This window comes from Oerskovia enterophila, assembly GCF_001692445.1.
In the GTDB taxonomy this organism is placed as follows: Bacteria; Actinomycetota; Actinomycetes; order Actinomycetales; family Cellulomonadaceae; genus Oerskovia; species Oerskovia enterophila.
On the sequence record NZ_MAQA01000042.1, the window covers coordinates 1 to 42,286 of the forward strand.

At 72.6% G+C, this 42,286-nt stretch carries 35 protein-coding genes; 24 read left to right on the forward strand and 11 right to left on the reverse strand.

Features of this window, described 5'->3' with window-relative positions:
• The 11 genes from OERS_RS21595 to OERS_RS15280 form a co-directional block, all read left to right on the forward strand.
• On the forward strand, positions 1-194 hold a 194-nt coding region (locus OERS_RS21595; protein ID WP_068626724.1), incomplete at its 5' end, for a hypothetical protein.
• 2 nt (positions 195-196) lie between these two features.
• Positions 197-1,228: a TlyA family RNA methyltransferase gene (locus tag OERS_RS15235; RefSeq protein ID WP_211268491.1), complete on the forward strand. Its 1,032-nt coding sequence runs from the start codon at positions 197-199 to the stop codon at positions 1,226-1,228.
• The gene (locus OERS_RS15240; protein WP_056647241.1) at positions 1,225-2,226 is read left to right on the forward strand and encodes an NAD kinase; all 1,002 of its coding nucleotides are present in this window, start codon (positions 1,225-1,227) and stop codon (positions 2,224-2,226) included. The genes OERS_RS15235 and OERS_RS15240 overlap by 4 nt, the downstream gene beginning before the upstream one ends.
• 2 nt (positions 2,227-2,228) lie before the next feature.
• Positions 2,229-3,977: a DNA repair protein RecN gene (gene recN, locus OERS_RS15245; protein WP_068626769.1), complete on the forward strand. Its 1,749-nt coding sequence runs from the start codon at positions 2,229-2,231 to the stop codon at positions 3,975-3,977.
• 5 nt (positions 3,978-3,982) lie between these two features.
• On the forward strand, positions 3,983-5,167 hold the full coding sequence (steA, locus tag OERS_RS15250) for a putative cytokinetic ring protein SteA (RefSeq protein ID WP_068626726.1): 1,185 nt from the start codon (positions 3,983-3,985) through the stop codon (positions 5,165-5,167).
• 85 nt (positions 5,168-5,252) lie between these two features.
• A complete protein-coding gene (locus OERS_RS15255; RefSeq protein ID WP_068626728.1) occupies positions 5,253-6,326 on the forward strand; it encodes a copper transporter in 1,074 nt (357 codons plus the stop codon).
• Between the two features lie 3 nt (positions 6,327-6,329).
• Positions 6,330-7,253, forward strand: a complete 924-nt coding sequence (locus OERS_RS15260; protein ID WP_068626730.1) for a hypothetical protein — start codon at positions 6,330-6,332, stop codon at positions 7,251-7,253.
• Positions 7,250-8,938 carry a murein biosynthesis integral membrane protein MurJ gene (gene murJ, locus OERS_RS15265; RefSeq protein ID WP_248948608.1) on the forward strand — a complete coding sequence of 563 codons (1,689 nt, stop codon included), beginning with the start codon at positions 7,250-7,252 and terminating at the stop codon, positions 8,936-8,938. The genes OERS_RS15260 and murJ overlap by 4 nt, the downstream gene beginning before the upstream one ends.
• A 207-nt stretch (positions 8,939-9,145) precedes the next feature.
• On the forward strand, positions 9,146-10,822 hold the full coding sequence (locus tag OERS_RS15270; protein ID WP_056647229.1) for a CTP synthase: 1,677 nt from the start codon (positions 9,146-9,148) through the stop codon (positions 10,820-10,822).
• A gap of 1 nt (position 10,823) precedes the next feature.
• Positions 10,824-11,468, forward strand: coding sequence for an NUDIX domain-containing protein (locus tag OERS_RS15275; RefSeq protein ID WP_068626732.1), 645 nt, complete (start codon positions 10,824-10,826; stop codon positions 11,466-11,468).
• Positions 11,469-11,725: 257 nt separating this feature from the next.
• Complete coding sequence (locus OERS_RS15280) at positions 11,726-14,695, forward strand: glycoside hydrolase family 48 protein (RefSeq protein ID WP_068626734.1); 2,970 nt, start codon at positions 11,726-11,728, stop codon at positions 14,693-14,695.
• 132 nt (positions 14,696-14,827) lie between these two features.
• On the opposite strand, the gene OERS_RS15285 is transcribed toward OERS_RS15280, so the two are convergent.
• Both OERS_RS15285 and OERS_RS15290 read right to left on the reverse strand, forming a co-directional pair.
• Positions 14,828-17,122 (reverse strand): exo-beta-d-1,3/1,6-glucosidase, encoded by a 2,295-nt coding sequence (locus OERS_RS15285; RefSeq protein WP_068626737.1) that lies wholly within the window; start codon positions 17,120-17,122, stop codon positions 14,828-14,830.
• A 173-nt stretch (positions 17,123-17,295) separates the two neighbouring features.
• Entirely contained in the window at positions 17,296-17,868 is a 573-nt protein-coding gene (locus OERS_RS15290) for a TetR/AcrR family transcriptional regulator (protein ID WP_056647214.1), read from the reverse strand.
• A 73-nt stretch (positions 17,869-17,941) separates the two neighbouring features.
• Between OERS_RS15290 and OERS_RS22285 the strand changes: the two genes are divergently transcribed.
• Together OERS_RS22285 and OERS_RS15300 are read left to right on the forward strand one after the other, a co-directional pair.
• Positions 17,942-18,571, forward strand: coding sequence for a sugar O-acetyltransferase (locus OERS_RS22285; RefSeq protein ID WP_068626738.1), 630 nt, complete (start codon positions 17,942-17,944; stop codon positions 18,569-18,571).
• 98 nt (positions 18,572-18,669) lie between these two features.
• Positions 18,670-21,996, forward strand: a complete 3,327-nt coding sequence (locus tag OERS_RS15300) for an ATP-binding protein (RefSeq protein WP_139107868.1) — start codon at positions 18,670-18,672, stop codon at positions 21,994-21,996.
• A 62-nt stretch (positions 21,997-22,058) separates the two neighbouring features.
• Here the strand turns inward: OERS_RS15300 and OERS_RS15305 are convergent, their stop codons facing one another.
• From OERS_RS15305 to OERS_RS15315, 3 genes are all read right to left on the reverse strand, one after another.
• Entirely contained in the window at positions 22,059-22,892 is an 834-nt protein-coding gene (locus OERS_RS15305; protein WP_056647205.1) for an ABC transporter permease, read from the reverse strand.
• A complete protein-coding gene (locus OERS_RS15310) occupies positions 22,889-23,923 on the reverse strand; it encodes an ATP-binding cassette domain-containing protein (RefSeq protein WP_068626742.1) in 1,035 nt (344 codons plus the stop codon). The genes OERS_RS15305 and OERS_RS15310 overlap by 4 nt, the downstream gene beginning before the upstream one ends.
• Before the next feature lie 199 nt (positions 23,924-24,122).
• On the reverse strand, positions 24,123-25,061 hold the full coding sequence (locus OERS_RS15315; RefSeq protein WP_068626744.1) for a COX15/CtaA family protein: 939 nt from the start codon (positions 25,059-25,061) through the stop codon (positions 24,123-24,125).
• A gap of 180 nt (positions 25,062-25,241) precedes the next feature.
• Here OERS_RS15315 and OERS_RS15320 point away from each other — a divergent pair, with 180 nt between their 5' ends.
• Positions 25,242-26,003, forward strand: coding sequence for a hypothetical protein (locus tag OERS_RS15320; RefSeq protein ID WP_139107869.1), 762 nt, complete (start codon positions 25,242-25,244; stop codon positions 26,001-26,003).
• Positions 26,004-26,062: 59 nt separating this feature from the next.
• On the opposite strand, the gene OERS_RS15325 is transcribed toward OERS_RS15320, so the two are convergent.
• Positions 26,063-26,878, reverse strand: a complete 816-nt coding sequence (locus OERS_RS15325; protein ID WP_056647191.1) for an ABC transporter permease — start codon at positions 26,876-26,878, stop codon at positions 26,063-26,065.
• Positions 26,875-27,834, reverse strand: a complete 960-nt coding sequence (locus OERS_RS15330; protein WP_068626747.1) for an ABC transporter ATP-binding protein — start codon at positions 27,832-27,834, stop codon at positions 26,875-26,877. The genes OERS_RS15325 and OERS_RS15330 overlap by 4 nt, the downstream gene beginning before the upstream one ends.
• Before the next feature lie 171 nt (positions 27,835-28,005).
• Between OERS_RS15330 and OERS_RS15335 the strand changes: the two genes are divergently transcribed.
• The 8 genes from OERS_RS15335 (at position 28,006) to OERS_RS15370 (ending at position 35,096) form a co-directional block, all read left to right on the forward strand.
• Complete coding sequence (locus OERS_RS15335) at positions 28,006-28,905, forward strand: helix-turn-helix transcriptional regulator (RefSeq protein ID WP_068626749.1); 900 nt, start codon at positions 28,006-28,008, stop codon at positions 28,903-28,905.
• 1 nt (position 28,906) lies between these two features.
• Positions 28,907-30,361: a Fe-S cluster assembly protein SufB gene (gene sufB / locus OERS_RS15340; protein ID WP_056647181.1), complete on the forward strand. Its 1,455-nt coding sequence runs from the start codon at positions 28,907-28,909 to the stop codon at positions 30,359-30,361.
• Positions 30,362-31,594: a Fe-S cluster assembly protein SufD gene (gene sufD, locus OERS_RS15345; protein ID WP_068626751.1), complete on the forward strand. Its 1,233-nt coding sequence runs from the start codon at positions 30,362-30,364 to the stop codon at positions 31,592-31,594.
• 10 nt (positions 31,595-31,604) lie between these two features.
• Entirely contained in the window at positions 31,605-31,946 is a 342-nt protein-coding gene (locus tag OERS_RS15350; protein WP_056647177.1) for a non-heme iron oxygenase ferredoxin subunit, read from the forward strand.
• Between the two features lie 44 nt (positions 31,947-31,990).
• Entirely contained in the window at positions 31,991-32,755 is a 765-nt protein-coding gene (gene sufC, locus OERS_RS15355) for a Fe-S cluster assembly ATPase SufC (protein WP_056647175.1), read from the forward strand.
• 74 nt (positions 32,756-32,829) lie between these two features.
• Positions 32,830-34,128, forward strand: a complete 1,299-nt coding sequence (locus OERS_RS15360) for a cysteine desulfurase (RefSeq protein ID WP_068626754.1) — start codon at positions 32,830-32,832, stop codon at positions 34,126-34,128.
• A gap of 75 nt (positions 34,129-34,203) precedes the next feature.
• Positions 34,204-34,752, forward strand: coding sequence for a Fe-S cluster assembly sulfur transfer protein SufU (gene sufU, locus OERS_RS15365; RefSeq protein WP_068626756.1), 549 nt, complete (start codon positions 34,204-34,206; stop codon positions 34,750-34,752).
• Positions 34,749-35,096, forward strand: a complete 348-nt coding sequence (locus OERS_RS15370; protein ID WP_056647167.1) for a metal-sulfur cluster assembly factor — start codon at positions 34,749-34,751, stop codon at positions 35,094-35,096. The genes sufU and OERS_RS15370 overlap by 4 nt, the downstream gene beginning before the upstream one ends.
• A gap of 361 nt (positions 35,097-35,457) precedes the next feature.
• Here OERS_RS15370 and OERS_RS15375 read toward each other — a convergent pair whose 3' ends face one another.
• On the reverse strand, positions 35,458-36,276 hold the full coding sequence (locus OERS_RS15375; RefSeq protein WP_139107870.1) for a hypothetical protein: 819 nt from the start codon (positions 36,274-36,276) through the stop codon (positions 35,458-35,460).
• A 160-nt stretch (positions 36,277-36,436) separates the two neighbouring features.
• On the opposite strand from OERS_RS15375, the gene OERS_RS15380 reads away from it, so the two are divergent.
• Positions 36,437-37,267 (forward strand): ornithine carbamoyltransferase, encoded by an 831-nt coding sequence (locus OERS_RS15380; protein ID WP_068626760.1) that lies wholly within the window; start codon positions 36,437-36,439, stop codon positions 37,265-37,267.
• A 97-nt stretch (positions 37,268-37,364) separates the two neighbouring features.
• On the opposite strand, the gene OERS_RS15385 is transcribed toward OERS_RS15380, so the two are convergent.
• Both OERS_RS15385 and ypfJ read right to left on the reverse strand, forming a co-directional pair.
• Positions 37,365-37,973 carry a dihydrofolate reductase family protein gene (locus tag OERS_RS15385; RefSeq protein WP_068626762.1) on the reverse strand — a complete coding sequence of 203 codons (609 nt, stop codon included), beginning with the start codon at positions 37,971-37,973 and terminating at the stop codon, positions 37,365-37,367.
• Positions 37,974-38,148: 175 nt separating this feature from the next.
• A complete protein-coding gene (ypfJ, locus tag OERS_RS15395; RefSeq protein ID WP_068626767.1) occupies positions 38,149-39,051 on the reverse strand; it encodes a KPN_02809 family neutral zinc metallopeptidase in 903 nt (300 codons plus the stop codon).
• A gap of 479 nt (positions 39,052-39,530) precedes the next feature.
• Here ypfJ and OERS_RS15400 point away from each other — a divergent pair, with 479 nt between their 5' ends.
• Positions 39,531-41,129 (forward strand): ABC-F family ATP-binding cassette domain-containing protein, encoded by a 1,599-nt coding sequence (locus OERS_RS15400; protein ID WP_056647151.1) that lies wholly within the window; start codon positions 39,531-39,533, stop codon positions 41,127-41,129.
• A 122-nt stretch (positions 41,130-41,251) separates the two neighbouring features.
• Here the strand turns inward: OERS_RS15400 and OERS_RS15405 are convergent, their stop codons facing one another.
• A complete protein-coding gene (locus tag OERS_RS15405) occupies positions 41,252-42,271 on the reverse strand; it encodes an SURF1 family cytochrome oxidase biogenesis protein (protein WP_083201517.1) in 1,020 nt (339 codons plus the stop codon).
• Positions 42,272-42,286: the final 15 nt, after the last annotated feature.

Consider the following 42,286-nt stretch of genomic DNA (forward strand, 5'->3'; position numbering starts at 1 on the left):
CGACCCCCGTCCCCACCCCCGGAGACGTGCGGACCGGCGCGACGCCGTCGGGCGACGAGACCACCCACGACGCGGTCACCGCGGCCCTCGGCCGGCTCGACGAGCTGACCGACGCGCCCCTCGAGCACCACGTCACCGTCTTCGACGCGATCCACGAGGCACTGCAGGACCGCCTCGCGGACGCGGAGGACTGAGCGTGAGCGCACGCGTGGACGCCGAGCTCGTCCGCCGCGGGCTCGCCCGCTCACGCGGGCGTGCCGCGGAGCTGATCGACGCCGGACGCGTCAGTCTCGACGGACGCGTCGTGGCCAAGCCCTCCCTGCCGGTCCGGCCCGACCAGGAGATCCTGGTCGACCCCGACCCCGCCGACCAGGGATACGCGTCCCGTGCCGCGTTCAAGCTGGCCGGCGCGCTCGACGCCGTCCGGGCAGGCGCGCCTGGGCTGGCTCCACGCATCGAGGGAGCCCACGGGCTCGACCTCGGGGCCTCGACCGGCGGGTTCACCGACGTCCTGCTGCGCCGGGGGGCGCGCGGAGTCGTGGCCGTCGACGTCGGGCACGACCAGCTCGTCCCCTCGCTGCGGGACGACCCGCGCGTCACGGTCCGCGAGGGCTTCAACGTGCGCGACCTGACCCCGGACGACCTCGACGTGACGCCCGACGTCGTCGTCGCGGACCTGTCCTTCATCTCGTTGCGACTCGTGCTGCCTCCCGTGGCCGCGGTCGTCGGCCCCGGCACCGACCTGCTCCTCATGGTCAAGCCGCAGTTCGAGGTCGGCCGCGAACGACTGGGCACCGGGGGAGTGGTCCGCGACCCGGCGCTGCACGCACGTGCCGTGCTCGACGTGGCGCTCGACGCCGAGGGCCTGGGCCTGCGCCCGCTCGGCGTGATCCCGAGCCCGCTGCCGGGCCCCAGCGGCAACCGGGAGTTCTTCCTGTGGCTGCGCCCCGACCCGCGCGTCGGCGACGTGGCAGGTGGTGCTCACCAGGACGCCCACCGTGCCGCGCTCGAGAGAGCGATCGAACAGGCGGTCCGCTCGCCGCTCGGCGAGCGGCCTCTCGTCGCGCTGGTCGGTGAACCCGCCGAACCTGACGGCGTCCGGCCCGCCGACCTGACAGACTCGCACACGGCGCCCGGCGACCAGTCGTCGCCGCGCGTCGGCGCGACCGACCACCTGGACCGTGCCGCCGGCACGGACCAGCACCGATCGACCGGAGGAGCCCTGTGACCAGGAGAGTGCTGATCGTCACGCACGGTGGACGACCCGAGGCGGTCGTCGCGCTGCACGAGGCGGTCAAGGAGCTCCAGGACGCGGGCTTCGAGGTCGGGCTGCACGACGACGACCTCGCCGAGACGTTCGGCGACCACATGGCCCAGCTCCGCACGCGCGAGGGCGTCGCCGAGTCCGAGGTCGTCATGGTCCTGGGCGGTGACGGCACCATCCTGCGCGCAGCCGAGCTCACGCACGGCACCGGCGTCCCGCTGCTCGGCGTGAACCTGGGGCACGTCGGCTTCCTTGCGGAGGCCGAGCGCGAAGGGCTGCACGCCGCGGTCCAGCGCCTGGCCGCGCACGACTACGTGGTCGAGGAACGAGGCGTCCTCGAGGTCCGTGTCACGCTGCCCGGCGAGGACGAGCCGCGCGTCGGCTGGGCCCTCAACGAGGCCACGGTCGAGAAGGCGTCCCGCGAGCGCATGATCGAGGTGGCGATCGGCGTCGACGGCCGCCCGTTGTCCTCGTTCGGCTGCGACGGCGTCGTCATGTCCACCGCGACCGGGTCCACGGCGCACGCCTTCTCGGCCGGAGGGCCCATCGTGTGGCCCGACGTCGACGCCATGCTCCTCGTCCCGCTCGCCGCGCACGCACTGTTCGCCCGGCCCCTCGTGGTGGGGCCCTCGTCGACGTTCGCGCTCGAGCTGCTGCAGCGCTCCGCGGGCCCGGGCGTCCTCACGTGCGACGGGCGCCGTCGCATCGACCTGCCCGCGGGTTCGCGCGTCGAGGTCCGGCGCGGTGACTCGCCGATCCGGCTCGCCCGCCTGAGCACCGCGCCGTTCACCGACCGGCTGGTCTCCAAGTTCTCCCTGCCGGTCGTGGGGTGGCGCGGTCGGGTGGCCGAGGACGCTGCCGAGGCCGCCCGCGTCGCGCGCCAGGCCGCGACCGCAGCCGTCGACGCGGCCAAGCGGCCCGACGGCGGGCACCCGACCGCACCCGACCCGAAGGGGGAGTGACCGTGCTCGAGGAGATCTCGATCGAGAACCTGGGCGTGATCCGTTCCGCCCGCGTCCCCCTGCACCCGGGACTGACCGTCATCACGGGCGAGACGGGCGCGGGCAAGACCATGGTCCTCACCGGCCTCGGCCTCCTCATGGGCGGCAAGGCGGACCCGTCGACCGTCCGCCCCGGCGCGACCGGTGCCGTGGTCGAGGGGCGCCTGCGCGTGAGCGGTCGCGACGCCGTCGGGCAGCGGATCGACGAGGCCGGTGGCAGCGTCGACGACGACGGGACCGTCGTGGTCCTGCGCACCGTCGCGGCCGAGGGTCGTTCGCGCGCACACCTGGGCGGACGCAGCGTGCCCCAGGGCGTGCTCGCGGAGATCGCCGACGACCTCGTGACCGTCCACGGGCAGGCCGACCAGCTCCGGCTGCGGACCCCCAGCCACCAGCGCGCGGCCCTCGACGCGTTCGCGGGTCGCGCCCACGCGGTGCTCCTCGAGGAGTACCGCGCCGCGTGGACCGAGCGCAGCGGGCTCCTCGAGGAGATCGCCGACCTGACCACGCGCGCCCAGGAGCGCGCGCGCGAGGCCGAGCTGCTGCGCATCGGGCTCACCGAGATCGAGCGCGTGGACCCCCAGCCGGGGGAGGACACCGAGCTCACGTCGCTCGTCGCGCGCCTCGGCAACGCCGAGGAGCTGCGCCTCGGGGCGCAGGCCGCGCACGACGCGATCGTCGGCGACGACGCGCTCGACGGGGGCGACGTCCCCGGTGACGCGACCTCCGCCGTCGAGCGGGCTCGTCGCGCGCTCGAGACCGCGAGCCACCTCGACCCGAGCCTCACCGGTCTCGTCGAACGGATCGCCGGGGTCGGTTACGCCCTCGCGGACATCGCGACCGAGGTCTCGGGCTACGTCGAGGACCTCCAGGCGGACCCCGGGGGCCTCGAGCAGGCGCACACGCGCCTGGCCGCGCTGAGCGCCCTGACCCGTACCTACGGCGAGACGATCGACGACGTCCTGACCTGGGCCAGCGATGCCGGGCTGCGTCTGCTGGACCTCGACGACGGCGGAGAGCGCCTGCGCTCGATGACCGAGCGCGCCGACGAGCTCACGGCGCTGCTGTCCGCGCTGGGCGCGCGCATCACCGCGTCACGCGTCGAGGCGGGCGAGCGGCTCGCGCACGCCGTGACCGAGGAGCTCGCGGGCCTGGCCATGGGCGGCTCGCGGCTCGAGGTCGACGTGACGCCCGCCGACGAGCCGGGCCCGTGGGGCGCCGACGTCGTGACCCTCTCGCTCGTCCCGCACCCGGGTTCGCCGCCGCGCCCGCTCGGCAAGGGGGCCTCGGGCGGTGAGCTCTCGCGCGTCATGCTCGCGATCGAGGTCGCGCTGGCCACGTCGGGCACCGACGCCGGGACCGACGCCGCCGCGCCGCTGCCCACGTTCGTGTTCGACGAGGTCGACGCGGGGGTCGGCGGCCGTGCCGCGGTCGAGGTCGGTCGACGGCTCGCCTCGCTCGCGCGGTCCGCGCAGGTGATCGTCGTGACGCACCTCGCGCAGGTGGCCGCGTTCGCCGACTCCCAGCTCGTCGTGACCAAGTCGCACGGCGGCGCCGACGGAGCCGATCCCGTCACAGTCACGGGCGTGCACGAGGTCACGGGCGAGGAGCGCGTCCGCGAGCTGGCGCGCATGCTCTCCGGGCAGGACGAGTCGGACGCGGCCCGTCAGCACGCGCTCGAACTGCTCGAGTCCTCGGTCGTGGGACGATAGCCGCGATGAGAATCAGTCTGCGCAGATCCACGTCCGTCGTGACGGAGCCGGGAACCAGCGGCCCCGCACGAGTCGATGCCCGCACCAAGGCGCTCACCAAGAGGCTCAAGCCCGGTGACGTCGCCGTCATCGACCACCTCGACATCGACCGTGTCGCGGCGGACGCCCTGGTCACCGCCAAGCCTCTTGCGGTGCTCAACGCTGCGAAGTCGATCTCGGGGCGATACCCGAACCTGGGCCCGGAGATCCTCGTCGACGCCGGGATCATCCTCATCGACGACCTCGGCAGCGGCATCATGAGCATCTCCGACGGGCGCGAGCTGCGCCTCGAGGACGGCAGGGTGTTCGCGGGCGAGGACCTGCTCGCAGAGGGCGTCCGTCAGACCTCCGAGACCATCGCGGTCAGCCTCGACGAGGCGCGCGCGGGGCTGTCCGAGGAGATCGAACGCTTCGCCGAGAACACCATGGACTACATGCGTCGCGAGCGCGAGCTCCTGCTCGACGGCGTGGGCGTGCCGGACATCCGCACCGTGATCGAGGGCCGTCAGGTCCTGATCGTCGTGCGCGGCTACCACTACCGCGAGGACCTCGCGACGCTGCGCCCCTACATCAAGGAGTACCGGCCGATCCTGATCGGCGTGGACGGCGGCGCGGACGCGATCATCGACGCGGGCTGGAAGCCCGACATGATCGTGGGCGACATGGACTCCGTCTCGGACCGCGCGCTCGCGTGCGGCGCCGAGATCGTGGTGCACGCCTACCGCGACGGCAAGGCTCCCGGCCTCGAACGCGTCCAGGCGCTCGGCGTCGAGCCCGTGGTCTTCCCGGCGACGGGCACGAGCGAGGACATCGCCATGCTCATGGCCGACGACAAGGGAGCCGAGCTGATCGTCGCGGTCGGCACGCACGCGACCCTCGTCGAGTTCCTCGACAAGGGCCGTTCGGGCATGGCCAGCACGTTCCTCACGCGCCTGCGCGTGGGCGGCAAGCTCGTCGACGCCAAGGGCGTCTCACGCCTCTACCAGCACCGGATCTCCAACCTGCAGCTGACCCTGCTCTCGCTCGCCGGGCTCTTCGCCGTGATCATGGCGATGTGGTCCACGGCCGCAGGGCAGACGGTCTTCGGCATCATCGGTGCCCGCTTCGACGACTTCACCTCGTGGATCGGCGCACTGTTCGGGGGCGCATGAGCCCCGGACCCTACGCTCCCACCACCTCCCTGACGCGCGCCGCCCGCACGTCGCCCCGCACGGACACGAAGGACGCAACAGCACAGTGATCGACTTCAGGTACCACATCGTCTCGTTGATCTCGGTCTTCCTGGCGCTGGCGGTCGGGATCATCCTGGGTGCCGGACCGCTGCAGGGCGCGATCGGCGACCAGCTGACCGGGCAGGTCGAGCAGCTGCGTCTCGAGCGCAACGAGCTGCGCGACCAGCTCGACGCGACGAACCTCAAGGTCGCCGACGACCAGGAGTTCATCGTGGCCTCGGGACCGCAGCTCGTCGCGGGCACGCTCCAGGACCGGCGCGTCGCCGTGGTGGACCTCGGCGACGTCGACGGCGACCGCTTCGAGGCCGTGCAGGAGCAGCTCGAGGGCGCCGGCGCGAGCATCGTCGGGCACGTCCGCCTCAACGGTGCGTGGACCGACAAGAAGCAGGAGGACGCGCGCAAGGCGACGGCCACCGAGATCACCGACCTCGTGACCGGGGTCACGGAGTCCGGGACGGACGAGAAGCTGGCAGCAGGGCTCGCGACGTCCCTCACGGCGAAGCAGCTCGCGGCACCCGAGGAGCGCACCCCCGAGGCGGTCCAGATCGAGCTCAAGCTCGCCCAGGCCGAGCTCATCGAGGTCGTCCAGGAGCAGGACGTCCCTGCGGACGTCGTCCTGCTCCTCGCGCCCCAGGGCAAGGTCGCCCCGGCGACCGACACCACGACCGGGGCCGCAGCCGAGGAAGCCGACACCTACGCGGTCTCGATCGAGGTCCTGCTCGCGCAGGCAGCCCAGGCGCGATCGGAGGGCTCGCTCGTCGCGGGCTCGACGCCCGTGCCCGGCGACCTGATCTCCACGATCACGGCCGACGCCGACCTCGCGGCCGTCCTGTCGACCGTGAGCGGCATCGAGGCTCCGGCCGGCCAGATCTCGGTCCCGCTCGCCCTCGCTGCCCGCATCGGGGACAAGGTGGGTCAGTTCGGGTTCGAGGAGGGCGCGACCGCGGTCATCCCGCCGTCCGTCCAGCTTCCCCCGGTCGACCGCACGCCCGCGGGAGCGGCCGACACGTCGCTCAGCACCGAGGGTACGGCCGGCACCGACGGCGCCGGGACCACCGGCGAGACGACCGAGGGCTGAGCGATGGGGACCTTCTTCCGCGCCCTCGGGGCAGGCGTCGTGGCGGCCGTCGTGACCGGCGGGGCGCGCAGCGTGCTGGACACGGTCTCGCCCGGTGGGCCCGACCGCTGGACGCGCACCAACCACCGGGGCGAACCCATCAGCCTGCTCGAGGGGCCCGCGGTGGCCGCGGGCCTCGTCGCGGGCGCTCTCGTCGCGGGACCCGACGTCCGCACCCGGACGGCGACCGCGCTCGCGACCGCCGGGGGTGGAGCGTTCGGCCTGGTGGACGACCTCGCGGAGGACACCTCGACGCGGACCAAGGGCATCAAGGGACACGTCGGCGCGCTCCTCAAGGGCCAGGTCACCACAGGGGGCCTCAAGGTCCTCGGGATCGGGACGACGTCCCTCGCCGCAGCCTTCGTCGGCACGCGCAGGACAGGTTCCACGTTCGGCTACCTGACCGACGTCGCGGTCAACGGCTCGATCGTGGCGCTCAGCGCCAACCTCTTCAACCTGCTCGACCTGCGGCCCGGGCGCGCGCTCAAGTCGGGGGCGGCGCTCGCGCTGCCCCTCGCGGTGACGCCCGTGGGCGCCACGTCGGGTGCCGTGCTCGGTGCGGCCGTGGCCGCCGCGCCCGGAGACCTGAGCGAGCGAGACATGCTCGGCGACGGGGGAGCGAACGCCCTGGGCGCGCTCGTGGGCACCCAGGTCGCGTTCGGGACGCCGCGGGCCGTGCGTCTCCTCGCGCTCGCCGCGGTCCTGGGACTCAACGTCGCGAGCGAGAAGGTCAGCTTCTCGAAGGTCATCGACGGCAACCCGCTGCTGCGCCGGTTCGACCAGTGGGGTCGGCGCCCTGCGGCTCCCGCCGCTCGCCCGACGCCGTCGGCCCCGTCCGCGGCTTCGCCCGTCGACGAGCCGTCGTCCGGTCAGGACGCACCGGCTTGAGCGAGGACGTGACGCCGGGCCAGGACACCGCGCCCGCGCCACGCCCCGCGCGCGCCTCCCGGGTGCGTGCGGGGACGCAGACGCTCGCGGGCGCGGCCCTCATGATCACGGCCGTGACGATCGCGAGCCGGCTCGTGGGCTTCGCCCGCTCGCTGGTCATGGCGTGGGCGGTCGGAACTCCAGGGGTGGGCGCGGCGTACACGTCGGCCAACGTCCTGCCCAACGTCCTGTTCGAGGTCGCGGCCGGCGGTGCGCTCGCAGGCGCGGTCGTGCCTCTGCTCGCTGGTCCCATCGCGCGAGGCGCCCGGGTCGACGTGTCGAAGATCGCGTCGGCGCTGCTGGGGTGGACCCTCCTGGTCCTCGTGCCGATCGGCGCGCTGCTCGCGGTGCTCGCCTACCCGATCGCTCACGTCCTGATGGCCGCCAAGCACCCGGAGCTCGTCGACGTCACGGCGCTGTTCGTCCGGGTCTTCGCGCTGCAGATCCCTCTGTACGGCATCGCGGTGATCCTCGGGGGGATCCTCCAGGCGCACAAGCGCTTCTTCTGGCAGGCGTTCGCGCCGCTCGTCTCGAGCGTCGTGGTCATCGTGGTGTACCTGGTGTTCGCGGGCATGGCTGACGGGAACCAGGCGGACGTCGCGGCACTGTCCACGAGCGCGATCGCCTGGCTGGGCTGGGGGACGACCCTCGGGGTCGCGGCGCTGGCGCTGCCCCTGGTCGTCCCCGTCGCCCGCACGGGAACCAGGCTGCGCCCGACCTTGCGCTTCCCCGGTGGGGAGGGCGTCCGGGCCCGCAACCTGGCCTTCGCCGGCGTGGGGGCGCTCGTCGCGCAGCAGGTGTCGGTGCTCGCGGCCATGTACGCGGCCACCAACTTCGGTCCTGAGGAGACGTTCCCGACGTACTTCTACGCGCAGCAGGTCTACCTGCTGCCGTACGCGGTGCTCGCGTTCCCGCTCGCCACGAGCGCGTTCCCGCGCCTGGCCGAGCACGTCGCCCAGGGGAGCCGCGAGCTCTTCGACCGGCTGCTGGCGTCGACGACGCGGACCCTGCTGCTGGTGTCGGGCGTGGGCGTGGCCGCGCTCGTCGCGGCCTCGGCCGCGGTCGAGGCGGTCTTCGCCGTCGTCACCGTCGGGTCCGTCGACGGTCTGGGAGCGGCCACCGCCGCGATGGCGCCTGGCATCGTGGGCTTCGCCCTGATCCTGCACCTGTCGCGCGCGCTCTACGTCCTGGACCGTCAGCGCGCGGCCGTCTCGGCGACCGCGGCCGGTTGGGTGGTCGTCGCGCTGCTGGCCGTCGCGGGCCCGGCGACGCTCGGCGCGGGCGACCAGGTGCGGGTGCTGGCGCTCCTCGGCCTCGCGACCGCGGTGGGCATGACCGTCGCGGGCCTCCTGCTCCTGCTCGCGGTGCGCCGTCACGCGGGCCCCGAGGCGGTGCGCGGCGTGCCTCGCACGCTGGCCGTGCTGGTCGTGGGCGTGGCGCTCGGCGGTGCGGCAGGCCGGGGACTCAGCGCGGTCCTCCTGCCCGACGACGCGCACGTCGCCGTGGCGCTCGCCGTAGGAGTCGGGGTCGCTCTGGTCGCGGCCGTGCTCGTCGTCGGACTCGCGTTGGTCGCGGACAGGTCGTCGGTCGTCGGGCTGGCGCGTCGCGGCCGGGGGAGCGCTCCGAAGGTCGCGGACCCGAGCTAGTCGTGGGGAGCTCGTCCGTCGGTCGCTGACCGACCTGCCCCTTCGGTCGACCGGAGCGGCGGGCTCCGCCGTCGGGACCACGTGCCTCCGCGGTCGCCCGGCACACCGCCGGCACCTGGCGCAGACTGGTGGACGAGCGCCCGACTGAGAGTCATCCCACGCTGGATCCGGAGCGCCCCCGACAAGTCGCTGATAGCATGGAGTTCCGTGGCAGATCACCTGAACAGACCCCTCGCCGTCAACGGCGGCCGCTCGGACCACAGCACCCGGCACATCTTCGTGACCGGCGGCGTGGCCTCCTCTCTCGGTAAGGGGCTGACGGCTTCGAGCCTGGGTCGCTTGCTCCGATCCCGTGGCCTTCGCGTCACGATGCAGAAGCTCGACCCCTACCTCAACGTCGATCCCGGCACCATGAACCCGTTCCAGCACGGTGAGGTCTTCGTGACCGAGGACGGGGCCGAGACGGACCTCGACATCGGGCACTACGAGCGCTTCCTCGACGTCGAGCTCCCGGCCTCGTCCAACGTGACGACGGGCCAGGTCTACTCGCAGGTCATCGCCAAGGAGCGTCGTGGCGAGTACCTGGGCGACACGGTGCAGGTCATCCCGCACATCACCGACGAGATCAAGTCGCGCATGCGTGCCCAGGCGGGCGAGGACGTCGACGTGATCATCACGGAGATCGGCGGCACGGTCGGCGACATCGAGTCCCAGCCCTTCCTCGAGGCCGCCCGTCAGGTCCGACACGAGCTGGGCCGCGACGACGTCTTCTTCCTGCACGTCTCGCTGGTGCCGTACATCGGCCCGTCGGGCGAGCTCAAGACCAAGCCCACGCAGCACTCGGTCGCGGCCCTGCGCTCGATCGGTATCCAGCCGGACGCGATCGTCCTGCGCGCGGACCGCGTGGTCCCCGAGCCCGTCAAGCGCAAGATCGCGCTGATGTGCGACGTGGACAACGAGGCCGTGGTCAACGCGATCGACGCCCCGAGCATCTACGACATCCCGCGCGTGCTGCACTCCGAGGGCCTCGACGCGTACGTCGTGCGCCGCCTGGGTCTCGCGTTCCGCGACGTGGACTGGGACGGGTGGTCGCAGCTCCTCGAGCGCGTGCACCAGCCCGAGCACCAGGTCGAGGTCGCGCTCGTCGGCAAGTACATCGACCTGCCGGACGCGTACCTGTCCGTGACCGAGGCGCTGCGTGCGGGTGGCTTCGCCAACGACGCCAAGGTCACCATCCGGTGGGTCCCGTCCGACGAGTGCCAGACGCCCGAGGGGGCCGCGGACGCGCTCGGTGGCGCCGACGCGATCCTGGTCCCGGGCGGGTTCGGCGTGCGGGGCATCGAGGGCAAGCTCGGCGCGCTGCGCTGGGCCCGCGAGAACCGGATCCCGACGCTCGGCATCTGCCTGGGCCTGCAGTCCATGGTCATCGAGTACGCCCGCAACGTGCTCGGCATCGAGGACGCGTCGTCGAGCGAGTTCGACCCGGAGAGCAAGAACCCGGTCATCGCCACGATGGAGGAGCAGCTCGCGATCGTCGACGGAGCGGGCGACCTGGGCGGCACCATGCGCCTGGGCTCGTACGAGGCCGCGCTGACGCCGGGCTCCGTGGTCGCCACGACCTACGGCGCGGAGTCGGTGACCGAGCGTCACCGCCACCGCTACGAGGTCAACAACGCCTACCGCGCGCAGCTCGAGGAGGCCGGCCTGGTCATCTCCGGCACCTCGCCCGACTCCTCGCTCGTCGAGTTCGTCGAGCTTCCCCAGGACGTGCACCCGTACTACGTGAGCACGCAGGCGCACCCCGAGTTCAAGAGCCGTCCGACGCGCGCCCACCCGCTGTTCGCGGGACTGGTCGCGGCGGCGCTCGAGGCTCGGACGGCCTGAGGTGACGGTCCGCCCGCTCGCTGACGTCCCGGTCGCCCGGGACGTCAGCGAGGCGCGCGTCCTGCACGCGGGACGCATCTTCGACCTGCGCTCGGAGCAGGTCGACCTGGGCGAGGGCGGCGTGGTGACGCGCGAGTTCGTCGACCACCCCGGGGCGGTCGCGATCGTCGCTCTCGACGAGGACGAGCGGGTCCTGCTCCTGCACCAGTACCGTCACCCGGTGCGGCGCGAGCTGTGGGAGCCGCCGGCGGGTCTGCTCGACGTGGACGGCGAGGACGCGCAGGTCGCGGCCGCGCGCGAGCTGCTCGAGGAGACCGACCTGCGCGCCGCACGCTGGGACGTCCTCGCGGACTACTACACGACCCCAGGCGGCAGCAACGAGGCCCTGCGGGTCTTCCTCGCGCGGGACCTCTCCGAGGTGCCTGCGGCCGAGCGCCACGTGCGCGAGGCCGAGGAGCTCGGCATGGAGCTGCGCTGGGTCCCGCTCGACGAGGCGGTGTCCGCGGTCCTGGCCGGGGACCTGCACAACCCGTCGGCCGTCGTCGGGATCCTGGCGGCTGCTGCCGCGCGCGCGACCGGGTGGTCGTCGCTGCGCCCCGCGGACAGCCCGTGGCCCGAGCGGCGCGGGGGAGACCCTCGCGCCTGAGGCGCGCACCGCGGAACAGCACACGAGGGCCCGACGGCGTCACGCGCCGTCGGGCCCTCGTCGCACCTCGGGCCCACGGCCCGCGCCCGTGGACCGAAAGGTTTAGGTGCGTTGACCCCGTGCCCCGCCGGCCGCAGTGTCCAGGTGTGTCGCCCCGCATCACCGACGATGTGGGAGCGCTTCCAGCCCGCGAGGACGACGCCGTCCCGCGGACGAGCGCGGCTCCCGAGCGCGACGTCACCCAGAGAGGTAGTCAGATGTCACGATCCCGCCGGCGGCACGGACGGGCGGCGGCCTCGACGGCCGGCGCCGCGCTGCTGTCGCTCCTCGCCCTCGCCGCGGTCCAGCCCGCGGGCGCGGCCCCCGCAGCCGAGGGGACGCCCCGCGCGAGCACGACGGTGAGCACCGCGACCGCCGCGCCGCGCGTGGCCGTCAGCTCCGAGTACGCCGAGCGCTTCCTCGAGATGTACGACGAGATCCACGACCCCGCGAACGGCTACTTCAGCCCGCAGGGCATCCCGTACCACTCGGTCGAGACCCTCATCGTCGAGGCCCCCGACCACGGCCACGAGACCACGTCCGAGGCCTACAGCTTCTGGCTCTGGCTCGAGGCGGCCTACGGCCGTGCCACGGCGGACTGGACGAGCTTCAACGACGCCTGGGCGACGATGGAGACGTACATGATCCCGCAGCACGAGGACCAGCCGACCAACTCGTTCTACAACCCCCAGAGCCCCGCGACCTACGCCGCGGAGTACGACCACCCGAGCAAGTACCCGGCCGCCCTGAACAGCGGGGTCCGGTCCGGGGTCGACCCGCTCGCGAACGAGCTCAAGGCGACGTACGGGACCTCGGACGTCTACGGCATGCACTGGCTCGCGGACGTCGACAACACCTACGGGTTCGGCGCGGCCCCCGGCGCGGGCTGCCTCCTGGGGCCCGACAGCGAGGGCACGTCGTACATCAACACGTTCCAGCGCGGGGCGCAGGAGTCGGTCTGGGAGACCGTGCCGCAGCCGTCGTGCGAGGACTTCTCGTTCGGCGGGACCAACGGCTTCCTCGACCTGTTCACCGGGGACTCGAGCTACGCCAAGCAGTGGAAGTACACCAACGCGTCCGACGCCGACGCGCGTGCGGTCGAGGCCGCCTATTGGGCGCACACCTGGGCGACCGAGCAGGGGCAGCCGGAGGCGGTGGCGGCGACCGTGGCCAAGGCCGCGAAGATGGGCGACTACCTGCGCTACGCGATGTTCGACAAGTACTTCAAGCAGCCGGGCTGCACGTCCCCGAGCTGCCCGGCCGGGACGGGCAAGAACTCTGCGCACTACCTGATGTCCTGGTACTACGCGTGGGGCGGGGCGCTCGACCCGGCCGCCGGGTGGGCATGGCGCATCGGGTCCAGCCACGCGCACTTCGGCTACCAGAACCCGATGGCCGCGTGGGCGCTGTCCACGTCGCCGGCCCTCGAGCCGCAGTCGCCGACCGCCGTCGACGACTGGTCCACGAGCCTCGAGCGTCAGCTCGAGTTCTACCAGTGGCTCCAGTCCGACGAGGGCGGCATCGCGGGCGGGGCGACCAACAGCTGGGGCGGTGCCTACGGCACGCCGCCGGCGGGCACGCCGACCTTCTACGGCATGGCCTACCAGGAGGCGCCCGTCTACAGCGACCCGCCCTCGAACCAGTGGTTCGGCATGCAGGTCTGGTCCATGGAGCGTGTCGCGCAGCTCTACTACGAGTCGGGGGACGCGCAGGCCAAGGCGCTGCTCGACAGGTGGGTCCCGTGGGCGATCGCGAACACGCAGGCGACGGGCGGCGCCGACTGGGCCGTGCCCTCGACCCTGCGCTGGACCGGCGCGCCCGACGCGTGGGACGCCGCGAACCCGGGCGACAACTCCGGCCTGCACGTCGAGGTGATCTCGCACGGCCAGGACGTCGGCGTCGCCGCGGCGCTCGCCGGGACGCTGATCCACTACGCCGCAGCGGCGCACGACGACGAGGCCCAGGCCGTCGCCAAGTCCCTGCTCGACTCGATCTGGGAGCACAACCGCGACGACAAGGGCGTCTCGGCGGTCGAGGTGCGCGAGGACTACAAGCGCTTCGACGACGTGCTGACCACGACGACCGGAGACGGCGTCTACGTCCCGTCCGGGTGGCAGGGCACCATGCCCAACGGCGACGAGATCGAGCCCGGCGTGAGCTTCCTCGACCTGCGCAGCTTCTACCGCGACGACCCGGACTGGCCCAAGGTCCAGGCCTACCTCGACGGGGGAGAGGCGCCCGCGTTCCGGTACCACCGCTTCTGGGCGCAGTCCGCGGTGGCTGTGGCGCTCGCGAACTACGACCGGTTCTTCGGCGAGCCTGCCGGTGAGGACACCACGGCGCCGACCGTGCCGACGGCGCTCGCCGTCGCGTCGACGACCTCGTCGAGCGCGACCCTCACGTGGACCTCGTCGACCGACGACGTGCGTGTCACGGGGTACGACGTCCTGCGCGACGGTGTCGTGGTCGGGACCGCGACCGGGACGATCTTCACCGACCCGGGCCTGGCGCCGGCGACGGCGTACGCCTACACGGTCCGGGCGCGCGACGCGGCGGGCAACCTGTCCGCGCCGTCGAGCCCCGTGACGGCCACGACCCGGCCTCCGACCGCCGACACGACCCCGCCCTCCGTCCCTGCGGGGCTGCGAGCCGGGACCGTGACGACGACGTCCGTGCCGCTCACCTGGGACGCGTCGAGCGACGCGGTCGGCGTCACGGGGTACGACGTCTACCAGGGCACGGTCAAGGTCGCGACGGTCGCGGGCACGAGCCATACCGTCACGGGCCTGGCGCCCGCGACCGGGTACTCGTTCAGCGTCGCGGGGCGCGACGCCGCGGGGAACGTCTCGGCGCGCTCCACGGCCGTCTCGGCGACCACAGCACCCGTGCCGACCGGGGCGTGCACGGCGGCCTACCGTACGACCGGCTCGTGGTCGGGAGGCTTCCAGGGCGAGGTCACCGTGACCGCGGGCAACGCCCCCGTCACGGGGTGGACCGTGCGCTGGGACCTCGCCCCGGCCGCGGTCAGCCAGCTCTGGGGTGCCTCGCACACCGTGTCCGGCACGGTCGTCACGGCGAGCAACCTCTCGTGGAACGGCAGTCTCGCAGCCGGGGGCTCGACGTCGTTCGGGTTCATCGGCACGGGCACCCCGCCGACGAGCGCGTCGGTCACGTGCGCCGCGCCGTGACCTGACGGTCGGTCGTGGCGCTCGTCCCGTGCGCCACCCCGTGAGGAAGGACGAGGGCCCGACGGCGCGTACCGCCGTCGGGCCCTCGTCGTGCCCCTGCGCTCCCGCCGCCTGACCGGCGGGGCGCCCGGCTCAGCCCTTGACCGTGAACTCGCCCACGAGCAGGACCTCGTCGCGCGACGACGGGCCGACCAGCAGCTCGAACGCCCCGGGCTCGACGACGCGACGCCCCTGGGCGTCGACGAGCGTGCAGTCCGCCACGGCGACCTCGAGGTCGACCACCTGGGACTCGCCCGGTGCCAGGTCGACCTGACGGTAGGCCTTGAGCTCCTTCTCGGCCCACGTGACCGAGGTGACCGTGTCCCGGACGTAGACCTGGACGGTCTCGTGCGCGGGCCGGGTCCCGGTGTTGCTCACCGTGACCTGCGCCCGGACGGTGTCCTCGAGCCCGACCACGGCGTCGAGGACCGAGAGGTCCGCGTACTCGACCGTGGTGTAGCTCAGGCCCTCGCCGAACGCGAAGGGCGGGCGCTGCGTGAGGTCGGCGTAGCGCGTGCCGTGCTGGCCCGGGAGCTGGTTGTAGAAGACGGGCAGCTGCCCGACGTGCTCCGCGAACGACAGGGGCAGGCGGCCCGAGGGCTCGATCAGCCCCAGGACGAGCTCGGCGACCGCTCGCCCGCCGCGCATGCCGGGGTTCGCGGCCCAGACGATCGCCGCGGCGTCCCGGGCCGAGGGCGGCAGGACGAGGGGCTTGGAGGCCACGACCACGACGACGAGCGGCGTGCCGGTCTCCGCGAGCGCGTCGAGCAGGGCGACCTGCGCGCCCACGAGGTCGAGCGTCGCGGTCGAGCGGCCCTCGCCGACCAGCTCGATGCGGTCACCCACGACCGCGACGACGAGGTCGGCGTCGCGGGCGGACGCGACGGCCTCGGCGATCATGGCCGCGTCGGGCTCGGCGGGCTGGACGACCTGGGGGCGCGGCTGCCCGTCGGGGAAGAGCTCGCCCTCGGGGTCCGGGACCAGGGTGAGGATGTCGGCGCCACGGGCGTGCGTGACCTCCCAGCCGGCGGGGACGTGGTCCCGGAAGCCGTCGAGCACGGTCTGGGTCATCTCGCGCGGGTGGCCGTCGGGCAGCCAGTCGACCTGCCCGGACGCCCCGGCCCAGTCGCCCTGCTGGGTGTGCGGGTCGTCGGCGTTGGGTCCCACGACTGCGATCCGCCGGGTCGGGGCGCCGGCGCTCGCGGCGACCGCGCGACCGTCCGGTCCCGCGACGAGCCCGCCGTCGAGGGGGAGCGTCCCGTCGTTCGTGAGCAGCACGAGCGAGCGGCGTGCGACCTCGAGGTTGAGGTCGGCGTGCTGAGAGGAGCCGACGACCTGGGCCTGGCGCTCCGGGTCGGGGCGACGAGGGTTCTCGAACAGACCGAGCTCGAACTTGAGCGCGAGGATGCGAGCGACCGCGGCATCGAGCTGAGCCTCGTCCAGGAGGCCCTGGCGCACGGCCTCCTGGGCCCCCTCGAAGAACTGGGGCGTGGTCATGACCATGTCGTTCCCGGCGCGCACCGCGGCCGCGGCCGCGTGCGTGTGGTCGGGCTGGATGTGCTGCTCCCAGACCATCCGGCCCACGTTGTCCCAGTCCGTGACGAGGGTGCCGGTGTACCCCCACTCGCCGCGGAGCACGTCGCTGAGCAGCCACTCGTTGACCGTGATCGGCACGCCGTCCATCGACTGGTAGCCCAGCATGAAGGTCCGGCAGCCCTCGCGCGCGACGCGCTCGAACGGCGGGAGGAACCAGGAACGCAGCTTGCGGCGCGAGATGTCGGCCTCGGTCGCGTCGCGCCCGCCCTGGGTCTCGGAGTAGCCCGCGAAGTGCTTGGCGGTCGCGAGGATCGCCGTCGGGTCGTCGAGCCCGTCGCCCTGGTAGCCCCGGACCATCGCGGACGCGAGCTCGCCGATGAGGAACGGGTCCTCGCCGAACGTCTCGCTCACGCGGCCCCAGCGCAGGTCGCGGGTGATGCACAGCACGGGGGAGAAGGTCCAGTGGATGCCCGTCGCGGCGACCTCGACCGCGGTGGCCCGGGCCACGCGCTCGAGGAGCTCGGCGCTCCAGGTCGCGGCCATGCCGAGCTGGGTCGGGTAGATCGTCGCGCCGTGCCAGAACGAGTGCCCGTGGATGCAGTCCTCGGCGATGAGCAGCGGGATCTGCAGGCGGCTGCGCGACGTGAGCTCGTGCGCGAGCAGCGCGTTCTCGGGGGACGTGTGCAGGATCGAGCCGACGTGCACCTCGTTCACGAGCCGCTCGACGCCGTCGACGGCGTTGAGCTGCATCATCTGCCCGACCTTCTCCGGGAGCGTCATGCGCCGGACGAGGTCGGCGACGCGCTCGGCGACGGGCCGCGAGGGGTCCTGGTAGGGCAGGAGGTCGGACATGTGCGGGGTCCCTTCGGAGACGACGACGGTGGCGCGAACGGTGCGGTCGAATCGATCCGAGGAGGCAGTCGTCGGACGGTTCGAGAAAACCATACACTGATAGGTAAATGTCGTGACGGCCGAGGAGGGCAGCAGCGATGAGTGGTGCGCGCGTGCCGGGTGCCCGTCGAGGCTCAGGGGCGCGGAAGCCCCAGCACGTCGTACAGCAGCGTGCTCAGCGGACCCTCGAGGCGGGCCTCGTCGTCGACCATCCACTGGAGCTGTGCGCCGTCGGCCGTCGCGATGATCAGGCGCGCGATCGCGTCCGGATCCAGGTGGGACGGGAGCTCACCGGCCTCCTGCCGCTCCACGACGTCGGCGCTGAGCGTCGCACGCAGCCCCGCGTAGCGGTGGGCCAGGACCTCGTGGGCCGGGTGCTCGCGGTCGTGGGCCGCTGCCGTGAGCGACACGAACAGCTCGACCAGACCGGGGCGCTCGGCGTTGCCCTTGACGTTCTCCGCGAGGGTGCGCGGCGCGTCGTGGTAGATGGGGCGCCCCGTCTGGTCGCGGCGCACGATCACCTGGGTGAGCAGGTCCTCGCGCGAGTCGAAGTAGTGCATGACCCCGGCGACCGTCAGGCCGCAGCGCGCCGCGACGGTCCGCAGGCTCGTGCCGCGGTACCCCTCGTCGGCGAAGACCTCGAGCGCGACGTCGAGGATCTCCTCGCGCTTGAGCCGTCCCTTTGCGTACACGCCGTCCCTCGCCACCCGACGATCCTATGCGTGACCCGCGCTGCCGACCGGTAGCGTCGGACGACCACCGAACGACCAGGAGAGACCGATGACGACCGAGCAGTACCGCACCGTCCGGGCGCGGATGAACACGGGCGAGCCCTACGTGGACTACGGAGAGGGGCTCGAGCAGCTCGAGGCCGAGCGGGTCGCGGGCAAGGAGCTCGCGTACGACTTCAACCACTCGCGCCCGAGCCAGGTCGAGGAGCGCGGGCGGATCCTGCGCGAGCTGTTCGGGACCGTCGGGGAGGGGGTCTGGGTCGAGCCGCCGCTCAGCGTGTCCTACGGCTCGCACGTCCACGTGGGGAACCACGTCTACGTCAACTTCAACCTCGTGCTGGTCGACGACGCCGACATCCACATCGGCGACCGGGTCATGTTCGCCCCCAACGTCACCGTGAGCACCGCGGGCCATCCCGTCGAGCCCGAGGCGCGCCGCGACGGGACCCAGTTCTCGCTGCCCGTGCACATCGAGGACGACGTCTGGATCGGCTCGAACGTCGTCATCCTGCCCGGGGTCACGATCGGCGCAGGCTCTGTCGTCGGCGCGGGCAGCGTCGTGACACGCGACGTCCCGCCACGCGTGGTCGCGGTCGGCTCGCCCTGCCGGGTGCTGCGCCCGGTCGACGACCAGGCCCGCGCTGCGGTCGCCGCGGGCGTGCCGGTCGACGGAGCCTGAGGGGCCCGCACCGGACGCGGGAGGGACCCGACGCCGTCGGGTCCCTCCCGTGGTCGGCGCACCTCGGCGGAGGCGGGGCGCGCACTAGAGTGGGGCGGGTGTCCTCGTCGGTCCCGCGCCCTCGCGCCCTCGTCCTCGGGCCGGTAGTGGTCGAAGGGCGCCTCGGGACTCCCGTCGCCCCCTCCAGCGCCCGCGCGAGAGCCCTCGTGGTCGCGCTCGTGCTCGCGCAGGGGCGGACCGTGAGCACCACCACGCTCGTCTCCGACCTGTGGCCCGACGAGCAACCTGCCGACCCGCGCGCGGCGCTCCAGAGCCTCGTCTCCCGCACGCGCTCGGCGCTGGCCGAGGGCCTGCTCGTCTCGGGGCCCGGCGGCTACTCGCTGCCCACCGAGAGCGACCTCGACGTCGCGCGAGAGCGCACCCGTCACGCCGCGGAGGCGCTCGCGGCGGGGGACCCCCACGAGGCCGTCGAGTCGGCGCGCGCCGCGCTCGAGCTGTGGCGGGGCGAGCCCGGCGACGACCTGCTCGACCTGGTCGGCGGTCCGGTCGGCGAGGAGCTCGTCGCGACGGCCGAGCACCGCCGGGCCGAGGCCGAGCAGACCCTGCTCGACGCGCTCCTCGCCGCGGGCGACCACCAAGCCGCGGTCGGGTGGGCCGAGCGGGCCGTCGAGCGCGCTCCGCTCGACGAGGACGCGCACCTAGCCCTCCTGCTCGCCTACGAGGGGACGGGGCGCGGGGCCGACGCCCTGCGCGCGTTCGGCGCCCTGCGCACCAGGCTCGCGACCGAGCTGGGGACCGACCCGCGCGCGGACCTGGTCGCGCTCAACACCCGGATCCTGCAGGCCGCGGGCTCCTCGCCCTCGCCCGCACCCCGCGCACCCCGGCGGGGGACGGCGCTCGGGCTGCGCGCCGCGCCCAACGCCCTGGTCGGCCGCGAGGCCGACGTCGTCGCGATCCTCGGCCTCCTGGCGCGGTCCCGGCTCGTCACGGTGCTCGGGCCGGGTGGGATGGGCAAGACGCGCGTGGTGCAGGAGGTCGCCCACCGGTCGGTCGGGACGACCCCGCTCGTCGCGGTCGTCGAGCTCGCGAGCGTGCGCACGGGCGAGGACATCGGCCTCGCCCTCACGTCGGCGCTCGAGATCCGGGACACGCGCGGCCTGCGGCTCGGCGACCAGGTCGCGCGCACCGAGGTCCACGAGCTCGTCGCCGACCGCCTGGGGGAGACCGAGACCCTGCTCGTGCTCGACAACTGCGAGCACGTCGTGGAAGAGGCCGCCCGATGGGCTGCCGAGCTGCTCGCCGTGGTCCCCGGGCTCACGATCCTCACGACCAGCCGCTCGCCCCTCCAGGTCGGTGGCGAGCAGGTGCACCCGCTCGAACCCCTCGCCACGGCCGGCTCCGTGGACGGTGGCGCAGGGCCCGCCGTCGAGCTCTTCCGCGCCCGCGCGCTCGCGGCGCGCCCCGGCGCCGACCTGCCCGACGACGTCGTCGACCGGCTCTGCACCCACCTCGACGGTCTGCCGCTCGCGATCGAGCTCGCGGCGGCGCGCGTGCGCACGCTCTCGGCGCAGGAGATCGAGCGCCGGCTCGACGCCCGCTTCGCCCTGCTCACCACGGGCGACCGGGGCGCCCCCGCCCGCCACCGGACGCTGCACGCCGTCATCGACTGGAGCTGGAACCTCCTCACCGCCCCCCAGCAGGAGCTGCTGCGCCGCCTGTCCCTGCTGCCCGACGGCTTCGGTGCACAGACCGCGCAGGAGGCCTCCGCCGTCGGGCTCGACGACGTCGAGGCGCTCGTCAACCAGTCCCTGCTGACCGTGACCGACGAGCCCCTGTGCCACACCGCGCGCTACCGCATGCTCGAGACCGTGCGCGAGTTCGGCGCGCTCGCGCTCGACGAGGCCGGGGAGCGAGAGGCCGCCCAGGAGGCGACCTACCGGTGGGCCGTCGACCTCGCGCGCCGCGAGGTCGCCCGCCTCGAAGGACCCACGCAGGTCCCGGCGATGCTCGCGCTGCGCGTCGAGCAGGAGAACCTCCTGCACGTGCTGCGCACGGCGCTCGCGGCCGACCGGGCCGACGTGGTCCTGCCCGTCTTCCATGCGCTCGGCCTGCACTGGTCCCTGCGCGGGGCCCACACCGAGGTCGTCGGGCTCGGCCGCGACGTGCTGCGCGTCGTCGCGGGCTGGCAGGGGCGGACCGTGCGGGGCGCACCGGACGCTCCCGCCGAGCAGCTCACGCGCGAGGCGGGCATCGTGCTCTTCCTGCTCACGGCCTCGACGCCCAACGGCGACCCGGCGACCGGCGTCCGAGCGGCGGCCCGGCTGCGCCGGCTCCACCGCGACGCCGACATCGGCTCGCGCGCCGCCGCGCTCACGGACCTCCTGGCCGACGCGGGCGACCCGCTCGGCATGGGACCGCGGCTCGCCGAGCTCCACGGGTCGCCCGACCCGTTCGTCGCGCTCGTGACCCACCTGCTCAGCGCCCAGCTCTCCGAGAACGCCGGACGCCTCGACGAGGCGATCGCGCAGGTCACCGTCGCGCACGGGTTCGCGACCCGCGCCCAGGACACGTGGGGAGCAGCGACGTCGGCCCTCTTCCGCGCCCAGCTCGCGAGCGAGCAGGGCGACGCCGCCCAGGCGCTCGAGTGGGTCGCCCGTGCCCGCGAGGGCCTCGGCCGGCTGCACGCGGACGAGGACCTGCGCCAGCTCGACTGGCTCGAGGCGACGAACCTCGTCCTCGTCGGGCGCATCGCCGAGGCCGAGCCGCTGTTCACCTCGCTCGTCGAGACCGACGACGACCCCGTGCCGTCCGGGCTGGGTGGGACCGCGCACGAGCTGCGCTCGATCGGGCATGCCGGCCTGGCAGAGATCGCCGCTGCGCGCGGCGACCACGCGCGTGCCCTGGCCGAGCTCGAGGCGGCCAACGCCTCGGTCGGGAGCGGGCCTCCGCGGCGCTCGCCCTGGTACACGATGTTCGCCGCGGGGTGGCTGTCCACGATCGTGCTGCCCGCCCCCGGGACGACCGGGCCGTGGGACCCGGACCCGCTGCCCGTCCCCCAGGCCGAGCGGCTGGCCCGCGAGATCCGCGTGCGCATGATCGCCGGGCACCGCGCCGCTCCCGGGATGGTCGACTACCCCGTCCTCGGGACGGCGGCGCTCGCCCTCGGGGCGTACCTGTGGTCGTCGCCCGGGCTCGGCCGGGTCGACGACGGGCTCGTCCTGCTCGAGCTCGCGCAGCGCATGGGAGCCCGGCAGGACGTGCCCTCGCTCCGCACGCCGGACCACGTCGCGTGGGCGCGCACCCTGCACGGCGACGCGCGCGTGGACGAGGTGCGCGACGCCGTCGGGCGGCTGGCGCACGACGACCTGCCCGGCCGGGTCATGGAGATCCTGCGCACCGGCCCCTGGACCCGACCCACGGCATGACGACGGGCGGTGCCCCGGCGGGATCCGCCGGGGCACCGCCCGTCCGTGGTGGGGCGCGACGCTCAGGCCTTGCGCATGTACGCCCGTACCGTGAGCGGCGCGAAGACCGCGACGATGACCGCGGCGCCGAGCAGCGAGATCACGGCGTCCGCACCGAGCACGCCGTTGTTCGTCAGCTCCCGGACCGCCGTGACCAGGTGCGAGACCGGGTTGAGGTTGACGAAGCCCTGGAGCCAGCCCGGCATGGTCTCGGGCTGGACGAACGCGTTCGAGAGGAACGTGAGCGGGAACAGGACGATCATCGAGATCCCCTGGACGCTCGACGCGGTGCGTGCGACCACCCCGAAGAACGCGAAGATCCAGCTCACGGCCCACGAGCACACGATCACGAGCAGGGCCGCCAGGACGACCGACCCCAGGCCGCCCGCCGGGCGGTAGCCCATGACGTAGCCCATCGCGAACGTGAGCGTCGTCGCGATGCCGTACCGGACGGTGTCCGCGAGCAGCGCCCCCGACAACGGCGCGATGCGCGCGATCGGCAGCGAGCGGAAGCGGTCGAACACGCCCTTGTCCATGTCCTCGCGGAGCTGTACGCCCGTGACGACCGACGTCGTGATGACGGTCTGGACGAGGATGCCCGGGATGATCGTGGGCAGGTAGCTCACGACGTCGCCCGCGATCGCGCCGCCGAAGATGTACGTGAACATCAGCGTGAACAGGATGGGCTGGAGCGTCACGTCGACGAGCTGCTCGGGCGTCCGACGGATCTTCAGGATGCCGCGGTACGCCATGGTGAACGTGTTGCGGACCGTCTGCCCGAGGCTCGTGCGGTTCGTCAGGTCGCGGTCGGTCGCGGCCTGGATCTGCTCCCGGGGAGCGGTGAGGGTCGTGGTCATCGCAGGGCCGCCTCTCGCGTGGTGCCGGTGGTCGGTACGGGCGCGCCGCCCGTGGCGCTCGGGGTGGCGTCCGCGTCCGGCTCCTCGGCCGCGACGCCGTGACCCGTGAGGGTCAGGAAGACCTCGTCGAGGCTCGGCTTGTCCATGCTGATCGAGTCGACGCCGATGCGGGCCTCGCGCAGCCGGACCAGCAGGTCCGTGACCTCGTCGGGACCCGTCACGGGCACCGTGATGCGTCGGGCCTCGGGGGACGTCGTCGCGGGCACGCCGAACGTGGCCTCGACGATGTCGAGGGCCGACCCCAGGTCCGCGGCCGCGACCAGCCCGAGCTGGAGCGACTGGTTCCCGACCGCGTCCTTGAGCTCGTCGGCCGTGCCCTCCGCGACGACGCGCCCGCGGTCGATGACCGCGATCCGGTCGGCCAGCTGGTCGGCCTCGTCGAGGTACTGGGTCGTGAGCACGACCGTCGACCCCGTCGCGACGAGCTCACGGATCGTGTCCCACATCTGGGCGCGCGTGCGCGGGTCCAGGCCCGTGGTCGGCTCGTCGAGGAAGATCAGGGGAGGCTGGGCGATGAGGCTCGCCGCGAGGTCCAGACGGCGGCGCATGCCCCCCGAGAAGTTCTTGAGCGGACGCGTCGCGGCCTCGGTCAGGCCGAAGGTCTCGAGCAGGTCGGCGGCCTTGCGTCGCGACTCGGCGCGCCCGAGGCCGAGCAGGCGCGAGAAGATCACGAGGTTCTCGGTCGCGCTGAGCGTCTCGTCGACCGAGGCGTACTGGCCCGTGACGCCGATGAGCTGGCGCACGACCTGCGCCTCGCGGACGACGTCGTGCCCGAAGACCCGGGCCTCGCCGGCGTCGGGGCGCAGGAGCGTGGCGAGCATGCTGATGGTGGTGGTCTTGCCGGCGCCGTTGGGGCCGAGCACGCCGTACACCGAGCCGGTGCGGATGCTCAGGTCGACGCCGTCGACCGCCCGGTTGTCGCCGAACGTCTTGACGAGGCCGTGTGCCTCGACCGCCCATTCGTGGGTCATGGATTCCTCCTGGTTGCTGGTGGGTCCAGCCTCCGGGAGGGGCCTGTCACGCCGGTGTCACGGCCCTGTCATGCCGCTGCCGCGGGAGTCGGGGGTAGTGAGGGGAGCGAGAGAGGGCCGTCGTTCCCGCAGGAACGACGGCCCTCTTCGGTCCTGCCGCCCAGGCGCGACGGCGGGCGGCAGCGACAGGCCGTGAACGTCAGGCGCGGACGCGGAACGTGAGCAGCGTCCAGGTGAGCGACGTGATGAGGAGCCCGGCGCCCAGCATGTGCGCGGCGACCAGGATCTCGGGCAGTCCCGTGAAGTACTGGACGTAGCCGATCAGCCCCTGGAGGAGCGTCACCCCGACGAGCACGACGACGGCCTTGCGGGCCCGGGCAGGGGCGGTGGCCTGACGCAGGACCATGACCGTCAGCACCACCAGCACGACGAGGAAGAGCCACACCGAGGCCGCGTGCGCCTTGCTGATGAGCGCCGGGTCGAGGGAGAAGCGGTAGGCCACCTCGTCGTCGCCCCCGTGCGGGCCCGAGCCCGTCGCCAGGACGCCCAGGACCAGCAGCGGGACGGCCAGGACGGCCAGGACCCGGCCGACCAGCGTGGTCCGCCGGTCCACGGCGGCCGTGGGCTGCCCGTCGCCCTCGCCGGAGCGGTACAGGAGGTACGCCGAGACCGCCACGAGCGCGGCGGAGACGAGGAAGTGGACGCCGACCACGGCAGGGTGCAGGTGCAGGAGGACCGTGACGCCGCCGATGAGGGCCTGCAGGGCCACCCCGATGAGGGGGAGCGAGCTCGCCCGCCGGAACGACGTGGAACGCGTCGTGTCCGTCCAGAGGAGCACCAGGACCGCGAGCGCGATGATCCCGACGACCCCCGTGAGCGTGCGGTTGCCGAACTCGATCAGGGGGTGGATGGACATCGCCGAGTGGAACTCGGGCGTAAAGCTCCCGGGCTCGCACAGCGGCCACGTCGAGCAGCCGAGGCCGGACCCGGTCAGACGCACCGCGCCGCCCGTGACGATGATGCCGATCTGGCCGACGAGGTTCGCGACGAGGACCGGTCGGGTCCAGCGGCGGAAGCGGTCGACCTTCGCGTACCAGGCGGGCGAGGTGGGTACCGGGGCGAGTTCTGCGCTGCTCACCGTCCAAAGGTAGCCGCGGGGGCAGTGCGGCCCTCAATCGCCGAGGCCCCGCGCGGGTGTGAGATTGGCCCGCAGGAGACCGCCGGAAGGGAACCGTGACGGGACAGCGCGTCGATCCCGACGAATCGTGGTCGTTTCGATACCCTCACGGGACCTTTCGCCACATTCCAGGGGGTTTTCGTGACCGTTTCCCGACCTGCTCGCCGCATCCAGAGGATGGGAGCGCTCGCGGTCGCCCTGCTGGTGCTGGCCGGCTGCACGCCAGGAGCGGACCCGCAGGAGACCCCGGCCGCGGGTGAGACCTCGCCCGCCTCGGGAGGGACCGGGACGACCGACGAGGCGGTGGGCGGTGACGCGGCTCCCGGGCAGACGGTCGGCGAGGAGTCCGGGACGGAGGCCGGTGCCGGGGCGGGGACGGCCGGAGCCTTCGACCGGACCGCGACCCTGGTCGTCGGCCCCGAGGGCTTCACCTCGGCGAGCGCCTTCCCGTCACGCGCGGGCTGGACGACGCTCGGATCGACCGGCAGGTGCACCGTGTCCAGCACCGCGACGAGCGTGCCCGACGAGGACCAGGTCGCTGCGGAGCGGGACATCTCCCTCGTCGCGCTCGCCGACCTCCTGGCCGGCGAGCAACGGGCGAGCGACCCGTCGAGCGTCTCCGAGGTCCTCGTGGCTGACGGCAGCCCGGGCACGCCCCGCGGGACGAACGCGCTCGTGCAGGAGTGGACCGTCGAGCGTGCGGGCACCGTGGTGCGGAGCCGCGTCCTGGTCCGCTCGGTGTGGGCTCGTCTCTACTCGGGCGAGGGCCTGCGCGAGTCCTCGCTCGTGGCCTTCGAGTGCACCGGGACCGCGATCGACGAGGCGGCCTGGGGAGCGGCGCTGGCACAGGTGCGTCTGCCCGTCGCCGGCGGGGAGGCGGCAGGCGCGTGGCGGGACGAGTGACGCGGGACCGTCGCACGGCGGGCTGACGGTCGGGGCGCTCACGGCGCCGGGGGACGGGCTCAGTGCCAGCGGAACAGCTTGCCCGCTCCCCACCCGAGCGCCGCGGTCCACCCGAGCAGCACGACCACGGAGAACGCAGGGACCTCGCCGAGGAGCAGCGCGCCGCGCATGGCCTCGCCCAGCGCGCCGGAGGGCAGCAGCAGCGCGACCTGCTCGAGCGCCCCGGGGAGCTGCGCGGCCGGGACCAGCACGCCTCCCGCGACGGTCAGCAGGACCAGCAGCAGGTTCGCGACCGCGAGCACGCCCTCGGCGCGCAGCGTCCCCGCGAGGAGGAGCGCGAGGCTCGTGAACGCCGCGGTGCCGAGCAGCACCGCGAGCAGGGCCGGCAGGATGCCAGCCGGGTCCGGGGACCATCCGAGCGCGAGCGCGACCCCACCGAGCACGACGACCTGGACGACCTCGACCGCGAGCACCCCGAGGATCTTGCCCGCGAGCAGCCCGCCCCGGCCCAGCGGCGTCGTGGACAGCAGGCGCAGGACGCCGTTGCGCCGGTCGAAGGCCGTCGCGATGGCCTGCGAGGTGAAGGCCGTGGACATGACGGCGAGGGCCAGGACGCCGGGCGTCACGAAGTCGATGCGCGAGTAGCCCTGCGTGTCGAGGTCGATGAAGGTCGTGCGGGCCAGGCCCACGAGCAGCATCACGGGCAGGATGATCGTCACGAGCAGCTGCTCGCCGTTGCGCAGGATCATGCGCGTCTCGAACGCCGTCTGCGACGCGACCCGCCGCCACGCCGGGGCGGCGCCGTCCGCGAGGGCTGCCCCGTCGGTCGGGGCGGGCCGCTCGGCGACCGGGCCGGTCGTCGTCTGGTCGGTCATCGGAGCTCTCGTCCTGTCAGGTCGAGGAAGACGTCCTCGAGGGTGCGGCGGCCGATCGTGATGCGCGAGGCGAGCGCGCTCTCGTCCGCGAGCCAGGCGGTCACGACCGCGACGGTCGACGGGTCGACCGGCCCGGTCACGCTGTACGAGCCGGGCTGCGTCTCGGTCACGGTCCACGCGGAGGTGGGCGACGTCGTCGGGCCTGCCTCGACGCGCCGGGCCAGCGCCTCCACGTCCAGTCCCGCGCGCGCCTCGAGGCGCAGCGTGCGGTTCCCGTCCGCGGACGGGCCCGCGTGCAGCAGGTCGGCCGTCGCGCCCGAGGCGATGACCTGCCCGTGGTCCACGACGTAGACGTGGTCCGCGAGGTCCTCGGCCTCGTCCATGAGGTGGGTCGTCAGGACGATCCCGACGCCGTCCGCGCGCAGCTCGCGCACGAGCTCCCACACCGCGTGCCGGCTCTGGGGGTCCATGCCCGCGCTCGGCTCGTCGAGGAACACGACCTCGGGGCGGCCGACGATCGCCGCGGCGAGCGCGAGGCGCTGCCGCTGACCGCCCGACAGGCGTCGGACCGTGGTCCGGGCGAAGCTCGCGAGGCCCAGGCGCTCCGTGATCTCCGCCACGTCGCGAGGGTTCGCGTACATCGACGCGACGTGGTGCAGCATCTCGAGCGCGCGCACGCCCGTGGGCAGACCGCCGTCCTGGAGCATGACCCCGACGCGCGGGCGCAGGTCGCGTGCGCTCAGCAGGGGGTCGAGCCCGAGCACCCGCACGGTGCCCGCGTCCGGGGCACGCAGCCCTTCGCAGCACTCGATCGTGGTGGTCTTGCCGGCCCCGTTGGGGCCGAGGACGGCGGTCACGGCGCCTCGTGAGGCGGTCAGGCTCAGGTGGTCGACGACCGCCCGGCCGTCATAACGCTTGACCACGTCCTGGAGGACGACGGCGGGGGAGTCGGGCACGGTGGCGATTGTAGGGGAGCCGCCTGGGGCCCGCTGTGAGGTACGCCTTGCTTGCGTCGGACCATTTAGCGCATGAGACTGTTACCTATATCGACCTGTCCCCGGGGCTCTTGCGCGCCCGCGGGGCAGGCGAGGCGGATCCCAGCAGGCCGGACGACGTGGAGGTGAGGCATGACGCACGGTGCACGCACCTCGGGTGCAGCCCCCCGCTCGCTGCCTGCCGTCGCGCTCGGCAGTGACGCATCCCACGTCGTCCTCGACGGTGACGGGACCACGCGCGAGCGCGTCCTGTCCCTCATCGTGACCGACGGGCCCGTGAGCGCCGCCTCGCTCGCGACGGACCTGGGCCTCACGCCCGCGGGCGTCCGCCGCCACCTCGCGCAGCTCGAGACCGACGGCCTCATCTCGGTCCACGACTCGGGCGCCACCACGGGCATGCGCGGACGCCCCGCACGGCACTACGTCGCGACGAACAGGGGCCAGTCCGAGCTCTCGGGGGCCTACCCCGACCTCGCGACCCAGGCCCTGCGCTTCCTGCGCGACGTCGCGGGCGAGGACGCGGTCGAGGACTTCGCGCGCCGTCGCCTCGAGGAGCTCACGGACCGCTACGCGCCCCGCATCACGGCCGACGACGTCGCGGGCCGCGCCGAGCAGCTCGCCGCGGTCCTCGCCGAGGACGGGTTCGCGGCGAGCGTGCGCCCCGTCGCCGGGACCGCGACCGTCCAGCTCTGCCAGGGGCACTGCCCGGTCCAGCACGTGGCCGAGGAGTTCCCCCAGCTCTGCGACGCCGAGGCCCAGGTCTTCTCCCAGCTCCTCGGCTCGCACGTCCAGCGGCTCGCGACCCTCGCGGGCGGCGGGCACGCGTGCACCACCAACGTCCCCGTGCTCCCCGCGGTGACCCGCGCACCCGAGGCGAGCGACGCCGTCGGGCACGAGACCACCGGACGTCGCGCCACCGCGCGCGGACCGCGCGCCCCGGCGCGCCCCCCAGCACGACACCCCGAACCGACAGGTTCATCGACCACCGCCCCACCGCCCCCCTCCGTCGTCGACGGAACGTGGAAGGAATGACATGAGCGCTCCCACCCAGGACACCGCTGGCGTGTCCCAGAGCACCGGCCAGTCCGACGAGGAGATCATCGCCTCGATCGGCTCCTACGGCTACGGCTGGCACGACAAGGACGACGCCGGTGCCACCGCGCAGCGTGGCCTCTCCGAGGCGGTCGTGCGCAACATCTCGGCGCTCAAGAGCGAGCCCGAGTGGATGCTGAACTACCGGCTCAAGGCCCTGCGCCTGTTCGACAAGAAGCCCATGCCCAACTGGGGCAGCGACCTGTCGGGCATCGACTTCGACAACATCAAGTACTTCGTGCGGTCCACCGAGAAGCAGGCCACCTCGTGGGACGACCTGCCCGAGGACATCAAGGACACCTACGACAAGCTCGGCATCCCCGAGGCGGAGAAGCAGCGCCTCGTCGCGGGCGTCGCGGCCCAGTACGAGTCCGAGGTCGTCTACCACCAGATCAACGAGGAGCTCGAGAAGCAGGGCGTCATCTTCCTCGACACCGACACCGCGCTGCGCGAGCACCCCGAGCTCTTCCAGGAGTACTTCGGCACCGTCATCCCCTCGGGTGACAACAAGTTCGCCGCGCTCAACTCGGCCGTGTGGTCCGGCGGCTCGTTCGTCTACGTCCCCCCGGGCGTCCACGTCGAGATCCCGCTGCAGGCCTACTTCCGCATCAACACGGAGAACATGGGCCAGTTCGAGCGCACGCTGATCATCGCGGACGAGGGCTCGTACGTGCACTACGTCGAGGGCTGCACCGCCCCGATCTACTCGAGCGACTCGCTGCACTCCGCGGTCGTCGAGATCATCGTCAAGAAGAACGCCCGCGTGCGGTACACGACCATCCAGAACTGGTCGAACAACGTGTACAACCTCGTCACCAAGCGTGCGACGGCGGCCGAGGGCGCGACCATGGAGTGGGTCGACGGCAACATCGGCTCCAAGGTCACCATGAAGTACCCCGCGATCTACCTGCTCGGCGAGCACGCCAAGGGCGAGACGCTGTCGATCGCGTTCGCGGGCGAGGGCCAGCACCAGGACGCGGGCGCCAAGATGGTGCACGCGGCCCCGCACACGTCCTCCTCGATCGTCTCGAAGTCCGTGGCGCGCGGCGGTGGACGCACGTCCTACCGCGGCCTCGTCCAGGTCCTCGAGGGAGCGGAGCACTCCGCCTCCACCGTTCTGTGCGACGCGCTGCTCGTCGACCAGATCTCCCGGTCCGACACCTACCCGTACGTCGACGTCCGCGAGGACGACGTCTCGATGGGTCACGAGGCGACCGTGTCGCGCGTGAGCGAGGACCAGCTGTTCTACCTCATGTCCCGAGGCATGGCAGAGACCGAGGCCATGGCCATGATCGTGCGCGGGTTCGTCGAGCCCATCGCGCGCGAGCTGCCCATGGAGTACGCGCTCGAGCTCAACCGCCTCATCGAACTGCAGATGGAAGGGTCCGTCGGCTAAATGACTACTACTGCGAGCACCACAGAGACCGAGCCGATCGGCCTGAGCACGGACCACACGCAGGCCGTCCAGGACGGCGCTCACTCGCACGGGGTCGGCGGCACGCCGCAGGGATCCCGCGCCGAGCGCATCACCTCGTTCGACCCGACCGTCATCACCGTGCCCACCGGGCGCGAGGAGGAGTGGCGCTTCTCGCCGGTCCCGCGCCTCGCCCCGCTGTTCGCGGCCGAGCTCGGCAGCGCCGGCGTGCGCACGACCGTGGTCGACGCCCCCGAGGTCACGGTCGAGATCGTCGGCCGGGACGACGGGCGGCTCGGCCGCGCGGGCGTCCCCGGCGACCGCACCGCCGTGACCGCGTGGAACGCGTTCGCCGAGGCGACCGTCGTGACGATCCCGGCCGAGGCCGTGGCCAGCGAGGTCACGTCCGTGCGCATCGAGGGCCTGTCCGACGAGCCCACCGCGACGCACCTGCTGATCCAGGCCGAGCGTCACAGCGAGTCCGTCGTGGTCATCGACCACGTGGGCTCCGCGACGCTCACCGAGACGGTCGAGATCGTCGTCGAGGACGGCGCGCACCTCACGGTCGTGTCGGTCCAGGACTGGAGCGCGGGCGCCGTGCACGCGAGCTCGCACCGCGCCCGCATCGGCCGCGACGCCAAGCTCAAGCACGTCGTCGTGACGTTCGGCGGCGACGTCGTGCGCGTGACCCCGGACGCCGAGTTCACCGGCACCGGTGGCGAGGTCGAGATGGTCGGCCTGTACTTCGCGGACGCCGACCAGCACCAGGAGCACCGTCTCTTCGTCGACCACGCTGTCCCGAGCTGCAAGTCGCGCGTCACCTACAAGGGCGCGCTGCAGGGCGAGGGCGCGCACACGGTCTGGGTCGGCGACGTGCTGATCCGTACCGAGGCCGAGGGCACCGACACCTACGAGCTCAACCGCAACCTCGTCCTCTCGGACGGCGCGCGGGCCGACTCGGTGCCGAACCTCGAGATCGAGACGGGCCTCATCGAGGGTGCCGGGCACGCCTCGGCGACCGGTCGCTTCGACGACGAGCAGCTCTTCTACCTGCAGGCCCGTGGCATCCCCGAGGCCGACGCCCGTCGCCTCGTGGTCCGCGGCTTCTTCGCGGAGCTCATCCAGGAGATCGGTGTCCCGTCGGTCGAGGAGCGTCTGCTCACCTCGATCGAGGCCGAGCTCGCCAAGTCGATGAGCGTCATCGAAGGCCGGTGACCGGACCCGCATGACTGCACAGCTTGCTTGCATGACCGACGACGTGGCGCCCGAGGAGGCGCTGCGCGTGGAGCTCGAGGGCGAGAAGGGCCCCGTGGAGGTCGCGGTCGTCCGCGACGGCGACGGGAACTGGCACGCCATCTCGGACATCTGCTCCCACGGCGCGGTCTCGCTGTCCGACGGCGAGGTCGAGGGCTGCTTCATCGAGTGCTGGCTGCACGGCTCGCAGTTCGACCTGCGGACCGGCATGCCGACCGCGCTGCCCGCGATGCGCCCTGTGCCCGTCTACCCGGTCACGATCGACGGCGAGCGCGTGCTCGTCGACATCGACCAGACCGTCTCCCCGTCCTGACCCCTGAACTTTCTCGATACTTTCCGAATACTGGAGAACACCACATGTCCACTCTGGAGATCCGCGACCTGCACGTCAGCGTCGAGACCAAGGAAGGGCCGAAGCCGATCCTGCGCGGCGTCGACCTGACCATCAACAGCGGCGAGACCCACGCGATCATGGGCCCCAACGGCTCGGGCAAGTCGACCCTCGCGTACTCGATCGCCGGTCACCCCAAGTACACGATCACGAGCGGCACCGTGACGCTCGACGGCGAGGACGTCCTCGCGATGACCGTCGACGAGCGTGCCCGCGCCGGCATGTTCCTCGCCATGCAGTACCCCGTCGAGGTCCCGGGCGTGTCCGTCTCGAACTTCCTGCGCACCGCGAAGACCGCGATCGACGGCGAGGCCCCCGCGCTGCGCACGTGGGTCAAGGACGTCAAGGGCGCCATGGAGAACCTGCGCATGGACTCGTCCTTCGCCGAGCGCTCGGTCAACGAGGGCTTCTCCGGTGGTGAGAAGAAGCGCCACGAGATCCTGCAGATGGAGCTCCTCAAGCCGAGCATCGCGATCCTCGACGAGACCGACTCGGGCCTCGACGTCGACGCGCTGCGCATCGTCTCGGAGGGCGTCAACCGCGCCAAGGCGAGCACCGACGTCGGCGTGCTGCTCATCACGCACTACACGCGCATCCTGCGGTACATCAAGCCGGACTTCGTGCACGTGTTCGTCGACGGCCGCATCGCCGAGGAGGGCGGCCCCGAGCTCGCCGACCGCCTCGAGAACGAGGGCTACGACCGCTTCCTGACCGGCGCGGCCACGGCCTGACCCGGCCGGCCGCCCGTCGGCCTCCCGCCCGCCGGTCCGCCGGCGGGCACCTGACACACCCGAGGAGACTTCCGATGACCACCACCGACACCGTGCGGGCCGGGCTGAGCGCCACCGAGCTCGCCGCCGTGCGAGCCGACTTCCCGCTGCTCGCCCGCACGGTGCGCGGTGGCCGTCCGCTCGTCTACCTCGACTCGGGCGCCACGTCGCAGAAGCCCCAGGTCGTCCTCGACACCGAGGTCGACTTCTACGAGGAGCGCAACGCCGCGGTGCACCGCGGTGCGCACCAGCTCGCGGAGGAGGCGACCGAGGCGTTCGAGGACGCCCGGTCCGCGGTCGCGCGCTTCGTCGGGGCGGACGCAGACGAGATCGTGTGGACCTCCGGGGCCACGGCCGCGATCAACCTCGTGACGTACGCGCTGTCGAACGCGACGATCGGTCGCGGGGGAGAGGCGGCCCGCCGCTTCGCCCTCGCGCCGGGCGACGAGATCGTCCTGACCGAGGCCGAGCACCACGCGAACCTCGTGCCGTGGCAGGAGCTCGCCGCGCGCACCGGAGCGGTGCTGCGCTGGTTCGGTGTCGACGACGAGGGGCGCATCCGCGTCGACGAGGCGGCCTCGGTCATCACCGAGCGCACGCGCGTCGTCGCGTTCACGCACGCCTCGAACGTCACGGGCGCGATCACCCCGGTCGCGCCGATCGTGGCGCGGGCCAGGGAGGTCGGGGCGCTCACGTTCCTCGACGCGTGCCAGTCCGTGCCGCACCTGCCGGTCGACCTGCACGACCTGGACGTCGACTTCGCCGCGTTCTCGGGTCACAAGATGCTCGGCCCCACGGGGATCGGCGCGCTCTACGGGCGGCGCGAGCTGCTCGAGGCGCTGCCCCCGGTCACGACCGGCGGCTCCATGATCGAGGTCGTGACCATGACGGAGGCGTCGTACATGCCGCCGCCGCAGCGCTTCGAGGCCGGCACGCAGGCCGTCGCGCAGATCGTCGGCCTCGGCGTCGCGGCGCAGTACCTCGAAGAGCTCGGGATGGAGAACGTCGCGGCCCACGAGCACGACCTCGCGGTCGAGCTGCTCCGGATCGCGGACATCCCGGGCGTGCGGGTCATCGGCCCGCGGACGCCCGAGGACCGCCTCGCGGTCGTCTCGTTCGTCGTCGAGGGCGTCCACGCCCACGACGTGGGCCAGGTGCTCGACGACGCCGGCATCGCCGTGCGGGTCGGTCACCACTGCGCCCAGCCCCTGCACCGCCGGTTCGGGGTCGCCGCCACGGCGCGCGCCTCGGCCTCGGTGTACACGACGTCCGAGGACGTCACGGCGTTCCGGGAAGGTTTGGCGGGGGTCCGGGCGTTCTTCTCAGTGGACTGACGCGCGCCCGACGCCCCACCCTGTCTGCGTGGTCCCACGACCCGCACGACGTACCGAAGGAGCAGGACCCCAGCAATGAGCAGCTCGTTGGAGCAGATGTACCAGCAGGTGATCCTCGACCACGCGAAGTCCCCGCACGGGAGAGGCTTCGTGGAGCTCGCGGAGGGGCACCTGCACGGTGAGTCGCACCAGATCAACCCCACGTGCGGCGACGAGGTCACGATGCGCGTCGAGTTCGACACCGCCGACCCGAAGGTCCCCACGATCTCCCGCGTGAGCTGGGAGGGGCAGGGCTGCAGCATCTCGCAGGCCTCGCTGTCCGTGCTCACCGACCTGGTGACCGGAGCCCCCGTCGCGGAGTCCGAGCACCTGGGCGACCTCTTCCGTCAGCTCATGCAGTCGCGCGGCAAGGGCCTCGACGAGGACCGCGAGGACGAGCTGGGCGACGCCACGGCCTTCACCGGGGTCGCGCAGTTCCCGGCCCGTATCAAGTGCGCGCTGCTCGGCTGGGCCGCGCTGCGTGACACCCTGGCGACGTCCGGAGTCCTCGCGGGCCCGGGCACCGCCTCTCAGCCCTCGCTCGACCACCCTCTGTCCCCGCAGTCCCCCCAGGAGAACCGATGACGACCGAGACCCCCGCCGCCTCTGCGGCACCGACCCCGCCGACCGCGGCCGACGTCGAGGAGGCCATGCGCGACGTCATCGACCCCGAGCTCGGCATCAACGTCGTCGACCTCGGGCTCGTCTACGGCATCCAGGTCGACCAGAACAACCACGCCGTGATCGACATGACGCTCACGTCGGCGGCCTGCCCGCTCACGGACGTCATCGAGGACCAGACGGCGCAGTCTCTCGACGGGCTGATCGACGGCTTCCGGGTCAACTGGGTCTGGATGCCGCCGTGGGGCCCCGAGAAGATCACGCAGGACGGCAAGGACCAGCTGCGCGCGCTGGGCTTCAACGTCTGAGTCTTCTTGCGGTGCAGCTCTAGATCCTCCGATCAGCGCCCGTCGTCAGTCGGCGCTGCAGCGACGCGAGATCTCCGCGGGGACCGAGGTGGACGGCGACTGCCCGTGAGGGCCCGCCTCCCCGGTCGGACTCCGACAGGTCTCGCGTCGCTTCCGTGGCCGGACAGTCACGGCTGCCCGTGCGACCGAGAAGGAACGAGCACTGTCGGGCCCTGGTGCCCAGGGCCCGACGCCAGCGGTACACGCGCAAACCCAGGTCCATCGTCGAGCGCGGTGAGCCGACCCCCGTAGAACAGCTCAGACCCGCTCCCCGCCTCCGTTGACCTCACGGACTCGCGTGCGGCCTCGGCGTGATCGCCTTCTAGACGCAGGGTCCGCCGACGAACAGGCAGCCCATGCGCGCACCTGAGTGCTCGGCGATCACCCTGGACCCGTCGGCGGGGGCGGCACGCACGAACCCTCCTCCGAAACTGTGGCCGATGTGGAACACGCCGTAGTTCACGCGCCACGAGCTCGTTGCGCCCAGTGCATCTTTCGGGAGTGCCTCTGGCATCGCGACAATGGCCCGCTGCACCACGTATCTGCTGGGGTCGACCCCGAGGACGAGGTCCCGCCACTGTTCGTCGGTGACCTCGGAGCCGATGACGACACCCTTGCCACCTACACCGAATGCGGGCTTCAGCACCAGTCCATCGCGTTGCGCAAGGCAGAAGGCCAGAATGTCGTCGGGCGCATCGTGGATCTCTCCGGGGCGAGCGTCGAGCGGCGCGAGCCACGGAACAAGCCGCTCGACAACATCGATCTCGTCCGGTGTCATCGACGAACGCACCTCGGACGACCAGAGCAGGGCCAGACTGCGTTTGTTGCCGAAGCAGGAGGTTGAGAGCGGGGACACCACGGGGGTCCCGCTTGCCGCGAGGCCGCGCAGAACGTCCCTTCCCGCCTGGGCCTCCGACCCGGTGCCGGTGAGTTCGCTCAGCGTGAAGTACCGGTGGACCAGGCCAACGCGGCGTCCGTGTGCGATGACGACGTCGCCTTCGACGACGAGGTCTCCGAGGTGACAGGAGAAGGCATCTATTCCGTACTGCTGAAGACACGACGCCACCACGTCGAGAACTGGTCTGGTCTCGCCATAGCTGGACTCCGTGTCGACGAGCGCGACGGCATCCGGTCCGGTCAACGCCTGACGGAGATGCGACGCGAGGAGGGCCAGCGCGGCGCGCCCGCAGCCAGGCACGATGGCGTGAGCCCGTCGGGGACACCGACCTGGTCATCGATGCCCTCGCGGCGGAGGACACTGCCTGGCTCGGACTCAGGCGCCGCTCCTCTAGACTTCTGCGATGCCTCGCAGCCTCGTGCGCCTCACAGACTGGTCCGCCGACGACATCGAGCACGTCTTCCGCCTTGCCGAGGCGTATCGGCAGGGTCACGGGCCTGCCACGAACGGCTGCGCGGCGATGTTCTTCCCGTCGGCCAGCATTCGTACTCGCATTACCTTCGAGCGCGGAGCTCACCTCATGGGGCTCCAGCCCGTCCTCTTCCCGCCGGAGACCCTTGACAAGCCAGAGGAGCCCGCTGACGTCGTCGGGTACCTCGCCAACTGGGCAGACGTCGTCGTCGCCAGGCACCCTGATATCGCCGTGATCGAGCGGCTCGCCGCACCCGGCACGCTGCCAGTGATCAACGCGATGACCGATGTCAACCATCCGTGCGAGGTCCTCGCCGATGTCTATACCCTCGCCCAGACGCGGGATGTGCGGACCCTGCGCTTTGTCTTCGTCGGCCCGGACGGGAACATCGCCCGCGCCTGGGCAGAGATCGCAGCCGTTCTTGGGCTCGAACTGATCCAGAGCTGCCCCCTCGACCTGGCCACTGCCGGGGTCACGTGTGTCACGGACCTCAGGGCTGCGATGCGTGACGCTGACGTCGTGCTGACGGACACGTTCGGCTCGAACACGGCCGCGCTCGAGACGCACCGCGTGACAGCGGAGGTCATGGCGCTCGCGCGACCGGGCGCACTGCTCGCCCCGTGCCCGCCGTTCACGCGCGGCGCGGAGGTGTCGGCCGACGTCGTCCGCCAGGGCGGCCCCTTCGTCGGGTACGAGTTCAAGGCGTCGCTGCTCCACGTGCACCAGGCAGTGCTGGCGACCTGCCTCGACCTGGAGCAGTAGGGAGAACGATCGCCCACGCCTGACGGTGGCGACCGTGGTGCGGTGACGTGCGAGGACGAGACGTGCATCGGTGAGAGTCTGCGTCAGTCGGGTGCGCTCACCCGTCGGCGGGCAGGAGAGGTGGGTGCTGCAGGACGCGTGGGCGGTACTCGACGATGTGGATCCCGGTGTCGAAGGTGCGGTGGTCGATCATCTCGAGGGCGACGTCTGGATAGCCGTCGTAGATCCGCTCCGACCCCGTCGCGCCGGTGATCACAGGGAACATCCCCACCCGGAACCGGTCCACGAGCCCGGCCCGCAGCAGCGCCCGCGCCACGCTCAGGCTGCCGATCGTGCTCAGGAGCCCGTCCTCGTCGGCCTTCATGGCGCGGACGGTCTCCACCGCGTCGCCGCGCACCAGCGTGGAGTTGGCCCACGTCAACGGTTCGGTGAGCGTGCTGGAGAAGACCACCTTCCGCGCCGCCGTGAGCTCGTCGACCGACGCCTCCTCGTCTGCGGTGAACTCGTCGGTCCCCGCCGGCATCTGCCCGGCCGCGAAGCCCGACATCAGCCGGTAGGTGTTCGCGCCCATCAGGTACGTGACCTCGGGTTGCTCCTCGAGCCACGCGAGGTACTCGGGGCCCTCGAGCCCCCAGAACCCGGGCCAGCCCTCTCCCGACGCGTAGCCGTCGAGCGAGGTGATGAAGTCCACGAGCAGCTCAGCCATCGGTCCGTCCCCGTCCTCGGTGCTCCCGAGCAGTGATGCCGCTCGACGGCGGCCTGGTCTCACTCGTGAGACGGCTGCGCGACCGAGAACTCATCGGTCGGTCGGAGGCGCACGTGCGCTGGGCGCTCACGGACCGTCCGACGACCGCCGTCAGGGTGAGCGGGAACGGGACCGCTCAGAGCGTCGACGCCTCGAGCGCGTTGCAGTCCTGGAACGACCCGCCGTCGTAGCCCGTCATGAACCAGCGCTGGCGCTGCTCGCTCGATCCGTGGGTCCACGCCTCGGGGTTCACCGAGCCGGTCGCGGACTGCTGGATGCGGTCGTCGCCCACGGCCGATGCTGCGGAGAGGGCATCCTTCAACTGCTCCTGCGTGATGGGGGCGAGGTACGCCACGCCGGTCTGGGGGTCGATCGTCGTGGCCGCGTTCCCCGCCCACATGCCCGCGAGGCAGTCGGCCATGAGCTCGATGCGCACCGAGTCGGACTCGGGCCCGGTGCCCGAGCGGTCCGCGGACGACATGGCCCCCGAGAGCTGCTCGATGTGGTGTCCGAACTCGTGCGCCACGACGTACTCCTCGGCGAGCGGACCGCCCGAGGAGCCGAAGCGGTCGCGCAGCTCGTCGAAGAAGGACACGTCGATGTACACGGTCTGGTCAGGCGGGCAGTAGAACGGCCCGACCGCGCTGGTCGCCGCGCCGCACGCGGTCTGCGTCGAGCCCGGAAAGCTCACGACGTCAGGGACGACGTAGGCCACCCCGACCTGCGCGGGCAGCGCCTCGGCCCAGTAGGCGTCGAGGGACTGTGCGGTCGCGGACAGCCGGCACTCGCGCTCGGTGTTCGCCTGCTCAGCGGTGCACTCCTCCACGAACTGCTGCTGCCCCGTGTCCTCGGTGCTGGTCGACTGGACCTGCTCGCCCACGGCCCCGAGCACGCTGCCCAGGTCGCCGCCGTTGAGCAGGGCGACCACGACCGCCACGAGCACGGCCGCGATGCCGCCGCCCGCGATCGCAGGACCCTTGCCGCGGCCGCCCTTGCGGACACGGCCGCCCTCGAAAGAACCACCCTCGTTGAACGTCACAGGTCAACGCTACCCGTCGCCGCAGGTCACGGCGCCCTGCGGTCGCTGTCCGGTCGGCGATGCCCCGGCGTGGCTCGCCGTGCGCGGGAGTCGTCGGCGGGGAGGCCGCCCTTCGCTGCCCGACGGCGCAGCCCCCGGCGCGCTCTCGCCGCGCCCGGGTGCGGCTCGTCCCGGAGGGGAGCGACGTCGTCGGGCAGGCAAGGTGGCCGCCGAGAACGAGGTTGCGATCGTTTCAGGGCTCAGAATGAACGCAACCTCGTTCTCGGCACCCGCGACCCGACCAGGAACAGAGCAGTACGGCCCTCGCGGCGGTCCGGTCCGCACGCGGCCCACCCACTGTGACGGACCAGCCCGCGAAATCCCGTTCCGTCCGCAGCCGCGCGGCACTAGAATCGGTGGCGTTTGTGTCTCGCACACGGCGCGGTCCCGCGCCGGGCAAGACTCCTGGACACCCCACGACCCCGCCGGAGGAACTCTCTGTGATCACTGCCCATGCCGTCGAGCTGCGCGTCGGCGCCCGCGTCCTGCTGGACGAGGCGTCCTTCCGCATCGCTGCCGGAGACCGGATCGGTCTGGTGGGTCGCAACGGAGCGGGCAAGACCACCCTGACGAAGACCCTCGCGGGGGAGACCCAGCCCACGGCCGGGCAGATCGTGCGCACGGGCGAGGTCGGCTACCTGCCGCAGGACCCCCGTACGGGCGACCTCGACGTGATCGCGATGGACCGCGTGCTCTCGGCGCGCGGGCTCGACGTCCTCGTGCGCAAGATGCGCGAGACCGAGGGCGAGATGGCGAGCGCCGACGCGGACACGCACCTGGCCGCGATGGACCGCTACCCCAAGCTCGAGGAGCGCTTCACGGCCGCTGGCGGGTACGCCGCGGAGAGCGAGGCTCAGCGCATCACCTCGAACCTGGGCCTCGACGAGCGCATCCTCGCGCAGCCGCTCAACACGCTCTCGGGTGGTCAGCGCCGCCGCATCGAGCTCGCACGCATCCTGTTCTCGGGCGTCGAGACGCTCCTGCTCGACGAGCCGACGAACCACCTCGACGCCGACTCGATCCTGTGGCTGCGCGACTACCTGAAGAACTACTCGGGCGGGTTCGTGGTCATCAGCCACGACGTCGAGCTGCTCTCGGCGACCGTCAACAAGGTCTTCTACCTCGACGCGAACCGCGGCGTCCTGGACCAGTACAACCTGGGCTACAAGGCGTACCTCGAGCAGCGCGAGACCGACGAGCGTCGTCGTCGCCGCGAGCGCGCCAACGCCGAGAAGAAGGCCGGCACGCTGCTCGCGCAGGCCGAGAAGATGCGCGCCAAGGCGACCAAGGCGGTGGCCGCGCAGAACATGATCAAGCGCGCCGAGCGCATGCTCTCGGGCCTCGAGGGCGAGCGCGTGAGCGACAAGGTCGCCAAGCTGCGCTTCCCGACCCCCGCCCCGTGCGGGCGCACCCCGATCACGGCCGAGGGGCTGTCCAAGTCCTACGGGTCGCAGGAGATCTTCGCGGGCGTCGACCTGGCGATCGACCGCGGCAGCCGGGTCGTGGTGCTCGGGCTCAACGGTGCCGGCAAGACGACGCTGCTGCGCATCCTGGCGGGCGTCGAGAAGGCCGACACGGGTGAGGTCATCGCGGGGCACGGGCTCAAGCTGGGCTACTACGCCCAGGAGCACGACACCCTGGACATGGACGTGACCGTCGTCGAGAACCTGCGCCACGCGGCGCCGGACCTCACGGACACGCAGGTGCGCTCGGTCCTCGGCTCGTTCCTGTTCTCGGGCGACGACGCCAACAAGCCCACGCACGTGCTGTCGGGTGGGGAGAAGACGCGCCTCGCGCTCGCGACCATCGTCGTGTCGGGTGCGAACGTGCTGCTCCTCGACGAGCCCACCAACAACCTGGACCCGGCCTCGCGGGCGGAGATCCTCGACGCGCTCAAGAACTACGAGGGGGCCGTGGTCATGGTCACCCACGACGACGGCGCGGTCGAGGCGCTCTCTCCCGAGCGCGTCCTGTTGCTGCCCGACGGCGACGAGGACCTGTGGAACGACTCCTACGCCGAGCTCATCTCGCTGGCCTGATCGACCGGTAGCCACCGGTACCTGCAGCGACACGAACGGCCCGCCTGCTCCGAGGAGCAGGCGGGCCGTTCGTCGTTCCCGGCGGGCGGGTCGGTGCGGACGCAGCGGGTGTGGTGCGGCGGTCAGGTCCGTGCGTCGTCGTGCGCGGAGGGCTCGTGCGCGGCCGCCTGGGCGTCGAGGAGGGCGTCCTCCTCCTCCTCGGCGGTCGGCCCGCGCCGACGCCGGGGAGCGGGCTCCCCGGGGGTCCGGCCCGCGGCGCGCTGCTCGCCCAGCAGGTCTCCCGCCGTCACGGTCTCGCGCTTCTCGCGGCGGATCAGGATGAGGAAGCCGCCGATCGCGCCCGCCGCGAACACGAACCACTGGAACGTGTAGGACAGGTGCGAGCCGGGATCGGTGTCCGGGACGGCCAGGGCACGCAGCGAGGCCGCGGGGGCCGGGTCCTCGGCACGGAGCGAGCCGTACGCGCCGACGGTCATCCCGTCGGCCCACGCGCCGCCGTCGGGCCCCTCGGCGAGCACCTGGGCCGTGTTGATGGCCTGGACCTGCCCGTCGGGTGCGTCGCGGCTCGACGCGGGCTCGTCGGCGCGCAGGCTCACGGTCACCTCGACGCGGCCCGACGGCGGAGCGGCCACCTCGTCGGGCGCGCTCGCGTCGGCGCCCAGCGGGACGAAGCCGCGGTCCACGACCATGACGACCGGCTCGCTGCCGTCCGTGGGCTCGGTGACGAACGGGACCAGGACGTGGAATCCCGCCTTGCTGCCGACCGGACGGTTGCGCAGGAGGACGGTCGCCTCGGGGACGTAGCTGCCCTCGAGCGTGACCTGCTGCCAGACCCGCTGGGGGTCCAGCTCGGCACCCGGCCCCGGCAGGACGTCGGCGAGCGGGACCGGGGTCGCGTCGTAGTTGGACTCGATGATCTCGATCTGGGCCGAGCGCGACTCGTACCGGTGCCACTGCCAGCGGCCCGCGAGCACGCAGAGCGCCGCCACGAGCAGGACGCCGAGCGCGAGCGTGATCCACTGGCGGACGGTCCGGGGCTCGGCCTTGGCATCGCGCGCGACGTCCCGGGCGAGCTCGGCCGCGTCGGGGGTGCGGCCCTGCGGTCCCGAGGTCTCAGGGGGCTTCGGCGGCTCGGGGGTCACCGGGGCGTCCGGGAC

Bases quoted from the DNA above. Each gene is read 5' to 3' on its own strand.
- steA (WP_068626726.1), top strand. From the start codon at position 3,983: ATGAGAATCAGTCTGCGCAGATCCACGTCCGTCGTGACGGAGCCGGGA.
- OERS_RS15260 (WP_068626730.1), top strand. From the start codon at position 6,330: ATGGGGACCTTCTTCCGCGCCCTCGGGGCAGGCGTCGTGGCGGCCGTC.
- OERS_RS15280 (WP_068626734.1), top strand. From the start codon at position 11,726: ATGTCACGATCCCGCCGGCGGCACGGACGGGCGGCGGCCTCGACGGCC.
- OERS_RS15285 (WP_068626737.1), bottom strand. From the start codon at position 17,122: ATGTCCGACCTCCTGCCCTACCAGGACCCCTCGCGGCCCGTCGCCGAG.
- OERS_RS22285 (WP_068626738.1), top strand. From the start codon at position 17,942: ATGACGACCGAGCAGTACCGCACCGTCCGGGCGCGGATGAACACGGGC.
- OERS_RS15305 (WP_056647205.1), bottom strand. From the start codon at position 22,892: ATGACCACGACCCTCACCGCTCCCCGGGAGCAGATCCAGGCCGCGACC.
- OERS_RS15310 (WP_068626742.1), bottom strand. From the start codon at position 23,923: ATGACCCACGAATGGGCGGTCGAGGCACACGGCCTCGTCAAGACGTTC.
- OERS_RS15325 (WP_056647191.1), bottom strand. From the start codon at position 26,878: ATGACCGACCAGACGACGACCGGCCCGGTCGCCGAGCGGCCCGCCCCG.
- OERS_RS15335 (WP_068626749.1), top strand. From the start codon at position 28,006: ATGACGCACGGTGCACGCACCTCGGGTGCAGCCCCCCGCTCGCTGCCT.
- sufB (WP_056647181.1), top strand. From the start codon at position 28,907: ATGAGCGCTCCCACCCAGGACACCGCTGGCGTGTCCCAGAGCACCGGC.
- sufD (WP_068626751.1), top strand. From the start codon at position 30,362: ATGACTACTACTGCGAGCACCACAGAGACCGAGCCGATCGGCCTGAGC.
- OERS_RS15350 (WP_056647177.1), top strand. From the start codon at position 31,605: ATGACTGCACAGCTTGCTTGCATGACCGACGACGTGGCGCCCGAGGAG.
- sufC (WP_056647175.1), top strand. From the start codon at position 31,991: ATGTCCACTCTGGAGATCCGCGACCTGCACGTCAGCGTCGAGACCAAG.
- OERS_RS15360 (WP_068626754.1), top strand. From the start codon at position 32,830: ATGACCACCACCGACACCGTGCGGGCCGGGCTGAGCGCCACCGAGCTC.
- sufU (WP_068626756.1), top strand. From the start codon at position 34,204: ATGAGCAGCTCGTTGGAGCAGATGTACCAGCAGGTGATCCTCGACCAC.
- OERS_RS15370 (WP_056647167.1), top strand. From the start codon at position 34,749: ATGACGACCGAGACCCCCGCCGCCTCTGCGGCACCGACCCCGCCGACC.
- OERS_RS15380 (WP_068626760.1), top strand. From the start codon at position 36,437: ATGCCTCGCAGCCTCGTGCGCCTCACAGACTGGTCCGCCGACGACATC.
- OERS_RS15385 (WP_068626762.1), bottom strand. From the start codon at position 37,973: ATGGCTGAGCTGCTCGTGGACTTCATCACCTCGCTCGACGGCTACGCG.